We start from the raw sequence: 52,187 nt of genomic DNA on the forward strand, positions 1-52,187 counted from the left end.
ATGAAAGTTATTTTCTTAAAAGATGTAAAAGGGAAAGCAAAGAAAGGCGAAGTAAAAAATGTTCCCGACGGCTATGCTCGTAATTACCTGTTAAAAAATAATCTGGCAGAAGAAGCTACTTCCGGAAATCTGAAAGCACTTGATGCGAAAAAGAAAAAACAAAATAAATTAGAAATAGAAGAAAAAGAAAATGCAATTAAATTAAAAGATAAATTAGCTGATTTAACCGTTGAGCTGGAAGCAAAATCTGGGGAAAATGGCCGTTTGTTTGGGTCGATTACAAGTAAACAGATTTCAGAAGGATTAAATAAGCAGCATGGTTATAAAATTGATAAGCGAAAATTAGAATTAGATGAGCCGATCCGTGCTTTGGGATATACAAATGTTCCGGTTAAATTGCATCCGGAAGTGTCTGGATCTGTGAAGGTTCATGTGAAAGAAAAATAATGAATTTAAAGGTAAAGCAATGAAACAAAAGAGGGCAGAAAAAGAAATTGGCACAGGGAGAAAGTGCGCCGGTTTCTTTTTTTCCACTTTTGTATAAAAAATTTAAGAAATAAAGTACGGCGGACACGATTGTCCTGATATCGACATTGTGACCGTACTTAGTCGATGAAAGCATAAAGAAGGCAATCCTATGCTTTTCAGGCTCGGCCTGCCAAGTTTTCTTTATCATAAAAACAGAGATGGGGATAATAAGATGAGTGCATCTTTCAGTGATCGTACACCACCGCATAATTTAGAAGCAGAGCAATCCGTTTTAGGTGCTGTGTTCTTAGAGCCGACAGCATTTGTTCAGGCTTCGGAAATATTGATTCCAGAAGATTTCTACCGCGCGAGTCATCAGCTTATCTTTACAGCGATGATGACCTTGTCTGAACGTGGGGAACCAATTGATGTTGTGACGGTTACCACGTTTTTAAACGACCGGAAGCAGCTGGGAGAAGTAGGCGGTGTATCTTACTTAACAGAGCTGGCAGAAAGTGTGCCAACTGCAGCTAATGTGGAGTATTACAGCAGAATTGTAGAAGAAAAATCAACCCTGCGTAGCTTAATTCGGAAGGCAACAGATATTGTGACCGCATCTTTTGAAAAAGAAGATGAGGTGGAGGATGTTTTAAACGATGCAGAGAAAAGCATCCTGGAGGTTTCCGGGCGTAAAAATTCGGGAGCTTTCAAAAATATAAAAGACGTCTTAATTGATGTATATGATAATATTGAGCAGCTTCATCAGCAAAAAGGTGATGTAACAGGTGTGCCAACCGGTTTTATGGATTTGGACCGGATTACATCAGGCTTTCAGCGAAATGATTTAATCATTATTGCCGCCCGTCCTTCTGTGGGGAAAACAGCCTTTGCGTTAAACGTAGCTCAAAATGTAGCGGTGAAGACAGATGAAAATGTAGCGATTTTCAGTCTGGAGATGGGAGCGGATCAGCTGGTTCAGCGTATGCTGTGTGCAGAGGGGAATATTGATGCACAGCGCCTTAGAAACGGGCAGCTGCAAGCAGATGATTGGAGTAAACTCACGATGGCGATGGGATCGCTGTCGAATGCAGGGATTTATATTGATGATACGCCAGGGGTGCGTGTCAATGAAATTCGCTCCAAATGCCGTCGTTTGAAGCAGGAGCACGGGCTAGGCATGATTCTGATTGATTACTTGCAGCTTATCCAGGGCAGCGGCAGCTCGAAGGAAAACCGTCAGCAGGAGGTCTCGGAGATTTCCCGTGCTTTAAAGGGGTTAGCCCGTGAACTGGAAGTACCGCTGATTGCCTTATCCCAGCTGTCCCGTGGAGTAGAATCCAGACAGGATAAGCGGCCAATGATGTCAGATATCCGTGAATCAGGAAGTATTGAGCAGGATGCGGATATTGTAGGCTTCTTATATCGTGATGATTATTATGATAAGGAGACAGAGAAAGAAAATATTATTGAGATTATTATCGCTAAACAACGTAATGGTCCAACTGGTACTGTAGAGCTTGCCTTTGTAAAAGAATATAATAAATTCGTAGATCTCGATCATCGCTACGGGGAAGGAGATATCCCGCCGGCGATGTAGAGAACCTGAGTGCTTTTCTAAAAAGATATGATTTTCCATTTGATAATGAGAATCATATCTTTTTTATATTAGGAAATCATTTTGAATTTTTTTCTAATTCAACTAATTTTTATTAAAAATTTTCATAAAATGATGACAAAATAGGTTCTTTAGTTTACACTTAGGATTGTACTTATTACAAAATACATAGATAAGCCAGAGTTCACAGAAGATCTGTGAAAAAAGATTTAAAAGTTTGAATATTCAAACTTTTAAATAAATATTTTATAACATAGGGGGAATAGAATGAAGAATAGCTTATGGAAGTTAGGTTTGCTTTTCGTATTGATGATCATGCTTGTTGCTTGTGCAAGTGAGCCAGATGAAGGTGAAATGGATGCAGATGCAGAAGAAAGTACAAGCGGTGATACAGAAGCAGCTGGAAATGAGGGCGGTGACTTAATCATTGCTGCGGGATCAGATGCCGTATATCTCGACCCTCATATTGCAAATGATGTCCCATCAGGAAATGTAAATATTAATATCTATGAAACGTTAACTAAATTCGATGAAGATTTAGAGCTGGAAGGTCTTCTGGCTGAGAGCTGGGAAGATATTGCAGAGGATGTATGGGAGTTTAAATTAAGAGAGGGTATCACCTTTCAAGATGGTTCTGAATTCAATGCAGAAGTTGTCAAGATGAATGTGGAACGTATTTTGGATGATGAAGTTGCATCACCAAGAAAAGTGTTATTTGAAATTATTGATGAGGTAAAAGTAATCGATGATTATACAGTGCAATTTATTACATCTTCTCCATTTGCACCGCTCCCATCTCATTTTGCTCACTATGCATCGAGCATGGTCAGCCCTGAAGCAATTGAAGCGGATTATGAGAATGCAGAGGCTGGAAATGAGTATGGTGCGTACATTTCCGAAAACCCGGTGGGAACAGGGATGTTTGAATTTGAAAGCTGGGATCCCGGCTCAGAAATCGTTCTTACAAATAATACCGATTATTGGGGCGAGGGTGCAAAGGTAGATACTGTTACGTTTAAAGTAGTGCCTGAAACGTTAACAAGAGTTGCTGAAGTAGAATCTGGACAGGCACATATTGTTGATCCGCTTATCTCAAACAATATTGAGCAATTGGAAAATAGCAGTGAAGCAAATATTTATATCCGCGATGGAGCATCAATCACTTACCTGGGATTTAATGTCGAAAAAGAGCCGTTTACGGATGAAAGAGTGCGCAGAGCAATTTCCATGGCACTGAATAGAGAAGAAATGGTAGACGGAATTCTGGATGGCGCTGGAGTGATTGCCAAGGGGCCGGTCAATGACACAAACTTTGGTTATCGTGATGATATTGATGCCATTGAATTTGATCCGGAGGCTGCCAAAGAATTATTAGCTGAAGCAGGGTATGAAGATGGCTTTTCAACAACCATTTGGACAAATGATTCGCAAGAGCGTATTGATATAGCAACGTATGCACAATCTTTATTAGCCGATATTGGTGTTGATGTTGAGATTCAGGAACTAGAATGGGGAACTTATCTAGAACGTACCGGTAATGGAGAGCATGAGATGTTTATTCTTGGATTGTCTCTTGGAACACATGATGCGGATTACCCGATGCATATGCTGTTTCATTCTGATAACGCCGGCCCTCCGGGAAACCGTACTATGATGAGGGATGAAACATTTGATGAAATGCTGCATGAAGCCCGAATCGAGCAGGATGAAGATACTCGTCTGGATTTATATGTAGAAGCGGCAAATTATCTAAATGAACAATCACCAATGGCCTTCCTGTATCACCCGGATCGTATTATGGGCTATCATAATACTGTTGAAGGCTTCTGGTCAGATCCATCAGGGTTATATCAGTTGAAAGACGTAACGATTCAATAATAAGCAGATGTATAGGAAGAGGTGTCTTTTAACAGGCACTTCTTTTCTTGTGTTGAAGAGGATGTTCCAAAGTCCTCGAATGATAATCGGCGAGTAATGACCTGCAAAAACTTCCCTCGTCTGTGGAAAACATAGCAGCCAATGCCTTTATCTGCCTGCTAAGGAAAGGTTACTGCCAAGTGATAGTTGGCCAGTATTTTATTTTAAAATGATTTCTGGTCAAACCAATATTATTGAAAATTTTCATAAAACAGTGACAAAAAGCCTTTTTTCGTATAAACTAAGATGGTGATTATTCTAAAAAAAGAAAAAGCTCCGTATAATAAAGTATACGGTAAACCAATCGAAAAGTGCGAATATTCGCGCTTTTCGATTGGTGTTTTATTGCATAGGAGGAGTAGAATGAAGAGTTACATATGGAAATTAGGTTTGCTTTTCGTATTGATGATCATGCTTGTTGCTTGCGCCAGTGAGCCGGATGAAGGTGAGGCAGGTGCTGATACGGAAGCAGTTGGAAATGAAGGCGGTGACTTAATTATCGCTGTAGGGGCTGATGCAATATCTTTAGATCCGCATATTGCAAACGACGTATCATCTGGAAATGTGAATATAAATATTTATGAGACTTTAACTAAATTTAATGAAGATATCGAATTAGAACCGCTTTTAGCTGAAAGCTGGGAAGAAGTTGATGATAATATATGGGAGTTTAAGCTAAAAGAAGGAATCACTTTCCAGGATGGCTCCGAGTTCAATGCAGAGGTCGTAAAGATGAATGTAGAGCGTATTTTGGATGATGAAGTTGCATCACCAAGAAAAGTGTTATTCGAAGTTATTGATGAGATTAAAGTAATCGATGATTATACAGTGCAATTTATTACATCTTCTCCATTTGCACCGCTCCCATCTCATTTTGCTCACTATGCATCAAGCATGGTCAGCCCTGAAGCAATTGAAGCGGATTATGAGAATGCAGAGGCTGGAAATGAGTATGGTGCATACATTTCCGAAAACCCGGTAGGTACGGGAATGTTTAATTTTGAAAAATGGGATGCTGGAGCAGAGATTGTTCTTACAAATAATGCTGATTATTGGGGTGATGGTGCGAAGGTAGATACAGTTACATTTAAAGTAGTACCAGAAACCTTAACGAGAGTTGCTGAATTAGAAACAGGACAGGCACATATTGCTGATCCGCTAATCGCAAATAATATTGAACAATTAGAAAATAGCAGTGAAGCGAATATCTATATGCGTGAAGGCGCAGCTATTACCTATCTGGGATTCAATACAGAGAAGGAGCCATTTACGGATGAAAGAGTACGACGGGCGATTTCTATGGCACTGAATAGAGAGGAAATGGTAGAAGGGATTCTGAATGGTGCTGGAGAAGTCGCTAAAGGACCTGTTAACGACACGAACTTTGGGTATCGTGATGATATTGAAGCAATCGAATATGATCCTGAAGCTGCAAAAGAATTATTAGCGGAAGCAGGGTATGAAGATGGCTTTTCAACCACAATTTGGACCAACGACACGCAGGAACGGATTGATGTTGCAACCTACGTTCAATCTTTACTTGCTGATATCGGTATTGATGTGACGATTCAGGAGTTTGAATGGGGAACTTATATAGAGCGGACAAGTAACGGAGAGCATGATATGTTTATTTTTGGATTATCTCTTGGAACACATGATGCAGATTATCCAATGCATATGTTATTCCACTCTGATAATGCTGGACCTCCGGGAAACCGTACTATGATGAGGGATGAAACGTTTGATGAAATGCTCTATGAGGCCCGAATCGAACAAGATGAAGATAAGCGTTTGGATTTATATGTGGAGGCAGCAAATTATCTAAATGAACAATCACCAATGGCCTTCCTGTATCATCCGAACGAAATTATGGGTTATCGTAATGAGGTACAAGGTTTTTGGACAGACACATCTGGATTATATCAATTAAAGGATGTCACAATTCAATAAGGAACAAGTTTATGGAAAGAGGTGTTCAAATGGACATCTCTTTCCATATTATTAAGATGAAAATATTAGGTCTTTCAGAGGAAACGACAAAATAAGACAATAGAACTACATAAGGTTACAAAAAGTAAATAAAGGACGTATTTAAATTTAGAACGAAATAAGTCATTCTATATCATGAAAACCCATACAAACCTTGTTATAAAGCTGATTTGAAGTAGTTGTCTTTTATTTCTATTAAAAATAGAGCGGAATCAGCTGATTACAAATAGATTAAAAATATATTAAGACATTTCAAAATTTTAGTAATTCAATCCTATTATTGAATTTATAGATCAGATAGATTAGAATAAAGAAGTAAGACTATACAATATTCTAATTGAGGGGAGTACGAATATGAAATTGTCAAAAAAGTCTTTATTATTATTAGTTTTTGGACTTTTGCTCAGCGTTGTTTTGGTAGCGTGTGCAAGTGAACCCGATGAAGGCGGTAACAATGAAGATACAGAAGATGCTTCAGACGATGCAGCTGAGGGGGAAGCTACTGATGGAGGCGAGCTTATTATTGCCAACCAGTCAGATGCGGTTTCACTTGATCCAGCAGGATCGAACGACGTTCCATCAAGTAATGTTCAGGCAAATATCTTTGAAACACTTGTAAAGCTGGATGGAAATATGGAATTACAGCCCGGTCTTGCTACAGAGTGGGAAGCAGTTGAAGATAATGTATGGGAATTTACATTACGTGAAGGTGTAACTTTCCATGATGGTTCGGAATTTAATGCAGAAGTGGTAAAAGCAAACATTGAACGTATTTTAGATGAAGATGTTGCTTCTCCACGCTTTTTCCTTTATGAAATGGTAGAGGATATAGAAGTAGTGGATGATTACACAGTACGTTTTACAACAGAATATCCATTTGCACCATTCCCGGCACATATCGCACATAACGGCGGCGGAATGGTTTCTCAGGATGTAATTGAAGCAGATTATGAAGCAATGGAGAATGGTGAAGAGCCAGGAACTTATATTAGTGAAAATCCAGTTGGTACAGGCTTCTTTAAATTTGATTCATGGAATCCTGGTTCAGAAATTCGTTTAGTGAAAAATGAAGACTATTGGGGAGAGCCGGCTCACCTTGATTCTGTTGTGTTCAAGGTCGTAAGTGAAGGTCTTACTCGTGTAGCTGAACTTCAAACTGGCGATTCGCATATTGTTGATCCTTTAAATACAAATGATGCAGCACAAGTTGAAGGCACAGATGGTGTTCATGTAGCACCGCAAGAAAGCGTAAGTTTATCTTATATTGGATTTAACACACAAAAAGAACCATTTGATAATCCAGATGTACGTAAAGCAATCAATATGGCAATTGATAAGAGTCCGATTATTGACGGTATCTACAATGGCTATGGTATTCCAGCAGTAGGTCCATTAGCACCACCTGTATTTGGTTATGATGAAAACGCACCTGGTCTAGAGTATAATTTAGAGGAAGCGAAGCAATTATTAGCTGATGCGGGCTATGAAGATGGATTTTCTACAACAATTTGGACAAATGACACACAAGAACGTGTCGATGCTGCTACAAATGTTCAATCTCAATTACAGGAATTAAATATTGATGCGGAAGTAGAGGTTCTTGAATGGGGTACTTATTTAGAAAGAACAGCTCAAGGGGATCATGAAATGTTTGTACTTGGCTGGTCAACTGTAACCGGGGACGCAGACTATGGTTTATATCCATTATTCCATTCTGATAATGTAGGTGAACCTGGTAACCGTACTTTCCTTGAAAATGATGAATTAGACGCAATGCTTGAAGAAGCACGTCGTGCGGGAGATGAAGAGACTCGTCTGCAACTTTACAGTGATATTCAGGCAGAAATTGCAGAGCTTGCTCCAATGCTTTATTTACATCATCAAGAATTATTGCTTGGTGTAAGAGATGAAGTGCAAGGCTTAACACAATTACCAACGCAGATTCTTCAATTACATGATGTATATTTAGAGCAATAAGAAATAAAAAACAGGCTGCTTTCTGATAAAGCTGCCTGTTTTTTATATCCAAAAAAGACACATGAGCTTATATTTTCACTCATGTGTCTTTTTATAATACTTAAGCATTCACAGTCGGCTGATGTGCACCAGAACGGATTGCTTCCATATGGTGGCAAGCTGCACGGTGTCCGTCCTTCATGCCTTCTGTATTACGCAGTTCAGGTACTTTTGTACGGCACAAATCCGTTGCAAAAGGACAGCGTGTGTGGAAACGGCAGCCTTCAGGCGGATCAATTGGAGAAGGTACATCTCCTTTTAATGTGATGCGTTCCTTCTTGGCTTCCAGGTCGGTACTAGGAATAGCAGATAACAGAGCCTTTGTATAAGGATGCATATTATTTGTAAATAATGATTTTTTATCAGCTATCTCGACAACCTTGCCCAAATACATCACAATAATACGGTCAGAGATATGACGGACAACACCTAAATCATGCGAAATGAAAAGATATGTCAGTTTAAATTCACGCTGCAGCTTTTTCAATAAGTTAATCACCTGTGCCTGGATAGATACATCCAGTGCGGATACAGCTTCATCTGCAATAATCAATTTTGGATTAACAGACAATGCACGGGCAATCCCAATCCGTTGACGCTGCCCGCCGCTGAATTCATGCGGATGCCGGTCAGCCTGATGTGGTCCCAGACCTACTGTGTCCATTAATTCTTTCACGCGATCGTTTCTTTCGCTTTTTGGTACAGCATTTTGAATTTCCATTGCTTCAGTTAAAATTTGCCGTACGGTGTGGCGCGGGTTAATCGAAGCATAAGGATCCTGGAAGATAATCTGCATATCTTTACGGAATTTATTCATTTCTTTTTTATTAAGCTCAAGAATATTTGTATTATCAAACTCTACTTTTCCATCCGTAGGTTCATCTAATCTTAGAATAGCGCGTCCAGTTGTGGACTTTCCGCAGCCGGATTCTCCTACGATACTGAGGGTCTCTCCTTCGTAAACTTCAAAGGAGACATCATCTACTGCTTTTACGTGATTAATCGTACGTCCGAAAATCCCGCCTTTAATCGGGAAATATTGTTTTAAGTCATTTACTTTAAGAAGTACTTTCTGATTGCTCATGAATGTTCACCTCCGGATCTCCGTCCCATTCGTCAGAATAAATCCAGCAACGAATTTGATTACCGTCTTTATCCGTTTCCAGGTCAGGTAATTTATTGCGGCATAAATCGGTAGCGAATGGACATCTTGGTGCAAATCGGCAGCCTTGTGGCATATCAGCAGGACTGGGAACAGATCCTTTAATCACTGCCAGATCTCCCTCTACATCCTGATCGTGTTGTGGAACAGATTGCATCAAGCCGACCGTATAGGGATGTTTTGGATTCGTAAATAATGTCTTTTTATCGGTATATTCCACTACCTTACCGCAGTACATAACGGCAACATAATCGCATGTTTCGGCAACAACGCCGAGATCATGTGTAATTAATAAAATACCCATGTCCAATCTTTCTTGCAATTCTTTCATTAAATCTAAAATCTGTGCTTGAATGGTTACATCCAGCGCAGTGGTCGGTTCATCGGCAATCAGTAAATCTGGATTACAAGCGAGCGCAATCGCAATCATGACACGCTGACGCATCCCACCGGATAATTCAAAAGGATACTGATCGATCCGTTTTTCCGGAGAAGGAATTCCTACCAGCTTTAACATATCAATTGATTTTTTTCTTGCTTCCTTTTTGCCAAGGCCCTGGTGAATTTGGAATGATTCACTGATCTGCTGTCCAACGGTAAAGGTTGGATTCAGCGAGGTCATCGGTTCCTGGAAAATCATTGATATTTCATTTCCGCGGATTTTACGCATCTGTGCTTCGCTTTTCTCTAAGAGGTTTTCTCCTTTGAAGAGAATTTCTCCTCCTTTAACCTTACCTGGTTCCTCGATCAGACGGAGAACAGATAACGAAGTAATACTTTTTCCGGAACCAGACTCTCCAACAACGCCAAGTACCTTTCCTTTGGGAATATTAAATGAAACACCATCTACAGCTTTTACTTCTAAATCCTTTGTAAAGAAGGAAGTCTGTAAATTTTTTATTTCTAATATATTGTCATATGAAGTGTTAGGTGCACTTGTCATAGTAAGTAGCTCCTTTCAAAAATCTAGTAGTGCAAGAATACTAGTCTAAATCAATTCGTTTGTTCAAGAACCTGTACGCAACATCGACAATCAAGTTTACAAGAACGAAAAGAAGGGACGCAACTAAAATCGTTCCTTGAACAACCGGAAAATCACGGGCTGTGATCGAATCAATAATCAATTTCCCCATACCATTCACAGCAAATACAGACTCTGTTAATACAGATCCGCCTAGAAGTCCGCCAAACTGCAGGCCTACTACGGTAACAATCGGAATCAGTGCATTTTTTAACGCATGACGATAGATAACAATCCGTTCTTTTACCCCTTTGGCACGGGCTGTGCGGATATAATCCTGTCCGATCACATCCAGCATACTGGAACGGGTCATCCGTGCGATAATGGCAGCACTGCTTGTACCTAGTGTAATAACCGGCAGGACAATTTGGCTGAAGCTGCCCCAACCGGAAGGACTGAACCACCCTGTATTATTAAAGAAAGGTATCCAGGACGGCAGATCGACTCCAATCGCAAACCATTGGATTAACATTAAACCAAGCCAGAAATTTGGCATGGATAGACCGAATAAAGCGATAACCATCAGTGTTGTATCAAGTGCAGAATATTTACGTGTTGCAGAAATAATACCAATAATTAATCCGACAAACACAGCTAACACGGTACTGTAAAAGGCTAGTTCAACCGTTACCCAAAATCTGGCGCCGATTTCAGCAGAAACATCTCGTCCACTTCGCATCGAGGTTCCTAAGTCACCTTGAACCGCACCAGTCACATAGTTGAAATATTGTGTCGGCAGTGGGTCATTTAAACCAAGCCGTTCTCTTATATTATCAATTTGTTCCTGTGGAGCGCCTTCACCGGCAATGACCTGAGCCGGGTCTCCGGGAACCAAATGCATCATGCTAAATACGATAATAGATACACCGATTAGAACGGGTATCGTTTGTAAAATACGTCGAATGATAAATTGAATCAAAGTGGTTCACCTCTTTCTATTCTTTCGTTTTTGGATCAAATGCGTCACGTAATCCGTCTCCAAGTAAGTTAAATGCCAATACAGCTACAACAATAGCAAGCCCCGGGAATAATGCTACATGGGGTGCATTATATAAGTAGTTTCGTCCATCACTCAGCATCGCTCCCCATTCTGGTGTAGGAGGCTGTGCACCGAGTCCTAAAAAGGAAAGTCCGGCAGCTGATAGAATTGCTGTAGCAATACTTAACGTAGCTTGAACGATAATTGGAGAGGTGATATTTGGTAAAATATGTTTGAAAATAATTCTGGAATCGCTGGCTCCGAGTGCTCTCATTGCATCAATATACTCCAATTTTTTCACAGATAAGGTCGAGCCCCGGACAATTCTGGCAAAAATAGGTACAGATGAAACAGCAACAGCAATAACCACATTAACCATGCTTCCTCCTAGAACAGTAACAATCGTTAAAGCTAATAGAATACTAGGGAATGCCAATAACACATCCATAATACGCATGATAATGCTGTCAGTCCGTTTACCGTAATACCCGGCGATAATGCCGAGAAATACACCGACAGTTGCTCCGAGTAAAATAGAGAAAAAACCAATCATTAGCGTTAATCCGGTACCCTGGACTACCCTGCTGAATATATCTCTCCCAAAGTTATCTGTTCCAAACCAATGCTCAGATGAAGGAGTAGCTAATTTATTGGTTACATCCTGATCATATAGAGGATCATAGGGGGTTAAGTATGGTCCGACAAGAGCGATAATGATAAGTAAAATAATTAATATACCGCCGACAACAGCCGACTTATTTTTTTTAAGTTTATTAAAGACGCTTTTCCAGCTTTTAAGTCGAGGATTAGGCGGTCTAACCGCTGTTTCTGACTTTTCAATATGTTCGTTTGAACGACTCATCGGTTTTTTTCATCCTTTCTCTCGTGTTATAGGTCAGTCTTGATTATATCATGAAAAGGCTTAAAGAAATATAATTCATTTGAAAATCCTTAGAAAATGCACGTTTTTTGAAACTATCAAAAAACGACAACCCTTGATATAAAAGGGTTTATTAGAATGGATAAAAAAGGAAATCCCTTAAATTCGTAAAACTATACCAAATATGAAAATTTTCATTAATTAAAAAATGAAAGCGCTATCTCAGTTTGAAAAAATCAGTTGATCGACACTTTTCCTGATCGTTCAGACGGTTTAATATTTTTTGAAAAAGGTATAGTTAATTATCTCTGATGTTGCTGAAGGATAAAGGAAGATATACAACATGATAAAATCTTAATAGAAATTACTGCGGAAAATCCTGTATAATAGATAATGATTAAAGGTATACCATTATGAAGAGGTGGAAAATCGGTGAAGAAGAAATTTATTTGGAATCCTGCTAGATTTTTCTTTCATTATATAGGAACAGAGAAATTAGAGGCTCTTGCAAAGGAAGGCTGGATTGTAGAAAAGTTACGACTGGGTGGTCTTCTTTTCCAATTAAAAAAGGATAAGCCTAAGGAAGTACAGTATCATCTGGAATTTCAGTCTATTCAAAATGTAGAAGAAGACAGCGCACAGTTATCTGAAGGATGGGAGCGCATAGATAAGGCAGATTATATGCAAATTTTTCAGGGTTCCTCGGAAGCTGCACCAATGAAAGCACATTATGAACAGCTCCTGGAACAAATGAAGCAGGAAGCACGTTCACTAGGGAAGTATACGATTATCTCGAGCTTATTTCTGATTATTTTCTTTATATTACATATAAAAACCGGCTGGGCTTTCGTGCAAATGATTCTACTTGGCGGAATCATTATGCTTTCCATCACATTTATCCTGATAGCAGCTATATATATTTTAAATAAGTACAGGCAGTATAATCTAAAAAAAATGTAATATTACGGATATAATGGTAACGAATTCGAAACTTTTTGGAAATAAAAGGTTTCGAATTTTAATATAAGGATAGTATATAACAGTATACAGAAGGAAAAAGCAGAAAATGTTGTTTTATACGGAGCAGGCGCAATATATTGCTTAAAACTATCGAAATACTGCTCTATAGGCGGTTTGAGTTTTATTTGGAACTTACTTATAATATAAAAAGTTGCCTTGAAAGAGGTAAATACATCTATATAGATGCCATAAAATAAATGAGTCTATCGTTGGTTCATTTATTTTTGTTCTTTAGCATATATGGTTCGTGAGTACCAAAGTTTTTTCATCTAGATGTACGACAAAATAACATAGAGAGGTGATTACATGGCAGTAGTTGAAGCAAAAAACCTGTCTAAAATCTTTGGTAAAAACATCAGCCAATCTATCAAACTGTTAGATCAAGGGATGCCCAAAGAAGAGATATTGAAAAAGACAGGGAATACTGTCGGAGTAAATCGTGCCAGTTTCTCTGTTGAAGAAGGAGAAATATTTGTCATCATGGGGCTTTCAGGAAGTGGGAAGTCTACGTTAGTTCGACTAATTAATCGGTTAATAGAGCCAAGTGAAGGATCGATCCTGATCGATGGGAAAGAATTAGCAACATTAGATAAAAAAGCATTAAGACAAGTACGTCGTGAAAAATTAGGAATGGTATTCCAGCAATTCGCACTTTTCCCGCACCGCACCATTTTACAAAATGCTGCATTCGGTTTAGAAGTACAGGGTGTTGATAAATCTGAACGGGAAAAGCGGGCGGAAGAATCATTAAGACTTGTTGGTTTAGGTGACTACATGCATCAAAAACCTGGTCAATTATCCGGTGGAATGCAGCAGCGTGTCGGACTTGCCCGTGCACTGGCTAATGACCCGAAAGTGTTATTAATGGATGAAGCGTTTTCAGCGCTTGATCCGCTTATCCGGAAGGAAATGCAGGATGAGTTGATTGATTTACAATCTTCCATGAAGAAAACCATTATCTTTATTACGCATGATCTTGACGAAGCTCTTCGACTGGGTGACCGGATTGCATTAATGAAGGATGGGGCTATTGTACAAATCGGAACACCAGAGGAAATTCTGATGAACCCTGCCAATGACTATGTTGAGAAATTTGTAGAGGATGTAGATCGCTCGAAAATACTTACAGCAAGTCATATTATGAAGCGGCCGGAAACCATTGATATCGAGAAGCATGGTCCGCGTGCAGCGTTAGAGAGAATGCGCCGGGAAGGTATTTCCAGCATTCTGGTTGTCGATGAAAGCCGTCGTTTGCAAGGCTATGTGACAGCAGATGATGCTTCGGACGCACGAAAAAAAGAAGTATCCGATATTAAAGAAATTCTGCAAACAGATATTTTAAGGGTGTCACCGGATACACCGATGCAAGAGATTTTCTCTATGATTTACGATACGCCTGTTCCAATTGCAGTTGTGGAGGATAGCGGTCGTTTAAATGGAATTATTGTTCGCGGAGCAGTCTTAGCCGCACTTGCAAATGATGGTGAGGTGAACCTGGATGCTTGATTTTATGGATCAAATACCGTTAGCAGAATGGACAGAAAAGGCTACAGACTGGATTCAGGATAAATTTGCATTTCTTTTTGAACCAATCAAAGACCATTTTGGCAACTTTATGGACTTTATATCTGGAGATGTTTTAACAAGCATCCCTCCAATCCTCTTTATTTTGATTGTTGCCGTGATAGCATTTTTTGTTTCCGGCAAGAAATTTGGATTAGCGGTATTTTCAATTGTCGGTCTATGGTTTGTTTATAATCAAGGATTATGGGATGCGCTAATGGCTACCGTAACATTAGTTATTCTGGCTAGTTTATTATCCGTTATTATAGGTGTTCCAATAGGTATTTTAATGGCAAAAAGTAAGATTGCCAATTCCATTTTTACACCAATTTTGGACTTTATGCAGACAATGCCGGCATTCGTATACTTAATTCCGGCCGTAGCATTCTTTGGAATCGGGATGGTTCCGGGAGTATTCGCATCACTTATATTTGCGACACCACCGACTGTCCGCTTTACAAACTTAGGTATCCGCCAGGTTTCCAAGGATTTGATTGAAGCGTCGGATTCATTTGGTGCAACCGGGTCACAGAAATTATTTAAAGTAGAGTTACCGATGGCAAAAGGCACAATTATGGCTGGTATTAACCAGACGGTGATGCTTGCTCTGTCTATGGTTGTAATCGCGTCAATGATTGGTGCGCCGGGACTTGGAAGTCAAGTACTTTCTGCGTTGCAGCGTGCATCTGTCGGTACCGGATTTGTTGCCGGAGTCGGAATTGTTATTCTGGCGATTATTATTGACCGTATTACACAAAATATGAACAAAGCAAAAGAGTAAAACGGTGTGACAATCTTTTTATATCAAGGGAGGTATCTTTCTCTCTTATATGAAAAGTGTCAATATAGAAAGGTTAAAATTTAAGAAAAAGGGGAGTTTTATTTATGGCTAAATGGAGTCTGAAGCGTGCAGGACTTATTGGTTCATTAGCACTTGGACTGGTTGTTGCAGGCTGTGGCAGTGACGATAATGGCGATAACGGTGGTGGAGATGGCGATTCTGCTGAAGGCGGCGTAGATGGAGAGATTGAACTGGCTTATGTAGAGTGGGATTCTGAAGTGGCATCTACACATGTTATCGGAAAAGTACTGGAAGATGCAGGTTATGATGTAAAATTAACTGCATTGGATAATGCAGTGATGTGGGAAGCAGTTGCAAATGGCGAAGCAGATGGTATGGTAGCAGCCTGGTTGCCGGGAACACACGCTGAACAATTCGAAGCATATGGTGATCAAGTAGAACAGCTTGGCGTTAACTTAGAAGGTGCAAAAATTGGTCTGGTTGTACCAGAGTATATGGATGTCGATTCTATTGCCGATCTTTCCGATGAAGCTGGTCAAACCATTACAGGCATTGAGCCGGGTGCTGGTGTTGTAAGTGCAGCTGAAGAAGCTGTTGAAACGTATGATAACCTGGATGGCTGGACTGTTCAGACTTCTTCCAGCGGCGCGATGACAACAGAGCTGGGAAGTGCTTATAATAGTGAAAATGAAATTATTATAACTGGCTGGACCCCGCACTGGAAGTTTCAGGTATATGATTTGAAGTATCTTGATGATCCAGAGGGTGTATTTGGTGAAGCAGAAACAATTGAAACAATGGTTCGTGAAGGACTGGAAGAGGATGCACCAGAGGCATATCAAATACTGGATAACTTCCACTGGACTACAGACGATATGGAAGAAGTTATGTTAAATATTAGTGAAGGTGCTGATCCAGCTGATGCAGCTGCTGAATGGGTAGAAGCGAATCAAGAAACGGTAGCTGAATGGACAGAAGGTATTGAATAGGGTTAGATATCCTTTAAAGAGGCGATTCCAATAATTATGTTGGGATCGTCTTTTCTATGTTTATAGTTAAAATCCGAACATTTTATAATTTTTTTAAATTTTAGTTCGCCTTTTCTAAGCTGAAATAAACAAAATTGAATAATTGAAGCATATGATTAAGTCAAAATGAAAAATAATGTTCGTATTTTACATTGACGTTTGTTTTTTTAACTGATAAAATAACAAATGGTGAGTAAAAACCAAATGATGATAAGTGATTGTTCTGTCATGAATAAGCATGATCGCAAAGATAAAGAAAATCATGCAGGACAAGAATCTTCATATATAAAATCAATCTTGGAGGTGCACCATGTCCTCAGTAGTAGTTGTAGGTACGCAATGGGGAGATGAAGGGAAAGGTAAAATTACTGATTTCCTATCTCAAAATGCAGAAGTAGTTGCTCGTTATCAAGGCGGAAATAATGCTGGTCATACGATTAAATTTGATGATGTAACATACAAGTTACATTTAATCCCATCTGGAATTTTCTTTAGCGAAAAAACATGTGTTCTTGGAAACGGAATGGTTATCGATCCAAAAGCATTTGTAGAAGAAATTGCTTATTTACATGAGCGCAATGTTTCTACAGACAATCTTCGTATCAGTAATCGTGCGCATGTAATTCTTCCATATCACTTGAAGCTGGATATTCTTCAGGAGGAAGAGAAAGGCGTAAATAAAATCGGTACGACGAAAAAAGGAATCGGTCCTGCTTATATGGATAAAGCCGCACGTGTCGGTATCCGCATTGCTGATTTAATGGATAAAGAAGTTTTCCGTGATAAGCTGGAGCAGAATTTAAAAGAAAAGAACCGTTTATTTGAAAAAGTATATGAGGCTGACCCAATTCAGGTAGAGGATATTCTGGAGGAATACTATGAATATGGACAGCAGATGGCTCCTTATGTAGTAGATACATCTGTGGTTTTAAACGATGCAATCGACGAAGGTAAACGTGTATTATTTGAAGGTGCACAAGGGGTTATGCTTGATATTGACCAGGGTACGTATCCGTTTGTAACGTCTTCCAACCCAATTGCTGGTGGTGTGACGATTGGTTCTGGTGTAGGTCCTTCCAAAATTAATCATGTTGTAGGTGTATCGAAAGCATATACAACACGTGTTGGTGATGGTCCTTTCCCAACGGAATTACATGATGAAATCGGCAATCAAATCCGTGAAGTCGGCCGTGAATACGGTACAACGACTGGGCGTGCACGCCGTGTGGGCTGGTTTGACAGTGTTGTTGTCCGTCATGCACGCCGTGTGAGTGGAATTACCGATTTATCTCTAAATTCTATTGATGTATTAACAGGTATTGAAACATTAAAAATCTGTGTTGCCTACCGTTACAAAGGGGAAATTATTAAAGAATTCCCTGCAAGCTTAAAGGCATTAGCGGAATGTGAACCAGTTTATGAAGAGATGCCGGGCTGGACAGAGGATATTACAGGAGTGAAAACATTGGATGAACTTCCAGCCAATGCACGTCACTACTTAGAGCGAATTTCGCAATTGACAGAAATTCCATTATCCATCTTCTCTGTAGGTCCAGATCGTTCGCAGACAAACGTAGTAAGAAGCGTATATCGTCCGTAATAACATAATGAAACATAATAAAAGGAGCTGAATCTCATCATCAGCTCCTTTTTGCATGGAATGAAAAATATATCCAAATTTTTCCGTTTCCTATCTTTCTGTTCTGCCTACAAGACATAAAGGCAAATTTACGTTAAAATAGAGGGAAGGCATCTATGTATAAATTTGATTTTATAAAGATTTGCTATGATTAAACAGGCTATAAATGAAACTTTTTATCCATTATAGAAAAAATCAATAATAAAACATCGCTGCTCACGATAGGAAATGTGAATATTTAAAATGAGAACAATAAAGAAATTTATCACGAAAAAAGGATGTGCAATCAATGAGTCAGAAAATATTAGTTGTTGATGATGAACAGCCAATTGCAGATATATTACAGTTTAATTTAGAAAAAGAAGGTTACCAGGTGGTGGTGGCAAATGATGGAGATACAGCGATTCAACTCGCAGAATCAGAGCGTCCTAATCTGATTCTATTAGATATTATGCTCCCTGGAAAAGACGGAAATGAAGTATTGCGTGAGGTGCGTAAAACACAAAGCATTCCTGTTATTATGCTGACTGCAAAGGATGCAGAAATTGATAAAGTACTTGGATTAGAATTAGGTGCAGATGATTATGTGACCAAACCATTCAGTAATCGTGAATTAATCGCGCGTGTAAAAGCAAACCTGCGTCGTGAAAATGTTCCGGCAGACGAGCCGTCAAAAACAACGAAGGATATTGTGATTGGTGATTTAATCGTTCATCCAGATGCTTACGTGGTTTCCCGCAAAGGGGAAGAGATTGAATTAACGCATCGTGAATTTGAATTATTACACTATCTGGCACGTCATATTGGACAAGTTATGACACGTGAACATTTATTAGAAACCGTATGGGGCTACGATTATTTTGGAGATGTGCGTACAGTCGATGTTACCGTTCGGCGTCTGCGTGAGAAAATTGAAGAAAACCCAAGTAACCCACTGTGGATTGTGACAAGAAGAGGTGTTGGGTATTATCTGCGTAATCCTGAACAGGAGTAGGGCATAATGAATAAAGTTGGTTTTTTCAGGTCGATCCAGTTAAAGTTTATTATTATTTACATCCTGCTGTTAATTTTAGCTGTACAAGTAATTGGATCTTTTTTTACAGACCGTTTAGAAGAGAATCTGATGGATACGTTTAAAAACTCTGTTACAGAGCGTGTGGAGATGCTGAGCTACAACCTGGAACAGGCTTTTATCAGAGATCGTTCAGAGGAAGATAATAGCTTAGAACAGGAAATTCGAGCAATTATTGATGATGTGAATACAGAAAATGTAGCGACAACCATTTATGTTTATGATCGTCACGCCCGGATTTTAGGGACAAACCAGATTGACGAGCAGGAAGAGGTTGGAAAGAAGTCTACAGATATTAATGTACAGAATACCATATTATTTGAACAATCCCAGAAAGATACGTATTTTGACCGGCAAACAGACAGCAGGGTACATGTACATGTGGAGCCGTTAATTGGAAATGAAGGTACAGCAGTTGGAGCCATTCAGTTTACTGCTTCTCTGGAGCAGGTCTATGATCAAATTGAAGGAATTAATAATATCTTTCTTCAGGGCTCTGTTTTAGCAATCAGCATTTCTGCTATACTGGGAATTCTGGTGGCACGTACGATTACCAAGCCCATTAAGGAAATGCGTGAACAAGCACTGATCATGTCCAATGGAGACTTTACACAGAAATTAGATGTCTATGGACGGGATGAGATTGGGCAGCTGGCAGAAACCTTTAATGATTTGAACAGCAGGCTGAAGCACTCCTACGCGACGATTGAAGAAGAACGGAGGAAGCTGAGCTCGGTTCTGTCCTATATGAGTGATGGTGTTATCGCAACAGATCAGACGGGAGCAGTAACTTTAATGAATGACGCTGCGGCCCGAATGATTGGATCAAATCCGGATGATATGATTGGAGATGACATCATCGATGTACTGAATCTGGAAGAAAAAATTGTCGATATTAGCAAGCTGCCGGATAGCGGTTCAATGATTATTGATTTTAGTGATGAAGAAACACCATTTATTATCCGTGCGAACTTTTCAACCGTTGTAGATGAGGAAGAAGAAGTGACTGGTTTTATCACGGTAATTAGTGATGTTACCGAACAGGAAAAAATGGAGCAGGAACGCAGAGATTTTGTATCGAATGTATCCCATGAACTTCGTACACCGCTGACGACGATGAAAAGCTACTTAGAAGCCCTGTCAGATGGTGCCTGGGAAAATAAAGAAATTGCACCGCGCTTTTTAGAGGTTACGCAGAAGGAAACAGACCGGATGATCCGTATGGTAAATGACCTGCTGCAGCTATCTAAAATGGATTCCGATGAATTGCCGATGCATAAAGAAAGAACAGAATTTATGAATTATGTGCACCAAGTTCTGGATCGCTATGAAATGAATCTGCCGGAAACGATTACGTTAGAGCGTCATATACCAAAAGGGAAATCATTTGTATGGATGGATAAAGATAAACTGACGCAAGTCTTTGATAATATTATTACCAATGCTTTTAAATACTCGCCAGAAGGTGGGAAAGTACGTGTAAATCTCGATGTAAGACGTCACATGGTTATCGTCAGCATTCAGGATGAAGGAATGGGGATTCCATATGATAAGCTCGATAAGATCTTTGAACGTTTCTACCGTGCTGATCGTGCCAGAAACAGAAAGCTCGGTGGAACAGGACTCGGTTTAGCGATTACGAAAGAGCTTGTTGAAGCCCATCACGGAAAGATTTGGGCGCAAAGTAAAGAAGGTCGCGGAACAACTATTCTATTTACCTTGCCACTCATGGGATCGAAGCGGGGGAGAGGCAAATGAAATTAGAGACGGCAAAATCTTTATTGCTGATTATTTTAATTGGGACAAGTTTAATTCTCACATTTGGAATGTGGAATTACCGTGCGGAGTATGAACCATTGAATGATGTGGAATCGATTGATGAAGCCGATTTAGGCGGTGAAACAAAGGATGTAGACGATGTTATCAAGCCTAATAATATTGTTTTTAAAATGAATGGACAATTTTTTAGCTATGCAAATCCAGCGGACAGCATGCAGCTGTTTGAAGATATCCAGCGTTGGAAATTGACGGATATACAAAACAGAGCAGCAGAAGACGATAGGGAATCCGGGGCAGAAGCAGAGATTATTTTCCCGACAGAGGTTCCGTTATCGTTATTTGATTCTATTTTAAATGTCGATAATACGCTGAGAAGCAATACGAATTTCTATGTAGATCGATTTTATATTGCATTAAATGAAGAGACTGGGGTATTACAAGTTCAATTTGTTTCAACAGATGGAGAAGAAGTTGTGGAAGGAACCATTCATTCCACGGAGCACTACGAGCGATTACTATCGATATTCAATGAGCTGGATGACGAAGCATATGAGGAAAGAGAATTAATTTCAGGCACAGCGAAAGATATTTATATTCCAATAGAAGCAAAATCAATGAAATCTTTTACGTATACTTTTGATACAACGGATGCTGTTACAATTAGAAATATTATGTTCACCAATCCTAACGTAGTAAATATATCTGAATCAGCTCCCGGATCAATTATGTACCGGACGGATAATAGACAGTTAAATATTTCGAATCATGGAATGAGATTTATTGATGTGGCGGAAAGAAATAATGAACCGACCGATACCAATGTGTTGCGGCAAAGCATGGAAAAGATCAACGAGCATAAAGGCTTTACAGATGATTATCGCTTAGAAAGCTTTACGGAGGATAGCATCGCTTATCGTCTGTATCGATTTCAATATCCCGTTGTGAATAATTCGTATATGGATTTATCGATGATTTACCAGGAATGGCAAAATGATCAGTTAAGTGAATATAACCGCTCTTTAATATCGCTCGATACAGTTATTAATACCTCCTCAAAAGAGTTGAGGAGCGGCAATGAAATTATATTGAGCATCCAGCAAGGTGAAAATGCAGCGGATATTGACGATGTTCAGATTGCATATCGTTTAACAATTGGTTCAAACGAAAATGGTGAGGACTATGTGTTATTAGAGCCCAATTGGTATCAGCGCATTGATAACAGCTGGTCCACGGTACCGGAGATAAATGCAGATACACAACAAAACTTAGAAGGAGGAAGTTGAGAATGCAATGGTCACATATTAAAACGCTGTTTATTCTCAGTTTCCTGGTCTTAAATATTTATTTATTATTTCAATTTATTAGTAAACAGCAGGATATGAATATTCCGGAGCTGGAGGTTGCTGATATGAATCTGGATGAGGAGCTGGAACAGGAACGGATTACAGTTTCTGCAGATGTTCATTTTGAAATTCCGGATTTGAGCTATATTTCTTCCTCACAGAAGGAATTTTCCCGTACAGAAATCAGCGAGTTAAATGATATAGATGATATAAATGCTGTAAGGAGTAAGGACAATCAATTATTAGCAGTGGAATTCTCTTCTCCATTGGAAATTCCGGAAGATATAGAGCCGGGCGCTTTGTCTGAACTGGTCAGACCTTATGTTTTAAATGCATCAGAATTCAGCTTCGGTACATGGAATCGTGATTTAAATATTATTGTCTTTTATCAAAATAAAGAAGGTTATCCGATTTATTTAAATCAGCATGCGATGCTAACGTTTTATGTGAATGATGATAGAGAAATTACACATTATACGCAAACCATGGTCGGTGATGCCGATGTACAGGAAAGTACCAGCTTAAATGCACCAATGATTGCCATTGGTTCTCTGCTTCACAATCGCTATTTAAATTCGGAAGAAGACGTGTCCAATGTTGAATTTGGCTATTATTCCAGGATTGAGGATGAAGGGGAAGGGACGCAGGTATTTGCGCCAACCTATAAAATAACGGTAGATGATGAAAATGATTACTTTGTCAATGCCGCCGAATCCTTTACCTATCCGGGGAATTATACCGGATACCTTGTAAAGATGCTGGAGGAGAATTATTTACGAAAGCTTTATGTAATGTTAGCTGAGGATAGCAGGATAGCAGATGATCTTAGTTCGATGATAGAGGATAAGATTGAGCCTTATAGGAGTGAGCCGGAATGACTTTACGTTTTAGTGTGCTTGCATCAGGCAGCACAGGCAATGCATTTTATATAGAATCAGAACAGCAGCGCCTGTTAGTAGACGCTGGATTGAGCGGAAAAAAGATGGACGGGCTTTTTCAGAAGATTGATGTAGACCCGGCGCGTCTGGATGGGATTCTTGTCACGCATGAGCATAGTGATCATATTAAAGGTCTGGGTATCTTCGCCCGTAAATATAATCTTCCTATCTATGCAAATGAGAAAACATGGCAGGCAATGACCGGTTCTATCGGTAAACTGACAATCGATCAAAAATTTCAATTTGATATGGAATCTGTCCGCAGCTTTGGAGATATAGATGTCGAATCTTTCGGTGTATCTCATGATGCAGCAGAGCCGATGTTTTACACCTTTCGCAATAATGGACAAAAGGTAGCACTTGTTACTGACTTAGGCTACGTATCTGAACGGATCAAAAAGACAGTTGAAGACGCGGATGCCTATATATTTGAAGCAAATCATGATGTAGAGATGCTCAGGATGGGGCGCTATCCCTGGAATGTAAAACGGCGTATCTTAGGGGACTCCGGACACGTTTCCAATGAAGATTGCGCTCTTGCCCTGACAGATGTGATTACAGATCGCACCAAGCGAATTTACTTAGCTCACCTTAGTCTGGATAATAATATGAAGGACCTGGCACGGATGTCTGTCAATCAGATTTTAACTGAACGCGGAATAGACATAGAGCTGCATGACACAGATCCCGAAGCACCGACACCATTATATGATGTTGGCGGCGTAAAAGAGCGTGTATAAGCGAAACAGAAAAATAGAACAAAGAGCTCTTCATTTGGGATAATAATTTCATTTATGCATAAACTGAAATTAGCTCCCAAATGAGAGCTTTGTTTGATTTTGCTGTTAGAAGATGCATTTTTCATACAGCCGAACCATTATTGTAAATTACAATTTAGCGTTTAATCATAAATAAGTTTCGGGAATACTTAGATAAATTCTTCCACCACTTCATTTTCTAACAAAAACCTGATGAATGCATAAGGAGAAAGGTATATGGAATATAATGACCAATCGAATCAGCCACACAAAGAAAACAAAGGAAAATGGCTTGTCCCATTATTGTTAGGTATTATTATTGGCGGAATACTTGTGTTACTTATTAATCCCGATTTTCTGCAAGGTGAAAGTGAAAATACGGAGCAAATAAGTCCTGCTGAGGAAAAGAATAACGGGGAGACTCCTTCTGGCAGTAATGGCAATGCCACCACAGATCAGCCCATGCAGATAGATGTTTCCACACAGCTGACGGAGATTATTGAACATGTCACGCCGGCTGTTGTCGGTATTACCAATATTCAACAGAATGTTTCGTGGGGAGCTGGTGCGGACGGTGTAGAAGCCGGGACAGGGTCAGGTGTTATTTATAAGGTAGAAGATGGTGAAACGTATATTGTCACGAATCATCATGTTATTGAAGATGCCGATGCTGTAGAAGTAATTATGCATGATGAGACGCATTTGGAAGCAGAAATTATTGGAAGTGATTTATTTACAGATTTAGCAGTACTCAAAATGGATAGTGGAAATGAAGATACGGTGATGGAATTAGGTAATTCTGAGAATTTGAAGGTAGGAGAGCCGGCGATTGCGATTGGGAACCCATTAGGAGCATATTTATCAAGTACCGTGACCCAGGGCGTGATTAGCGGAACAGAGCGTACCATTCCAATGGATTTTAATTTTGATGGTCAGCCTGATTGGCAAGCGGAGGTTATTCAGACAGATGCAGCGATTAATCCAGGAAATAGCGGTGGTGCATTAATTAATTTATATGGACAGTTAATTGGGATTAATTCCATGAAAATTAATGAAGAAGCAGTGGAGGGGATTGGCTTTGCAATCCCGATAAATAGTGCCCTCCCTGTGATTCAGGAGCTGGAGGAAAGTGGGGAAGTCATTCGGCCTTTCTTAGGTGTGGAAATCTATTCGATTGAGGAGCTGCCCCAATATGAGTGGAGAAATACATTACAGCTGCCGGTGGAAGTAGATGGCGGTGTGTATGTATGGAGTGTGGAAAATTTATCCCCAGCGGACAAAGCCGGTATGGAGCAATATGATGTGATTGTAGCATTGGATGGTCAGTCTGTGTATAATACGATTGATTTGCGAAAGATTCTTTATGAAGATAAAGATGTTGGTGATATGGTAACCATAGACTTTTATCGGGACGGCGAGCTACATCAAGCAGAAATGAAGCTGGAGGCTCAATAAAAGAGGACGTTCAAAAAAGAATGGATAGATAAGCGAATCCATTCTTTTTTGTGTATTGTTATCCACAGAATCTAAAAATTATACACAAACGGTGGATAAAAAATAAGTGAATTTCTATATTTGGTGTGGAAAATATGTTCTTATACTATATAACTGCGAACGTTTGTGCATATGTGGATATAATTGTGGATAATGTGAGTTTATCCATATGCTATAAACAGGATTTTTGAATTACACAGATGTTGTCCACAATTGGATGTGAGAAAGTTAAGTGAAGGATTCTGTTTCCTTGCGCTGCGTCCAAAGGAAGATAAGGAGTATCAGTAATGTAATGTCTAATCGGGATGCAAACAGAAATGCAAATATGCCATCACCCGTCAGGACAGGAAGTTTTGTAAAAAAGAGTGCACCAAACATAATAAAAATAAGCGGAATGATTGATATGTGGATAAAAATTCTCCCGATTAATAATAATCCCGCCATTACTTCAAAAAGCGCTACGAAGAAATAAACATAATTAGATAAAGGCACGCCCATTTGCTCAAAACTGCTGACCATGGAAAGGTCCACAAATTTCATCAGCCCGGAAACAAGAAATACAAACCCCACGACGTAACAAATAAGCTTCGTTGGTTTCATGTGAAACATTCCCCCCTTCTTTTTTATCGTATGCAGGAAGCAGGACAAACTTTCCCAGAATATGAGGATTAACATATTGTTTTCATACGAATTTAAATATATAATTCATTCATATGTGCTTTATCATTTTCATCATAGAAAAGAAAGGAAGGGTAGAAATGCTGCGTCAATTTTTTTCATACTATAAGCCTCATAAGCGATTATTTATTATAGATTTCTCAGCTGCCGTAATTGTGGCGCTGCTTGAATTGGCATTTCCTGTAGCGGTGCAATGGTTTATCGATCAATTACTGCCAGGGCAAGACTGGAATACAATTGTAGTTGTTTCGATTTTATTGTTGCTTGTGTATATCATCAGCACTTATTTACATTATATTGTGGCCTATTTAGGACATACGTTGGGTATTAATATAGAAACAGATATGCGCCGTGATTTATTTTATCAGGTGCAGAGACAATCATTTCGTTTTTTTGATAATACGAAAACAGGCCATATTATGAGCCGTATTACGAATGATTTATTTGATATAGGAGAGCTTGCCCATCATGGCCCGGAGGATTTCTTTATCTCGATTATGACATTCTTAGGTGCTTTCTTTATTATGTTTACTATTAATCCCGTTTTAGCACTGATTGTACTGATTACCGTACCAATTTTGATTTTCCTGATTACATTTGGAAATATTCGTATGAATAAAGCATGGGGACAAATGTATGCGAATATTGCCGGAGTAAATGCAAGAATAGAGGATGCAGTTTCCGGTGTACGTGTTGTACAATCCTTTACAAATGAAGCATTTGAGAAGGAGCGTTTTCAAGAGAATAATGAGAAGTTCCGCCGCGTGAAGGTCGGTGCCTATAAAGTAATGGGGATTGTCCATTCGAATATTTTCCTGCTGATGCGGTTAATGACATTGCTTGTCCTGGTGATAGGTGCCTGGTTTACTTACACGGACCGCCTCAGCTATGGGGAATTGGTCAGCTTTATCTTATTTGTAAATGTACTAACCACACCGATTAATAAAATTACAGCACTTTTAGAGCTGTATCCAAAAGGAATGGCCGGCTTCAAACGTTTTTCAGATATGATGGCAGTAAATCCGGATGTGGAGGACAAGCCGGATGCTGTTGAGGTCAGTGAATTAAAAGGTGATATTCGTTTTAATCAGGTGAGCTTCAGCTATGATAAAACGAAAAAACCGGTACTAAATGACATTAGCTTTCGGATTAAGCCTGGAGAAACCGTAGCTTTTGTCGGTCCTTCCGGAGCAGGAAAAACAACGATTTCTGCATTAATCCCGCGATTTTATGATGTGAACGAGGGAGCGATTACGATTGACGGGATGGACATCCGTGATATGACAAAGGAATCCCTCCGCCGTAAAATAGGTGTTGTGCAGCAGGATGTATTTCTATTTACAGGAACCCTGCGCGAGAATATTGCTTATGGAAATTTAGAAGCTACCGACGAAGAAATTGAGCTTGCGGCCAAGCGTGCCCATATGGAAGGTTTTATTAACGAACTTCCAGACGGCTATGAAACACAGGTTGGCGAAAGAGGTCTGAAGCTGTCGGGAGGTCAAAAGCAGCGTATTGCGATTGCTCGTATGTTCTTGAAAAATCCGCCGATTCTTATTTTGGATGAAGCAACCTCTGCACTTGATACAGAGACAGAAATGATTATTCAAAAAGCATTGAACGATCTGGCAGTTAACCGTACGACCATTGTGATTGCCCACCGTCTTGCTACTATTAAAGAAGCAGACCGTATTATGGTCGTGACGAAAAAAGGAATTGAAGAAGAAGGAACACATGAGGAGCTTTTGCAGAAGGATGGTATCTTTGCCCATCTGCATGGTGTACAGATGAAATAATGAGACAGGCTGTGCTGAGCGCAGCCTGTTTTTTAGACGCTGCCATCATTTCCCGGGCAATAAATACACTTGACTATTTAGCATAAAAACATAAAAACAGCAAAAACTAAGGCTAAATAGGAGGTGGAACCATGAATCGAAGTTATCGAGTGTTTATCATGATCGGCATCATTATCATTCCTTTACTGATTGGAACCTGGGTAAATGCAGAAGAGCCAGAATATGCAGAATGGGGACAGGTTGCGATGAAAGAAGTGAAAGCAAAATATCCGCAAGAGAAAATTGTCGATTATCTGCATGTAGGCAGACAAACAAAAGGGGAAGAAACGGCCGAAACATTTAAGCTATGGTTAGTTGGAAAAGGAAGAGAATTTGGTGTTATTATTGATATTTATTTCAAAACCGATACAAAAGAAATTGTTGAAATAAAAATGAGGGAAACGAAGAACTAAAGCAATTTTATACGCTCATTCATGAATGAGCCCATTCTCTTGCTAAAAGGCCATATACGACTAAATCTTCATAATGATCATATAGCCATTCTCCCTGCCTGATAATACCTTCCTTTTGGAATTTGAGTCTTTCAGGAATAGCTCTGCTTTTCTTATTATGAGTTGCAGCACGGATTTCAACCCGGTTTAACCGCAAAGTATAGAACGCATAATCAATCATGACCTGGACAGCTGAAGTCATAACACCCTTTCCCTGATATATTGGATCTAACCAATAGCCAATAGACGTGGAGCCATTTTGCCAATCAATGAAATTATAATTCACACAGCCAATCAGTTTTTTATCCGCAAAAATACCGATATTCAAGGATTGTCTGCGCTCGGCACTTTGCAGACATAAATCAATAAAAGCCAAACAATCGGCGGGCTGTCTGGTTGCCTCTATCCAGGGAAGCCATTCGGCAAGCTTTTCTCTGGAAGCTTCTACAGCCATAAACAGTGCATTTGCATCATTCAATTGCAGCTGACGTAAAGTAATACGGTCATCTATTTTATAGTGAAACATCGTTCCATCCCCCATATTCATATTTCCATCCTTATTCTCTCCCTACATCATACGTTATTTACGACCAGATGTTTAATTATTCGGTGAAAATGTATTACAATAGAGGGTAATATATATGAGAGGAAACATTTGTATTTATGGTAAAATAGCTTTAATCACAAAAAATACAATTCATGGGGAGTGTATAGTATCAGTGAGGAGCAGGCTTTTGGATGCTATCGATGCCTATGCGGTGGGGATAGAAAGAACCTCTCCACGGAATGAAGGTTCACTTTATTTATGGAAGGAAGAAGGATGGTACATGAGTGAGGAAAACGTCACAAGGATCCATTTGAATGGAAAAGAATATATATTAATTGGAACAGCCCATGTTTCCAAAAATAGTGCCGAGCAGGTCAAGGAAGTGATTGAAAGAGAACAGCCTGATGCGGTATGTATTGAATTGGATGAGCAGCGTTTCCAATCGGTGAAGGATAATAATAAATGGAAGAACACAGATATTTTTCAAGTTATCCGCGATAAAAAAGCAGTCATGTTATTAATGAACTTGGCAGTTTCCTCCTTTCAGAAGCGGATGGCTAAGCAATTTGGCATCCGGCCGGGAGAAGAGATGATACAAGGCATCACATCTGCGGAAGACACAGGTGCTGAGCTTGTTTTAGCTGACCGCGATATCCAGATTACATTTTCCCGTATTTGGGGGAATATCAGTTTTAAAGGAAAAGCAATGCTGTTAATGCAAGTGTTTGGCAGTATTTTCAGCAGAGAGGAAATTTCGGAAGAAGAATTAGAAAAAATGAAGCAGCAGGATACCATTAATGCGATGCTGCAGGAGTTTACAGAGTATTTTCCAGACCTGAAGAAACCGTTAATTGACGAACGGGATCAGTATTTATCACAAAAAATTAAAGATGCTCCCGGGAAGAAGATTGTAGCCATACTTGGTGCAGCGCATGTTCCCGGTATTACCAAAGAAATTGAAAAAGAACAGGATTTAGAGCAATTACGGGTACGTCCGCCCAAGCCAAAGTGGCCAAAAGTAGTCGGCTGGACGATTCCTATTTTAATTATTGGAATCATTGCTTATACATTTATGATGAACCCGGCGGCCGGCTGGCAGCAAACGATAAGCTGGGTGCTCTGGAACGGGTCTCTCTCAGCAATCGGTGCCTTTGTCGCCTTCGCACATCCATTAGCTGCACTGACCGCATTTGTCGCAGCCCCGTTCACATCGCTGAATCCATTGCTTGCAGCAGGCTGGTTTGCGGGCTTCGTACAGGCATATATTAAGCGGCCCAATGTAGGAGATTTTGATTCTTTAGCCGATGACGTGCATTCTGTAAAAGGTTTTTGGAATAATAAAGTAACACGCATATTGCTTGTTGTTGTATTTGCCAATATCGGAAGCTCCTTAGGAACATTTATAGGTGGAGCGGATGTTATCCGGGTGTTTATTCAGAATTTATTATAAGTATATAGGTTATTTGGAAAAGATAGTTTTCAAAAGGTGGAGAGCTATTTTTTCCGCTCTACATAAAATAGAGTATGATAAAACCAATATTTATTTAGGAGGAATTTACTTGTGATCATTGCGATCATTTTTTTACTATTTGTTTCTTTTTTCTTTTCAGGGAGTGAAACAGCTCTCACGGCGACTAATAAGGTAAGACTGCAGGCAAAAGCAAATGATGGAGATAGAAAGGCAGAAAAATTGCTGCAGCTTGTTTCCAAGCCAAGTGAATTTATTACTGCGATTCTGATCGGAAATAATGTGGCAAATATCCTGCTTCCAACATTGGTTACGATGCTGGCAATTGAATATGGCTGGCATGTCGGTCTTGCCTCAGCGATTCTGACGGTTACGATTATTGTATGCTCCGAGGTGCTTCCTAAATCTGTCGCAGCCAGCTTCCCGGACCGGATTGCTGCTCTCGTATTTCCAGTAATTCGTGCTGTGGTATTTATTTTAAAACCGATTACATTTTTATTAAATGGCTTGACAGGATTGGTTACCAGAGCCCTTTCAAAGGGAGAGGTGCAGGCGGAATCTGTGTCCAAAGAAGAACTGCGGGCCATTGTGGATATTGCTGATGCAGAAGGAGCTTTTCAAAAAGAGGAATCCTCACGAATCCGCGGCGTATTTGATTTTTATCATTTAAATGTAAAGGATGTTCTAAAAACCCCGCGTGTCGAAATTGTCGGCTTAGCGTGTGAAGCGAGCCATCAGGAGGTTAAAGAATTGGTTCTCTCCAGCCCTTTTACGAGATATCCTGTTTTTGGCGAGGATGTCGATGATATTATCGGCATTTTTCACTCTAAATACTTAATTGCCTGGAGCGATAATAAAGAAAAAGCACTCGAAGATTATAGTGATATGGATCCGCTTCGTGTATATGAATTTAATAATATTGAACAGGTATTCCGTAAAATGCTGGAAGAAAAGAAGCATATGGCTATCGTTTTAGATGAATATGGCGGGACAGAAGGAATCGTTACACAAGAGGATATTATTGAAGTGATGATAGGACAGGAAATAGAGGATGAGATGGATATAGAGGCAGATGCTCTGATAGAAAAGCAGACAGACACGGAAATGATTTGTGATGGAAAGATCACGCTGCACCAGCTGAATAATACCTTTGATACAGATATTCCTGAGGAAGATGACGTGCTTGCTGCCTATATTCTTAGAAACTTTTCTACGTTCCCGGCAGAAGGAGATGTTCTGGAAAAGGAGAACCTGACCTTTCGCATCCTGAAAATAGATGGGCGGTATATTAAGCGGGTGCAAATTATTAAATAAATAGCTGATAAGGCGCTCTGTTCTGTCTCACTTCTCTGTTTGTGGAATTAGCTTAGTCTTCGTAAAATGCCACCAGCTCGTTTCTCCAGTGTCTTATGGCAATATGACAAAATTCGTAACAAAGTGATTTCCTATAGATGAACCTGTCTCTTTCGTACAGAATTCGTTATAATGTAAGGAAAGAAGCAGGACAGAGAGGAGTGCGATGCTTTGAAGTCGATCAGTGTAAAGAGCTTAGTAAAAGAATTTCAATTGGAAGTGCTTGCTGGCGGAGATGAGCTGGACCGCACGATCAAAATGGCCAGGACACATCGCCCTGGCTTAGAGTTTATTGGCTACTTTGACTTTTTTCCAATGGAACGTGTACAAATTTTAGGGAAAAAAGAAATTAACTTTTTAAAGCAGTTGAATATTGAAGAACGCAAGGAGCGGATTGATCATGTGGTGAGCTATCATCCGCCATGCTTTATTGTGACATCAAATCAGGATGGACTGACCTATTTAACGAAATTCTGCCAGGAACAAAACATCCCGCTTCTCCGTACAGCAGATACGGCGGTTGATTTTATCGCCAAGGTAGACAACTATCTGACACGCAAGCTGGCAACGGAAATTGCTGTGCATGGCGTCTGCTTGAATGTCTCTGGTATCGGTGTTTTAATTCGTGGAGAGTCGGGTGTCGGTAAAAGTGAGCTGGCACATACCTTAATTGGACGCGGGCATCGTCTGGTTTCGGATGACATCGTGATTTTGAAAAAGCTGAGTCATCAGACGATTCTCGGCACACATAATGACATCAATCGTGAATTCCTTGCCCTTCGCAGTGTCGGTCTCTTAAATGTGGTCCGTATGTACGGGAGAAAAGCGTTCCAGGATGAATCACGGATCTCCCTGGACATCGAACTGACAAAATGGGAGAAGAACGATCTCAATAATGATTTGGAGCTGAAAACAGATTATGAGGATTATCTGGGTGTCCAGATTCCACGGATTGAAATTCAGCTCCAGCCAGGACGGGATGTAGCTGGATTAGTAGAAGCAGCTGCGAATAATTGGTATCTGCAGCAGCAAGGGTATAAAGCTTCTGCAGAATTTATGCAGCGTGTGCAATGGGAGGAAGGAGACGATTGATTCGTTTTCTTTATATAAAAAGGAGGGGAGAACGCCAGTGTGTTTCTCTCCTCCTTTTTAATGGTGAAGAGTATTTCGTTTTTCTTTTTCAAAGATTGACATAATGGTAAGGGTGTCTGTGCATCATTGTGCACCTCTTTTTATAAATAATACGTTCATCCCTCTTTCTTTTTTTCTAAAAGTATGTCATATTATAAATAACAACGTTGTTATTTTAGGAGGAATGAAAATGTTTGATGTAATTGCTCATGAACAAAATCAGATTACGTTGCATAATCCAGAGCAGTCAATCTATGCGCATATTCGTGTGCTGGAGCCGTCAATTATCAATGTTAAAATAAGCAAGGAAGAAGAAATCAGCTTTCCAACCTGGACGATTACACCGGGAGATACGGAATTACCATTCGAAGGACTTTCGCGTCAAAATATGAAACCGTTCTCTTTCCCGGAATACAGCTTCTCAGAGTCGGAAAAATCGATTACGATCACAACAGCAGATTTAAAATTGGCTATTCAAAAAGAAGGCTTCTATTTAACCTGGTTCCAGAAAACGGCTGATGGTTCCTTTGAACAGGTGATGACAGACCGCCGAACCCAAAGCTATCAGCATCACATCAGCGCCAATCAGCCCGTATGTCACTATCTTGAACGTGATTTGGAAGAGATGTATTTTGGATTAGGGGAGAAATCTGGTGCTGCGGATAGACATGGCAGACGATTCCGGATGAACAACATTGATGCAATGGGATATAATGCCGAAACAACAGACCCATTATACAAGCATATTCCATTTTATATCACGTATAAGCCGGAAATTCGTCAATCTATCGGGATTTTCTATGATGATTATCAGAACTCTGTCTTTGATTTTGGACAGGAATTAGACAACTATCATGGTTATTACCGCTACTATGAGACAAACAGCAGCTTTTTAGATTATTACGTGATTGCCGGCCCGCAAATCAAGGATGTTACTAAAAGATTCAGCTGGCTGACTGGAAGACCGGCTAAAATGCCGACATGGGCGATTTCCTATTCCGGCTCTACGATGCAGTATACAGATTTGCCAAAGTCGCAGGAATTATTAAATGGCTTTCTCGAGCAATGTAACCATCATGATATCAAAGTGCGCTCTTTCCACTTATCTTCCGGTTATACATCTATTGATGGAAAACGCTATGTGTTTAACTGGAACTATGATAAGTTCCCGGATCCAAAAGCATTTGGCAAGCATTTTGTCGATGAAGGAGTCGAAATTGTTGCCAATATTAAACCATCCCTGATGCTGAATCATCCATTACTTGATGATGTGTTAGCATTTGACGGATTTATTAAAGATGAGCATGGCAAGCCTTTGCTGGTTCAGTTCTGGGATGATGAAGGATATTATTTAGACTTTACCAATCCAGATACGATTAACTGGTGGAAGCATCAGATTAAGACGAAGCTGCTCGATAATCATATAAATTGTACCTGGAATGATAATAATGAATTTGAAATCTGGGATCAAAAAGCACAGGTGCACGGCTTTGGTAAAGGCGGGAACTTCCAGGATTACCGTGCCATTATGCCGCTTTTGATGATGAAAGCATCCCGGGAAGTACAGCTTGCTTACAATACCGAAGAGCATCCTTATATTATCAGCCGTTCAGGCTGTGCCGGAATGGGTAAGTATGTGCAGACTTGGACAGGGGATAACCGGACAAGCTGGCATACACTGAAATTTAATAATAAAATAGCGCTTGGATTGAGCTTATCCGGTGTTTATAACTTTGGACATGATATCGGCGGCTTTTCCGGACCGAAGCCGGGACCGGAGCTATTTTTGAGATGGGTTCAATGCGGTGTCTTCTATCCCCGCTTCTCGATCCATTCCTGGAATGATGATGGATCTGTTAACGAAGCATGGATGCATGAAGAGGTGCTGGCAGAAGTGAAGGAAGCAATGCACCTTCATGAACGCCTGAATCCTTATATTCAAAGTCTTGTAGAAAATGCGCATGATAACTATGAACCAATTATTCGTCCGGTATTCTATGAATTTGAAGAGGATGAGAAAGCGTATCAAGACAGTGATGACTTTATGCTTGGTGATAAACTGCTCGTCTGCCCAATTGTAGAAGAAGGTCAGACAAGCCGGCAAATCTACCTGCCGAAAAATCGGGAAGGCTGGGTCGATTACTATACTGGCGAGGTTTACGAAGGGGGAAGCACGATTACAAAGGATGTTTCGCTTGCTAATATTCCTTTCTTTGTCAAAAAGGGCGCTTCCCTGCCGATGTATAATGATGGACTGACAGAGGTAGAAACAAAGACATTTTAATAAAGAAGAAAAGGAACCATCTGGTTGCTCTTTGGAGGAGCAGGCAGATGGTTTTTTTCTTAAAATGGAAAAAAGGAGAGCGCTGATTCAGCACTCTCCTCAATAAACTATTTATACACCTGAATACGAAGAAAATCCTCCGTCAACAGGTACGACAATACCTGTCACAAAGCGGCTGGCATTCGGATCAAGCAGCCATAATAGGGTACCGACTAAATCCTCCGGGTCACCAAAGCGATTCATGGGTGTCTGTCCCAATATTTTCTCGGCACGGTCAGAATAAGAGCCATCCTCATTACGAAGCAGTCCTTTATTCTGCGCCGTTTCAAAGAACCCGGGAGCAATTGCGTTGACGCGGACCTTTCCTTCAAAATACGTACTGAGCCATTGTGTGAAATTACTAATCGCAGCTTTAGCTCCACTGTACGCTGGTATTTTGGTTAAAGGCTGAAAAGCATTCATCGAAGAAATGTTAATAACAGTATTTCCCTCACCCTCTGTTAAATCCGTTCCAAATACCTGGATAGGGAGGAAGGTTCCCGTGTAATTTAAACGGAATACACTTTCTACACCTTCTTCGCTTAATCCAAACAGGTTTTTCTCGATATCCTTCTCATAGTGCTCATCATCGGTTGTCGCATCTGGATGATTTCCGCCGGCACAGTTAATCAAAGCGTTCACTGCACCAAACCTGGCATTAAAATCCTGCTTTGCCTTTTCAAGAGACACTTTATTTAAGACATCCGCTTCTAAAGCAATTGTGTTCGTACCTTCCGCATCCACTTCTTTGATAAGCTGCTCCAGCTTAGCTCTGCTGCGACCAATCAAGCCGACATGTGCACCTTCCTGAACAAGGGCTTTTACAAATGTACTGCCAATCACACCGCTTGCTCCGGTAATCACAATATTTCGTCCTGCAAATGATAGCTCCATAGCTTACTCGACTCCTTCGATCAGACCATTAATATACGTCGCACCGAGTGCACGGTCAAAAAGACCATAGCCTGCTTTTCCGGTCTCTCCCCAAATCATTCTGCCATGATCAGGGCGGATTGTTCCTGTATACCCGATATCCTTCAGTGCACGGACAACCTCTTTCATATCAACAGAGCCTAATTTAGACAGATGTGCTGTTTCCACAAAAGAGCTGTTTTCCAGCCGCTTAATATTGCGCATATGGACAAAATGAATATGATCTCCAAATTCACGGATAAGCGCAGGAAGATCATTTTCCTCTAAGCAGCCGAGCGAGCCGGTGCAGAAGCAGATGCCATTATTTTTTGCATTATTAATGGAAATCAAACGCTGATAGCTTTCTTTTCCTTTTATAATACGCGGAATCCCAAAGATAGACCATGGCGGATCATCCGGGTGAATCGTCAGGTCGACGTCATGTTCGATCGCAACTGGCAATACTTCATTTAAGAAATAGGTTAAGTTATTCCATAAATCTTCATCCGTTATTTGGCGGTATTTCTCAATTAAAGCTGCCATTTCTTCCTTTGTATAGCTCTCATCCCAGCCGGGCAAATTCAAGTTTGTCGTCACCGGATCAATTTCTTTGATAAAATCATGATCATATAATAAAGCAGTGGAGCCGTCCTCTAATTCATGCTCTAAATCCGTTCTTGTCCAATCAAACACCGGCATAAAGTTATAGCAGACAGTTTTAATTCCTGCCTCAGCAAGATTCTTTAAGGATGTTTTGTAATTGGCAATATAGGCATCACGATCGGCTTCACCAAGCTTAATCGATTCGTGAACAGGAAGACTCTCAATGACAGCCAGGGAGAGCCCTTCTTTTTCGATCGAAGCTTTTAAACTGTCAATCCGTTCCTTTGGCCAAACCTCCCCGACAGGAACATCATAGATTGCAGAAACGATGTTTTTCATATCGGGAATCTGTTTTATTTTATCTAACGTTACAGGATCAGTATCTCCATACCATCTAAAAGATAATTGCATTAGTGAACCTCCTTGATATTTTCAATTTTGAATAAGCGGGCTGCATTGTTAAAGCAGATATCCTTTAAAATACCTTCCAGCAATGCCGGATCATCTTCAATTTCTCCCTTTTCTACCAGAGAGCCGAGCAGCTGGCAGAGAATCCGCCGGAAATATTCATGCCGGGAATAGGAGACCAGACTTCGTGAATCGGTAAGCATCCCCGCAAACTCGGACAGCAGGCCGATGTTCGCATAGTCTATTAAATGCTGGATCATCCCGTCTTTCGTGTCATTGTACCACCAGGCAGCACCGAGCTGTACCTTCACATCCTTAGAAGTGAAATTACCGGCAGCAGCCTGAACCATCGAGTGATCATTGGCATTATGCGGATAAATGATGGTATTGGTTAAGCTGCCGTTTTGATGCAGATGATCTAATAATTGATTCAATTCCTCCGCATTCAACAAATTGCCAAGACTGTCAAAACCGGCATCAGTACCAATTTTTTCATATTGCAACGAGTTATTGTTTCGAAGCGGCCCGAGATGCAGCTGCATCACCCAGCCGTATTTTTTATACGATTGTGCCAGACGAGCCAATAGCCAACCTGCCAATTCCCGGGTTTTCCTATTATCAAGGGCTTTTCCATTTTTTAAATCTGTAAAGTACGCCGCAGCTGCTTCTTCAGAAAGCCCTGTTAAGACCACTTCTGAAAAGCTTTGATCAGCACTTTTTGCTCCATGTTCGTTAAAATAATCTACTCTGTTTTCCAGCGCTTTGACATAATCAGATAAACTGTTAATGTCAAAGCCTGACGCAGCCTGTAATTTCTGGATCGCTGTCCCGATGGTTTTCTGCTTCAGGCTGATATAGAAATCAGGCCGGAATGTCGGCCGGACCTCGATATCAAAGGATGGATCTGCAGCCAGCTGCTGGTGATAGTATAAGTCGTCACAAGGATCATCGGTGGTGCAGACTACTTGTACATTGCTTTTTCGTAACAGATTTCTAGGCGACATATCCGGCTGCTGGAGCTGTTTATTTAATTTCTGATAAAGCTCTCTGACATTGCTGTGCTGAACCCCTTCATAATGATCAAAATAACGGGCCAGCTCCAAATAGCACCAATGATACATCGGATTCATGATGGTTTTTGGGAGCATGTCTATAAAAGCTGCAAATTTATCAAAGCTGTCTCCATCACCGGTAATCAGAGCTTCATCAATGCCATAAGCTCTCATAAGGCGCCATTTATAATGGTCATGCCCGAGCCATAAATCGGTAATCGTTGCATAATTTTTATCCTCATAGATTTCCTGCGGGCTTAAATGGCAGTGGAAATCGTAAATGGGCGTATCTTTAATAGATTGATAAAGTTCCTTTGCTTTTGTTGTTGTTAATAAAAAATTGTCATGAATAAGTGTCATAAACTACTCTCCTTGCTTAGGTTAATGCTTTATAGTCCAAATAGATTCGGCAGGAACAGTGATAACTGCGGGATAAAGGTAATTGCGAGCAGCATCACTATCAGCGCTATGAAATAAGGAACAAGTGTCCGGATAACACTTTCAATCTTCACATTAGCGACACTCGCTCCGACAAATAACGCACTTCCTACCGGTGGTGTAATATTACCGATACACAGATTGAATGCAATAACGATACCAAAGTGAACCGGATCTAAACCGATGGACGTTGCAATCGGCAGGAAAATTGGTGTGAAAATAAGTACTGCCGGCGTAATATCCATAAATGTCCCGATAAGCAGTAAAATAAGATTCATTAAAAGTAATAAAAGAATCGGATTCTCTGTCAGAGATAGAATGCCGTTTGAAATGGCTTCCGGAAGCCCTGTAAAGCTCATTACCAATGAGAATAAAGCTGAAGCGGTAATCAATAAGAGAATCATTCCGGTAATTTCAACTGTTTCTTTGATAATATTTGGGATATCAGCGATTTTAAAGCTCTTATAGATAAGAGAAAGAACAAAAGCGTATAAAACAGCAACCGCAGCTCCTTCTGTTGCAGTGAAAATCCCACCAACGATACCGCCGATAACAATAATAATCAGTAATAAGCTCGGAATAGCATCGAGAATAAGAAAGAAACGATCCTTCCAGCTGATTCTCTCGGAAACGGGATAGTTATTCTTTTTCGCTAAAATATAAGCCACAGCCATTCCGGTAAGTCCCCATAAAATACCTGGGATATAACCAGCCATAAATAAAGCTGCAATCGATGTTCCGCCGCTGACTAATGAATATACAATTAATAGAGAACTGGGCGGAATTAATAAACCTGCTGGTGCAGAAGCTATATTTGCTGCTGCCGAATAGTCTTTACGGTAGCCTTGTTTTGCTTGAAGCGGTCCCATAATACGGCCCATGGCAGCTGCTGCAGCTACACTTGATCCGGAAATAGAACCAAAAAGCATATTTCCGACAATATTGGTATGTGCAAGAGAGCCGGGCATCCGTCCAACTAACACTTTAGCAAAATTGACCAGGCGAAACGCAATTCCGCCATTATTCATCAAAATTCCGGCAAGTACAAACAGCGGGATGGCAAGCATAGTAAAGTTATCAATTCCTGTAACCATCCGCTGTGCCGCTGTAATAATCGTGACATCAAACGGCAGAATCAAGAGCATGGTTAACAGCGAGCTCAAAATAATCGATATCGCAATAGGAATACTTAAAGCAAGCATAACGAGAAACGAAATAAATAAGACGAGTCCAGCAACTAATGTCATAGCTGTTCACTTCCTTCCTCCGCTGATGTCATCTCACCAACGGCTAAGTTATAAATGGCATAAAATATAATAAATAATCCTGAAATCGGCAGAGCTCCATACATCCATGCCATCGATATGCCCGTGGAAGGAGCAGCTTGGGTTAAGGTGAGGTTGATAACCTGAATCCCTCCCCAAATCATTAGAACAACGGCAACAAGCAGTAAAATAACATTTGATAGACGGTGAAGAGCCAGCTGTGCTTTTGGAGACAGCTTCTCTTTGATAAATACAATCGCAATATGCTTTTGCTGGCCAAATACATACGCAGCACTGGTTAAGGCAAACCAGATTAACAGCATACGGATGACTTCTTCACTGACGGTGCTGGGTGTGTTGAGAATATACCGTGCGATCACCTGCCAAATAGATAGAACGGACATGACAGCAATTAGAATACCAGTTAAGACGAGAAGACCTTTATCAATGTATTTTTTAATATTACTCATTGTTTTCCTCCCCCATAATTAATTCATACTGCTCCCGAGTAGCATCATTTTCCTGAAATGATTCCTGTAGTGGCTTTACAGCTTCCATAAAGCTGCTTTTATCAATCTCGTGGAAGGTAACGCCCATTTCTTCTTCGGCAATTTCACGTGCTTCCAGCATACGCTCATCCCAGCGGGGCTCATGCAGAGCAGATGATTCTGCCGCCGCTTCCCGGATCCATTGCTGTTCCTCGTCCGACAGCTGGTTATAAGCTTCTACGTTCATGATTAAAATATCAGGAACCATCGCATGCTCTGTGAAGAAATAATGCTTGGCAACCTCGCCATGTTTATTATCCGTCAGTGCAGACTCATTATTTTCCGCTGCATCTAATAACCCCGACTGCAAAGCGGTATAAACTTCACCAAATCCCATCGGCGTCGGCGTGCCGCCAAGTGCTTCAATCATTTGCACACTTGTTTTACTCGGCTGGACACGTGTTTTTAAGCCATGCATATCCTCATTGGTTTCCAAAATGCGATCCTTCGTGTACATGTTCCGTACACCGGCATCATAGTAAGTAATTCCGATAAAACCGTTATCCTCTGTTCTGTTATAGAAAGCATCCTGAATTTCCGGCATTTTCATGACTTCACGGTATTGCTCCTGTGAATCAAATAGATATGGCATACTAAACAGGGAATAGGATTCTGAAAAACTTTCCAATGCACTTGCAGATACTTTCGTAAACTGAACCGCATTGGTCTGCGTCATTTCAATAACCTCACGTTCACTGCCAAGCTGTCCATTTGCGTAAATGCGAAGTTTCAGCTTTCCGCCTGATTTTTCATCTAAAATCGTCTGAAAATCAACCAGCGATTCATGAATCGGGTGATTGGTAGGCATATTGTGAGCGAGCACAAATTCCGTTGTATCCGCTGAACTATTCGATTGCGCACAACCTGTCAATAAAGTTAAAACGCTTACAATGCATAATAAAAAAATACGCATATTTATCCTCCTTATTCAAAATAACAACGTTGTTATTTTGGGTTAAAAAAATTCGAACTACCTATTCCTTATGATATAATTATATCAAGAAGAAATCAATAGAAAATTTTAAGGAGTACACAAATGGCTGTAACTTTAAAGGATATTGCGAGAGAATGCGGGGTGAGCTACTCCACGGTGAGTAAGGCTTTAAAGGACTCTCCGCTTGTAACTCAAGCGACCAAAAGAAAAATAAAAGAAAAAGCAGAAGAGATGAATTATATCCCAAATAACTCTGCCCGATCGCTCGTATCAAACAAGAGTCATACCATTGGTTTGATTTGGCCGGCAGTCGATCGGGTAGCAGTAACAACGTTGGCAACGCAGGTAAATGAAGCGTTAAAGCAGGCCGGATACTTTATGGCGGTCTCTATCGATAACCCAATTACTGCAGCGAGCAAGTTTTTAGAGTTGCGTTTTGATGGCGTGATTGTTTTTGATGAAGGAGAGAGCACCACGCTGCCGGAAAAAATTACGAAGAATATTCCAGTCATTGCCTATGGAGTTGCCCGGAAATTACCTTACCCAATTATTAATGTGCATCATAATTGGGCGATGAAGCAGGCAGTCGATTTGCTAATTGAAAAAGGATACCAAAGCATTGATTATATCGGCGAGCTCCATACAAAGGATATCAGGCAGATTGTGAAAAAGAAGACCATTGAAGATTACTGCAGGGAGAAGCAGGTAACCTATCGGCTTATTGATTCCGGGGGACTGACCGAAATGGCGGCCAAGCAGGCTGTCAAAGAATTTTTAAAAACAGAGACGCTGCATGACGGCATCATTTGCGGAAGCTATGATATTACAATGGGCGTTTTACATCATATGGATGACCTGGAACTGGAGAAGACCATTGTCGCCTATGATAATATCAAGCAATTTAAGTCGATTGAAACACCGGTATACTCCGTTGGTGTGTCGGCCGAGCAAATTGCAGAAAGCCTGGTGAAGCATCTGACGAAAAATATTGAAGCAGGCCGTAAGAATGCGTCAGAGGTTATCGATCTTTTTCCGACGTTGCAGTATCATGATAAGAAGTAGGAAAATGCTTTCCCGGGGATAGGTGGGGGAGCGTTTTTTGTTAGGAGAAAGATTTAGAAATAAAAAAATTCATTTTATAATCATTTCCGGTAAGTAACGGAAAAACAATCGATTTTAATGTGAACGTTAATTTAATACAATAAATATATTGAAAGAAACCAAGGAGAAACAACAATAAAACATATTTTATTAGCATGTTCTGCAGGAATGTCAACAAGTCTGCTCGTATCAAAAATGGAAGTGGTGGAGTTCAAAAAGGAATGGATGTGAAGACAGGATAAAAAGCTTTTACGGCAAGCTGATTGAGCATCCGGAAAGAGTGCAGAAGCTTATCCAGACGGCAGATAAATCCGTATTTATGCAATTGATAAATTCCATAGAAAAAACGCAATAAAAAAATGAGAAGGAGGGTCAACAATGGCCATGAAGACCCTCCTAAATATATCTTCATTACATTCGTTTCAATCCCTTACGAATTGGTGGCAGTTCCAGCTTTCCTTTTTCAAACAGCTTCTTAATCGTCTGCTTCGAATAGCTGGTTACCTGATCATAAGAAAGCTTTCCCGGAATTGGCGGCTCGTCCTCGATACAGACATCGATAAGCGCAGGCTGATTAAAGGATGCAGAAGCCTCCAGAGATGGCTTCAGGTCCTCAAACTTTTCCACACGATAACCTTTACCGCCGCAGTTTTCCGCAAATCGGGCAAAGTTAAAGCTTTCTAAATCTGTTTTATAATCCAGGTTTCCGCCCGCCTCCTGCTCGTATTTAATCATGCCAATCCGCTCATTATTAAAGATAACAATAATCATGGGCAGGTTATACTTCACAGCGGTGAGAAAATCCTGCATATTCATCGAAAAGCCGCCATCCCCAGAGAGGCTGATCACCTGACGCTCCGGGAAAGCCAGTTTCGCCGCAATTGCTCCAGGAAGCCCGCAGCCCATTGTACCAAGCCAGCTGGAGGTCAGGAAATCCTGTGTTGTTTTCATTCGGAAGTGCCGCGTTGCCCATACGGTCACATTACCGACATCGACAGACAGGATCGCATCATCCGCCGCAATTTTCTGTACCTCATGGATAACCTGCTGTGGTTTAATTGGTGTGGAGGTATGCTCCTCATCAGCCTTCATCTCCTCCCACCAATCTGCCATTTTCTCCTGATATTTCTCTAAGAAATCCCGCTTTTCCATGTGAGGCAGCTGTTCGTTTAACCAGATCAGCGTCTTTTTTGCATCACCAGCTATACCGACATCAACAGGATACCTTTTTCCAATTTGCAGCGGGTCGCTGTCAATTTGAATACATGTGACATCCTCTGGTAAAAATTCCGTATATGGATAAGAGGTGCCAAGCAGAATCAGCAAATCAGCCTCTTCCATCGCTTCATAGGCAGGTTTGGTGCCAATCATGCCCAGGTTGCCGAGGAAGTTTGGATGTTCATCCTCCATAACTCCCTTAGCAGGAAGAGAAATAACGACAGGAGCAGCAATCCTGTCAGAAAATGCCGCCAGCTCTTCTTTTGCCTTTTTTGCTCCTGTTCCCGCTAAAATAATCGGCTTCTTTGCCTTATTAATCACTGCAGCAGCCTCCTGCATCGCCGCTGTATCCGGTGTTAACATAGGTGTCTCATACATTACCGCATTTTGTTGGACCTTATTTTTAATTTTCTCCGCAGGGATATCATCCGGCAAGGTCAATACAGCGACACCTCTCTCCGTATAAGCTGTACGGATAGCCTGATTGACCATCGAAGGAAGCTGTTTTTCCGAGACAACCTGTTTATTATAGACAGCAACATCATCAAATATGCGTTCCATATTCACTTCCTGAAAGCCATCGACTCCAATGTGGTCGGTCGGAACCTGCCCCGCAAGCACAAGCACGGGAGCGCTATCTTCTTTCGCATCGTATAAACCATTTAATAAATGAATTGCTCCCGGACCTGCAATCGATAGGCAAACGCCGAGCTTTCCAGTTAATTTCGCATAGGAAGCGGCAGCCAATGCTCCAGCCTCTTCATGACGCACTTGAATAAATTGTATCTTCTCCTCTGCTTTCCGCAGCTCTTCCATCAGGTTATTAATGGAGTCACCAGGCATACCGTAAATATGGTCCACATCCCAGTCTGCTAGTAAATTAACCAGTACTTTTCCTGCACGATCATCAAACATGTATGATGTCCCCTTTTCACGAGTATTTTTTTAAATTATATTGACAGAGCTGCTGAAAAAGTAAATTCATCCAGCCCTTTTTTGCTTACTTTGTCTATTCCACAATGATGCATTTATCAAACTAGAAGGGACAGGAAAAAAAGAATAAAAAAACAATTCGACAAAACACACAAAACCTAGCTTTTCCTCTGATTATCTTTTAGAATAGGGGTGAATTACCATTACTCCACAAGGCATGTGAGGAGGACCATAAATGACGAAACGACCCGTTGTATTTTTTGATTTAGACGGAACATTACTGACAAGCGAACAAAAAGTAGCAAAAAGCAGCATAGAAGCAATTGAAAAGCTCATTGAAAATGGCGGATTACCTGTCCTTGCAACAGGGCGGCCAGTATTTGAAACGAAGGAACTGCGAGAACAAACAGGAATTGAATCAGCAATATTATTGAACGGACAATTCATCGTTCACGAGGGAAAAGTCATCTATCGCAATCGAATCAACCCTGTCATATTAAAAAAGCTGGAGGAGTATACAGAGCAAAGAGGTGTAACGATCTGCTACCACACATCTGAGCGGATTTATACAACGAACGATCAATCAGAGCTGTTAAAAAAGGACTGTAAACATTGCGGCAGGGAGATGCCAGTCGTAGATGACGATATTTATATGAATAAGCCGGTCTATCAGGTTGAAATATTCCTGGAAGAAGGCGAAGAAGAGTATCAGGAGAAATTCCCGGAGCTCCATTTTGTCCGCAATTCTCCATACAACTGTGATGTCTTCCCGAAAGATATCTCTAAAGCAACAGGCATTAAGGAATTCTTAGAAATCACGGAATTTTCCAAGGAGCATACATATGCCTTTGGCGATGGATTGAATGACTTAGAAATGTTTCAATTTGTGAAAACATCGATAGCCATGGAGAACTCGGTGGAGGAGATTAAGGAAGTGGCGACGTATATTACCAAGTCGAATGATGATGACGGGATTGCGGATGGATTGAGGCTGTGTGGGTTGATTGAATAAGGAAGGCTTTTAGTTTTTTAGGGAATTGAATAAGCATAAGCTAAGAAACCGGGATTTCTGCGGGTATATGCAGAAAATCTCGGTTTTTATATATATGAATTAGGATAATTTTAAGAAATGAGATACCCTCAGGCGGGGAAACATGGTAAAATAAAGGAAGTTAATAAAAATCAAAAAAATGAAAATATAAAGGAAGTTTGTAATGAATATAACCCTTGTTACTGTAGGAAAATTGAAGGAAAAATACTTAAAGCAGGGTATTGAGGAATATAAAAAGCGATTAGGCGCTTATGCGAAAGTGAATATTGTCGAAGTAGCAGATGAAAAAGCACCGGAGACAATGAGTGAAGCGGAAATGGAAGAGGTGAAGCGCAAGGAAGGCGAGCGTATTCTTGCGCAGGTTCATCCGGATGCTTTTGTGATTACGCTGGAGATTGAAGGGAAGATGCTCAGTTCGGAGCAGCTGGCAAAAAAGATGGACGAGCTGGCGACGTATGGGAAGAGCAAGGTTGTGTTTGTGATTGGCGGGTCGCTTGGGATTAGTGAGGATGTGCGGAAGCGGAGTGATCTGGCTTTGTCGTTTTCTAAGATGACGTTTCCTCATCAGTTGATGCGGCTGGTTTTGTTGGAGCAGGTTTATCGGGGGTTTCGGATTAATAGGGGGGAGCCTTATCATAAATGATGGTAAACAAGCAAATGGAGTTAACGGTACATATGGATAAGCTAAAAAATTAAAGGTTAAAAACAAGAGGTATAACTCTTTTGCTTTTAACCTTTAATTCTTAACATCCTGACTTTGAATGTACATAATATCGCTGCCTTTTATCATAGAACTGTTTTGATAGTATATGCGAGATACTGTTTTCTTATGTCCTACCTTGATTTTTCATACAAAAAAGACTATCAATAAGGTAGCCATTGCGAAAATTTATGAGTTTTGACACTTGTTTTAACTAAGCTCGATAGATTCGCCAGATCTACATTAGACGGCATCAATAAAATAAAAGATTTATTTGAACATGAAATAAAGGTCCATATTTTAAATATGGGGTTAGTTGAAAATACACCGACAGGACTTCCGCGAAGGTCGTCCTCGTAAATTCAAAGCAAAACAAATTGAACATGCTCTTTTGCTGCTTGAACAGCTTTCGTATAAAGAGGTAGAAGAAAAGACAGGGATTTCTAAAAGTACGTTAATTCGTGCTAACCGAGAAAAATTGAACTGAAGTATAACTGATTAATTCTTTCTTTATTTTATAATAATAAGTATCAATCGACTGGATTAATTGCATATGAGGGGCAACGCACCTTTTTACTTCCTGTGTTTATTTTTTAACCTCCTGGAAGGGAGGTGCTGCTGTATGGATATAGGTACTGCCTTATTATTGATGGTCTCGTTTGGATCGTTAGTGGTGTTTATCATGTCCGAAAAAAACGAAAAAAATAACCCTCATATGCTTTGACAGGCGAAGGGTTATTTTTATAACTGAATTTGCGCTGTTCCTCGTACGCGAGAAACAGTCTATTGTAACCGCTGATGTAACAGCACCAAACGTTTTTTATTATTGATTTGTTACTTATATTATACTCTATATTACAGAGAAAACAACATTCAAGGATCGATGTATTAGAAAAATTAGGTGTTGATTCAGATGAGGTATTATTTGAAATTCAAGTGCAAGTTACGAATAAAATTATCCTTCATTTTGAGAATTAAAACATATGTTTCTCTTTATTTAATTATAGAACGTTATTATGGTGGTATAGCCAAGATGGAAAGGCGAAGGTCTGCAAAACCTTTACACATCGGTTCGAATCCGATTACCACCTTATAAAAAAAACTCTTATTCAAAAAAAGAATAAGAGTTTTTTTATGTTAATAAAAATTAAAAAATGATAAAATAAGAACAGGTGTTCTTTTTTATAAATGTAACAGTTAATTCTCTTTATATTGTAGGGGGTATTTTTATGGAAAAATTAAATCTTTTAAGTAAATGTAAATCTCAAATGAATCAACCTGTTATTAAAAATTTTTTAAACGATGAAAACAACTATGCACTCTTTAACAAAGCACTACAAGAGCCGTCAAATACCGAAAGTATAAAAAAACTAGATGAGGCATTCCAAAGATACTATAAATCTATAAAAATCTTAGGTTATATCTCCAAATTAATTTATTTTTACTCTATTGACTTTGACAAGAAAAGGAATAATCACAAAAATAAGGAGGTTTACATCAAAGACAAAGATTCCAAAATTGATGACGAAACGCTGCAGGAAGTGTATTTTTCCTCAAAGAAGGATCTAACATTTGAGGGGTTTCAAAATCATCAAAGCTTCCTGGATCGAATAGAGGATGAAAAATTATATAAAAATATTAAATCATTAAAGCCCCTGCAGCTGAGAATTTTAGAACTAATTTATGTACAAGGACTAAGCAATAAAGAAGCTGCTTCTGTTTTAGGAGAATCTGAACAGACCATTTCTTATAATCACAGAGCTGCATTGAAAAAGCTAAAAAATAACTTAGAGGAGATGGTTAACTATGGATAATTTGAGCTTATTGTCAGCTGTTGAGGAAGGTAATATATTACAAGTAATTTCGTTTTTTGAGCCATCCATCAAAAAAAATTTACGAAATACACCTTACCAGGAGAGAAATGATTTAGAGCAAGAAATATCAATGAAAATTTTGGAGAAAATCAATAAGCTTCAATCGCTGGAAGTTCCTACTTTTTTTGAATTTATTGATTGCGAAAGTGGATAACTCATTGTTTGGGGGGGGGCTTTATGGAAAATGATTATACAGCATTAATTAACATTTTAGGTAATTTCGGTTTTCCAGTCATGATAACAATTTATTTATTCGTAAGATTCGAGAAGAAGATAGATAACCTGGAAAAAGTTATTACAGAACTTAGGAATGCAGCAAGAGAATTAAAAAAGTGAGGGATGAATAATGGACAACTCTAACCTATTGGAATGTTATTGTAAGTCAAGAGAGATACAAGCTTCTTTTTCGAAATGTTTAGCTAAAAAAAATCTAACACCAGAAGATGAAAAAGTATTATTTGATGCTATTACTGAGCAATTAACCATTTCAAATAAATTGAAAAACCATATTTGTAACTTTAGTACAAGTAATAATAAAAAAACCGATAAATTTTGATTATTACTTATTCAAATCTCTTTTATAAGTATAGGTTTTAACAACCTAAATAAAATAATGGAGATGATTTGATGAGGGAAGAATCTGGATTAAAACAAATGAAAGTTGATGTTCCAGAGTTAAAGAATTTAGACTGGCTTTCAGATGAAGAATACACCATCGTGAAAGACACGCTTGATTTTGCAAATGTTCTGGACGTGTTAGAAGGTCCAATACTAACAGAAAATGCATTGAATATGCATGGATATTATGAAGATGGGGAAACTTCTGGAGTTACTGTCCAAAATATTCTGTTTAACAATGATACTCGTATTGAGATTTCTTCTGTCCCGAATGACATTAGTCTATTTGGTGTTAAAGTATTTCACATTGAACAAGCTAATGAGAAAACCTACCTTAGAATTGTTTCAAATTTTGGAGGAGAAATTATTGCAGACACCAAGGAAGATTTTACAGGAGATGAATTAAAGAACCCAGACTTGCTGGAAGAGTATAATGATGTAGTTACTGTAGGTGCAGCAGATAATCAAATTTCACCACAAGCATGGTATGACAAGCTTCCTTGTGTTGGGAATGGGTGTTGTACTATTAAAGAGCCTTTAACACCAGGAAATATACCAACAATCCCCGTCACGTATAACTGGTGTGGAGCAAAATGTGGCAGTGGCCCATATGTAAATTCTGTAGATTTATGCTGCCGAGCGCATGATAAATGCTATGGCAGAACTAAAAAGTATCCTGGACGTTGTACTTGTGATAGAAATCTAATAAGTTGTTTATCCGGTAAAGGTTCGCGTGCAGCTAGTCTTATTTCTTCTGCATTTAAATTAAAAATGAAAAGTAAAAAATGTTAAATTTTCCTCCTACCAGGATGACAGCAACACACAAAAATAAAGCCTGACACTGTTAATATCGGTGTCAGGCTTTATTTTTGTAGAAATTATCCTGGAGAGAACACAATTTATAATACTTAGAGAATGTTATTTAGGATAATGCAAATATTAAGAATGCTCCCTTCTAAGAAAAAAATTCACTCATTCTTACTTAAAGGGAGCATTTCAACATGATTAGATCTTTTTTTAAGGATTTTGAAATCCAAAAATAGCTATAAAAGTAAAAATCGCAAAGAAGAATAGCATCAATAAATTTAAGATAATTAAAATGTTCCTATTTGTTCCTCTTACGCTAAACCAAGCGCATATAGATCCTAAAAGCGCAAAAAAGATTGGTGTAAAAATACTTACATCATAAAGATATTCAAATAAAGAAACATTCCAATTTTGAAAAAGATGCATTGCCATCAAAAAGGTAAATAAAAAACATACAGTTGATATACCAATATTAATTCTTCTCAAATTAACATCACCACCACATCCAGTTAGATTTAGCTCCCTAATTATATAATAGGAAAATTATTTTTACAAAAAGCTAAATAAAAAATTAGTACTATCTAAATCCTTGACGTCTAAATATCATTAATAAACAAATTTATTCTATTATGAGTTTGTTTTGTGTTGTCAGGAACTTTAATCTTTTGGCCGACATGAATCTTATTTGGATTACCAATTTTATTTAGATTCTGCAGCTGTTTAACAGTAGTGCCATGCTTTAATGCAATGCCGCTTAACGTATCACTTGATTTAACAGTATATGAATTAGTATTACTTTTTTTTGAATCACCTTTTAAAATTAGTGTCTGTCCAGTCGTAATTATATTTGGATTCGTAATTCCATTCAGCTGCTGTAAAGCTTTTATGGTTGTACCATTACGGCTTGCGATAGCTGATAATGTATCACCAAGTTTAACTTTATAAGTGTTTTCGATAATCTTGTTATTAGACGTTTTCTTGCTCTTAGAAGCCTTTTTGCTATCATTCAGCTTAACACTCCATTGACCTATATCGCTCTTGTACGCCTCGTTTTTATCGATTTTGATACCTTCTACAGTTACATTGTTATGATATTGCCTTAAATGAGCTTGATTAGAAATTTTTCCGCTTGACCAGGCATAAGTTTGCCAGCAGTAATCAACTAAATCTTTTAATGCCTCAATAACTGTATAAGAACCGTAAACACCTACTTTAAAATCTCCACTAAGAGTAGATTTAACCCCCGTGAAATAATCTTTAATATCATTCAATTGTGATGCACTCTTAGCTCCATAATCTACTGCAAAGTAGATAGCACTACCTTTGGGTTGTCCAACATTGTTTGCTCATATAGTGGCTTACTTACCATCTTTTAGCCCTTGTGCTTTATTAAAATAAGACGAACCATTCGCGGTGGTTTGATAAATGGAACATAAATCAAGACCTACATTTTGAATTGCCTTTGCTTCTGCTTTATCAAACGATTTCCAACTATTTCCTAAATATCTTAAAGCGTAATTATAACCTGCATTTTTTAGCCTTCTTGCACTATCCTCATTTAGTTTTGTCGCACAATCAAAACCTAGTGTCATACGTAACCCTCCTTGTATATTATGTTTAAGCCTAATAATTAATAGATTTTAGGCATTCATTTGTACCTTGAAAATTAAATAATAGTTAGCTTATTTATTCATTGTTAAAGGGCGCAGCTTCGTAATGAGCGTATGATTGTCTTGCAAGCATGCCGCGAATTAGAAAGAAGCAAACACAGCGCGGTAGTCCTCAAACAAAAGTGTTTACGATGCCGAGCTGTCTTTGGGAGAATAGTCATAGGTAGTGCCCTGCCAAGGGATTGTTCCGATTCCTCCTGTTGCCCTGTCCCTATGCTATAGACCTACACGTTGACTGTTTCCCCGCCAGCCCTCCTGCAATGCAGAAGGAGGCTCGTGCACTCTGACTTCTCCCTTGTTCGTCGGAATTACCTGGGATCAGGCTCAATCCGGTGATTTCGGCTAATTCAATCGGGGAACCGCTATCTCAAGTACTACTTCTTTGAGGCAGCAAACAGTGTTCGGGTGCATGAACCTGTGTCTGCCCAGTACTATGATAAAAAGCGGGCAGAACCGAAAGAATTTGCCAACAAACGTGCCCTTACGCTTACAGCTCGAAAACCTGTGCGGTTGATCTTTTATCTGCTGAAGAACAACCAAATTTATCAACCAGAAGGAGGGATGCCACAAAATCATAAATAGATTTTTATCGTTCTTTTTATTCTCCTATTAATTAGTTTATATGGAATAAAATGCAAAAAATTAGGGTGGGTTTACTTTCCTATTGCCTTTTTTAGCTGTATTGGCGTTAATAAAGCAAGTTTTTAAAAATCAGTGCTTGACATTATGCCGCTGCTCTCTATAATTTTAAAAAGAGGCTGGGACATAACTAGCCAATAATAAAG

Annotated in this window: 44 protein-coding genes, 1 tRNA gene and 2 pseudogenes (1 of these 47 only partly in view); 32 read left to right on the forward strand and 15 right to left on the reverse strand. The window is 39.6% G+C overall.

Annotated features, from left to right (window positions below; all coding sequences use genetic code 11):
- Positions 1 to 4, forward strand: partial view of a DHH family phosphoesterase gene (locus tag FLK20_RS15395; RefSeq protein WP_152657481.1) — the end only. 1,982 nt of this gene lie to the left of the window's left edge; 4 of the gene's 1,986 nt are visible here — the last part of the coding sequence; its start codon lies off the left edge, out of view; its stop codon occupies positions 2 to 4.
- Positions 1 to 447: a 50S ribosomal protein L9 gene (gene rplI, locus FLK20_RS15400; protein WP_152657482.1), complete on the forward strand. Its 447-nt coding sequence runs from the start codon at positions 1 to 3 to the stop codon at positions 445 to 447. Before FLK20_RS15395 ends, rplI begins: the two co-directional genes overlap by 4 nt.
- A gap of 253 nt (positions 448 to 700) precedes the next feature.
- Positions 701 to 2,065 carry a replicative DNA helicase gene (gene dnaB, locus FLK20_RS15405; protein ID WP_152657483.1) on the forward strand — a complete coding sequence of 455 codons (1,365 nt, stop codon included), beginning with the start codon at positions 701 to 703 and terminating at the stop codon, positions 2,063 to 2,065.
- Between the two features lie 285 nt (positions 2,066 to 2,350).
- Complete coding sequence (locus tag FLK20_RS15410; protein WP_152657484.1) at positions 2,351 to 3,961, forward strand: glutathione ABC transporter substrate-binding protein; 1,611 nt, start codon at positions 2,351 to 2,353, stop codon at positions 3,959 to 3,961.
- Positions 3,962 to 4,363: 402 nt separating this feature from the next.
- Entirely contained in the window at positions 4,364 to 5,950 is a 1,587-nt protein-coding gene (locus tag FLK20_RS15415) for a glutathione ABC transporter substrate-binding protein (protein WP_152657485.1), read from the forward strand.
- Between the two features lie 393 nt (positions 5,951 to 6,343).
- The gene (locus FLK20_RS15420) at positions 6,344 to 7,966 is read left to right on the forward strand and encodes a glutathione ABC transporter substrate-binding protein (RefSeq protein WP_152657486.1); all 1,623 of its coding nucleotides are present in this window, start codon (positions 6,344 to 6,346) and stop codon (positions 7,964 to 7,966) included.
- A 100-nt stretch (positions 7,967 to 8,066) separates the two neighbouring features.
- On the opposite strand, the gene FLK20_RS15425 is transcribed toward FLK20_RS15420, so the two are convergent.
- From FLK20_RS15425 to nikC, 4 genes are read right to left on the reverse strand one after another with little or no spacing between them, the layout of a single operon-like run.
- A complete protein-coding gene (locus tag FLK20_RS15425) occupies positions 8,067 to 9,089 on the reverse strand; it encodes an ABC transporter ATP-binding protein (RefSeq protein WP_152657487.1) in 1,023 nt (340 codons plus the stop codon).
- On the reverse strand, positions 9,064 to 10,110 hold the full coding sequence (locus FLK20_RS15430; RefSeq protein WP_152657488.1) for an ABC transporter ATP-binding protein: 1,047 nt from the start codon (positions 10,108 to 10,110) through the stop codon (positions 9,064 to 9,066). Before FLK20_RS15430 ends, FLK20_RS15425 begins: the two co-directional genes overlap by 26 nt.
- Before the next feature lie 40 nt (positions 10,111 to 10,150).
- The gene (locus tag FLK20_RS15435) at positions 10,151 to 11,107 is read right to left on the reverse strand and encodes an ABC transporter permease (RefSeq protein ID WP_152657489.1); all 957 of its coding nucleotides are present in this window, start codon (positions 11,105 to 11,107) and stop codon (positions 10,151 to 10,153) included.
- A gap of 16 nt (positions 11,108 to 11,123) precedes the next feature.
- The gene (gene nikC / locus FLK20_RS15440) at positions 11,124 to 12,029 is read right to left on the reverse strand and encodes a nickel transporter permease (RefSeq protein ID WP_152657490.1); all 906 of its coding nucleotides are present in this window, start codon (positions 12,027 to 12,029) and stop codon (positions 11,124 to 11,126) included.
- Between the two features lie 450 nt (positions 12,030 to 12,479).
- Between nikC and FLK20_RS15445 the strand changes: the two genes are divergently transcribed.
- The 11 genes from FLK20_RS15445 to FLK20_RS15495 all read left to right on the forward strand — a co-directional run bounded on the left by FLK20_RS15445 (position 12,480) and on the right by FLK20_RS15495 (position 25,444).
- Positions 12,480 to 13,007 carry a DUF2812 domain-containing protein gene (locus FLK20_RS15445; protein ID WP_152657491.1) on the forward strand — a complete coding sequence of 176 codons (528 nt, stop codon included), beginning with the start codon at positions 12,480 to 12,482 and terminating at the stop codon, positions 13,005 to 13,007.
- Between the two features lie 366 nt (positions 13,008 to 13,373).
- Complete coding sequence (locus FLK20_RS15450) at positions 13,374 to 14,573, forward strand: quaternary amine ABC transporter ATP-binding protein (protein WP_152657492.1); 1,200 nt, start codon at positions 13,374 to 13,376, stop codon at positions 14,571 to 14,573.
- Positions 14,566 to 15,411, forward strand: a complete 846-nt coding sequence (locus FLK20_RS15455; protein ID WP_152657493.1) for an ABC transporter permease — start codon at positions 14,566 to 14,568, stop codon at positions 15,409 to 15,411. Before FLK20_RS15450 ends, FLK20_RS15455 begins: the two co-directional genes overlap by 8 nt.
- Before the next feature lie 104 nt (positions 15,412 to 15,515).
- On the forward strand, positions 15,516 to 16,421 hold the full coding sequence (locus FLK20_RS15460) for a glycine betaine ABC transporter substrate-binding protein (protein WP_152657494.1): 906 nt from the start codon (positions 15,516 to 15,518) through the stop codon (positions 16,419 to 16,421).
- 349 nt (positions 16,422 to 16,770) lie between these two features.
- On the forward strand, positions 16,771 to 18,060 hold the full coding sequence (locus FLK20_RS15465; protein ID WP_152657495.1) for an adenylosuccinate synthase: 1,290 nt from the start codon (positions 16,771 to 16,773) through the stop codon (positions 18,058 to 18,060).
- A 328-nt stretch (positions 18,061 to 18,388) separates the two neighbouring features.
- Positions 18,389 to 19,093, forward strand: coding sequence for a response regulator YycF (yycF, locus tag FLK20_RS15470; RefSeq protein ID WP_152657496.1), 705 nt, complete (start codon positions 18,389 to 18,391; stop codon positions 19,091 to 19,093).
- A gap of 6 nt (positions 19,094 to 19,099) precedes the next feature.
- The gene (walK, locus tag FLK20_RS15475; RefSeq protein WP_152657497.1) at positions 19,100 to 20,929 is read left to right on the forward strand and encodes a cell wall metabolism sensor histidine kinase WalK; all 1,830 of its coding nucleotides are present in this window, start codon (positions 19,100 to 19,102) and stop codon (positions 20,927 to 20,929) included.
- Positions 20,926 to 22,233, forward strand: coding sequence for a YycH family regulatory protein (locus FLK20_RS15480; RefSeq protein ID WP_152657498.1), 1,308 nt, complete (start codon positions 20,926 to 20,928; stop codon positions 22,231 to 22,233). Before walK ends, FLK20_RS15480 begins: the two co-directional genes overlap by 4 nt.
- A 2-nt stretch (positions 22,234 to 22,235) precedes the next feature.
- A complete protein-coding gene (locus tag FLK20_RS15485) occupies positions 22,236 to 23,171 on the forward strand; it encodes a two-component system regulatory protein YycI (RefSeq protein ID WP_152657499.1) in 936 nt (311 codons plus the stop codon).
- Positions 23,168 to 23,971: an MBL fold metallo-hydrolase gene (locus tag FLK20_RS15490; protein WP_152657500.1), complete on the forward strand. Its 804-nt coding sequence runs from the start codon at positions 23,168 to 23,170 to the stop codon at positions 23,969 to 23,971. Before FLK20_RS15485 ends, FLK20_RS15490 begins: the two co-directional genes overlap by 4 nt.
- Before the next feature lie 255 nt (positions 23,972 to 24,226).
- Positions 24,227 to 25,444, forward strand: coding sequence for a S1C family serine protease (locus FLK20_RS15495; protein WP_152657501.1), 1,218 nt, complete (start codon positions 24,227 to 24,229; stop codon positions 25,442 to 25,444).
- A gap of 267 nt (positions 25,445 to 25,711) precedes the next feature.
- Here FLK20_RS15495 and FLK20_RS15500 read toward each other — a convergent pair whose 3' ends face one another.
- On the reverse strand, positions 25,712 to 26,083 hold the full coding sequence (locus FLK20_RS15500) for a DoxX family protein (protein WP_152657502.1): 372 nt from the start codon (positions 26,081 to 26,083) through the stop codon (positions 25,712 to 25,714).
- A gap of 158 nt (positions 26,084 to 26,241) precedes the next feature.
- On the opposite strand from FLK20_RS15500, the gene FLK20_RS15505 reads away from it, so the two are divergent.
- On the forward strand, positions 26,242 to 27,957 hold the full coding sequence (locus tag FLK20_RS15505; protein ID WP_152657503.1) for an ABC transporter ATP-binding protein: 1,716 nt from the start codon (positions 26,242 to 26,244) through the stop codon (positions 27,955 to 27,957).
- A 131-nt stretch (positions 27,958 to 28,088) separates the two neighbouring features.
- A complete protein-coding gene (locus FLK20_RS15510) occupies positions 28,089 to 28,409 on the forward strand; it encodes a DUF3889 domain-containing protein (RefSeq protein ID WP_152657504.1) in 321 nt (106 codons plus the stop codon).
- Positions 28,410 to 28,428: 19 nt separating this feature from the next.
- Here the strand turns inward: FLK20_RS15510 and FLK20_RS15515 are convergent, their stop codons facing one another.
- Entirely contained in the window at positions 28,429 to 28,974 is a 546-nt protein-coding gene (locus tag FLK20_RS15515) for a GNAT family N-acetyltransferase (protein WP_152657505.1), read from the reverse strand.
- Positions 28,975 to 29,275: 301 nt separating this feature from the next.
- Between FLK20_RS15515 and FLK20_RS15520 the strand changes: the two genes are divergently transcribed.
- The 4 genes from FLK20_RS15520 (at position 29,276) to FLK20_RS15535 (ending at position 35,231) form a co-directional block, all read left to right on the forward strand.
- Positions 29,276 to 30,445 (forward strand): TraB/GumN family protein, encoded by a 1,170-nt coding sequence (locus FLK20_RS15520; RefSeq protein ID WP_152657530.1) that lies wholly within the window; start codon positions 29,276 to 29,278, stop codon positions 30,443 to 30,445.
- Between the two features lie 111 nt (positions 30,446 to 30,556).
- Positions 30,557 to 31,777: a hemolysin family protein gene (locus tag FLK20_RS15525; RefSeq protein WP_152657506.1), complete on the forward strand. Its 1,221-nt coding sequence runs from the start codon at positions 30,557 to 30,559 to the stop codon at positions 31,775 to 31,777.
- Positions 31,778 to 31,987: 210 nt separating this feature from the next.
- A complete protein-coding gene (hprK, locus tag FLK20_RS15530) occupies positions 31,988 to 32,908 on the forward strand; it encodes an HPr(Ser) kinase/phosphatase (protein ID WP_152657507.1) in 921 nt (306 codons plus the stop codon).
- Between the two features lie 229 nt (positions 32,909 to 33,137).
- Positions 33,138 to 35,231, forward strand: coding sequence for a glycoside hydrolase family 31 protein (locus tag FLK20_RS15535; RefSeq protein ID WP_227995069.1), 2,094 nt, complete (start codon positions 33,138 to 33,140; stop codon positions 35,229 to 35,231).
- Between the two features lie 111 nt (positions 35,232 to 35,342).
- On the opposite strand, the gene FLK20_RS15540 is transcribed toward FLK20_RS15535, so the two are convergent.
- From FLK20_RS15540 to FLK20_RS15565, 6 genes are read right to left on the reverse strand one after another with little or no spacing between them, the layout of a single operon-like run.
- Positions 35,343 to 36,164, reverse strand: a complete 822-nt coding sequence (locus FLK20_RS15540) for an SDR family oxidoreductase (protein ID WP_152657509.1) — start codon at positions 36,162 to 36,164, stop codon at positions 35,343 to 35,345.
- A 3-nt stretch (positions 36,165 to 36,167) separates the two neighbouring features.
- Positions 36,168 to 37,196 carry a mannonate dehydratase gene (uxuA, locus tag FLK20_RS15545; protein WP_152657510.1) on the reverse strand — a complete coding sequence of 343 codons (1,029 nt, stop codon included), beginning with the start codon at positions 37,194 to 37,196 and terminating at the stop codon, positions 36,168 to 36,170.
- Positions 37,196 to 38,605 carry a glucuronate isomerase gene (gene uxaC, locus FLK20_RS15550; RefSeq protein ID WP_152657511.1) on the reverse strand — a complete coding sequence of 470 codons (1,410 nt, stop codon included), beginning with the start codon at positions 38,603 to 38,605 and terminating at the stop codon, positions 37,196 to 37,198. Before uxaC ends, uxuA begins: the two co-directional genes overlap by 1 nt.
- A gap of 29 nt (positions 38,606 to 38,634) precedes the next feature.
- Positions 38,635 to 39,930: a TRAP transporter large permease gene (locus tag FLK20_RS15555; RefSeq protein WP_152657512.1), complete on the reverse strand. Its 1,296-nt coding sequence runs from the start codon at positions 39,928 to 39,930 to the stop codon at positions 38,635 to 38,637.
- Positions 39,927 to 40,418 (reverse strand): TRAP transporter small permease, encoded by a 492-nt coding sequence (locus FLK20_RS15560; protein ID WP_152657513.1) that lies wholly within the window; start codon positions 40,416 to 40,418, stop codon positions 39,927 to 39,929. Before FLK20_RS15560 ends, FLK20_RS15555 begins: the two co-directional genes overlap by 4 nt.
- Complete coding sequence (locus FLK20_RS15565) at positions 40,411 to 41,409, reverse strand: TRAP transporter substrate-binding protein (protein WP_152657514.1); 999 nt, start codon at positions 41,407 to 41,409, stop codon at positions 40,411 to 40,413. Before FLK20_RS15565 ends, FLK20_RS15560 begins: the two co-directional genes overlap by 8 nt.
- 123 nt (positions 41,410 to 41,532) lie before the next feature.
- Here FLK20_RS15565 and FLK20_RS15570 point away from each other — a divergent pair, with 123 nt between their 5' ends.
- The gene (locus FLK20_RS15570; protein WP_152657515.1) at positions 41,533 to 42,492 is read left to right on the forward strand and encodes a LacI family DNA-binding transcriptional regulator; all 960 of its coding nucleotides are present in this window, start codon (positions 41,533 to 41,535) and stop codon (positions 42,490 to 42,492) included.
- Between the two features lie 450 nt (positions 42,493 to 42,942).
- Here the strand turns inward: FLK20_RS15570 and FLK20_RS15580 are convergent, their stop codons facing one another.
- Complete coding sequence (locus tag FLK20_RS15580; protein ID WP_152657516.1) at positions 42,943 to 44,664, reverse strand: pyruvate oxidase; 1,722 nt, start codon at positions 44,662 to 44,664, stop codon at positions 42,943 to 42,945.
- Between the two features lie 253 nt (positions 44,665 to 44,917).
- Here FLK20_RS15580 and FLK20_RS15585 point away from each other — a divergent pair, with 253 nt between their 5' ends.
- The 8 genes and pseudogenes from FLK20_RS15585 (at position 44,918) to FLK20_RS15620 (ending at position 49,717) form a co-directional block, all read left to right on the forward strand.
- Positions 44,918 to 45,694 (forward strand): Cof-type HAD-IIB family hydrolase, encoded by a 777-nt coding sequence (locus tag FLK20_RS15585; RefSeq protein ID WP_152657517.1) that lies wholly within the window; start codon positions 44,918 to 44,920, stop codon positions 45,692 to 45,694.
- A gap of 202 nt (positions 45,695 to 45,896) precedes the next feature.
- Positions 45,897 to 46,376, forward strand: coding sequence for a 23S rRNA (pseudouridine(1915)-N(3))-methyltransferase RlmH (gene rlmH / locus FLK20_RS15590; RefSeq protein WP_152657518.1), 480 nt, complete (start codon positions 45,897 to 45,899; stop codon positions 46,374 to 46,376).
- Positions 46,377 to 46,634: 258 nt separating this feature from the next.
- Positions 46,635 to 46,920 (forward strand): annotated as a pseudogene (locus FLK20_RS15595) (recombinase family protein); the annotation flags it as partial.
- Positions 46,921 to 47,451: 531 nt separating this feature from the next.
- Positions 47,452 to 47,524: transfer RNA gene (locus FLK20_RS15600), tRNA-Cys, on the forward strand.
- Between the two features lie 138 nt (positions 47,525 to 47,662).
- Entirely contained in the window at positions 47,663 to 48,247 is a 585-nt protein-coding gene (locus tag FLK20_RS15605) for a sigma-70 family RNA polymerase sigma factor (protein WP_152657519.1), read from the forward strand.
- On the forward strand, positions 48,240 to 48,461 hold the full coding sequence (locus FLK20_RS15610; RefSeq protein WP_152657520.1) for a helix-turn-helix domain-containing protein: 222 nt from the start codon (positions 48,240 to 48,242) through the stop codon (positions 48,459 to 48,461). Before FLK20_RS15605 ends, FLK20_RS15610 begins: the two co-directional genes overlap by 8 nt.
- Before the next feature lie 23 nt (positions 48,462 to 48,484).
- Positions 48,485 to 48,643, forward strand: a complete 159-nt coding sequence (locus FLK20_RS15615) for a YvrJ family protein (RefSeq protein WP_152657521.1) — start codon at positions 48,485 to 48,487, stop codon at positions 48,641 to 48,643.
- Between the two features lie 291 nt (positions 48,644 to 48,934).
- Positions 48,935 to 49,717: a phospholipase A2 family protein gene (locus FLK20_RS15620; protein WP_152657522.1), complete on the forward strand. Its 783-nt coding sequence runs from the start codon at positions 48,935 to 48,937 to the stop codon at positions 49,715 to 49,717.
- 225 nt (positions 49,718 to 49,942) lie between these two features.
- Here FLK20_RS15620 and FLK20_RS15625 read toward each other — a convergent pair whose 3' ends face one another.
- Entirely contained in the window at positions 49,943 to 50,218 is a 276-nt protein-coding gene (locus FLK20_RS15625; RefSeq protein ID WP_152657523.1) for a hypothetical protein, read from the reverse strand.
- Between the two features lie 110 nt (positions 50,219 to 50,328).
- Positions 50,329 to 51,324: pseudogene (locus tag FLK20_RS22395) on the reverse strand (DUF1906 domain-containing protein).
- Positions 51,325 to 52,187 lie beyond the last annotated feature (863 nt).

Source organism: Oceanobacillus sp. CFH 90083 (assembly GCF_009389585.1).
Lineage (GTDB): Bacteria > Bacillota > Bacilli > Bacillales > Amphibacillaceae > Oceanobacillus.

What these genes read in the sequence shown, in the direction of transcription:
- rplI (WP_152657482.1), top strand. Translation starts at nt 1, where the DNA reads ATGAAAGTTATTTTCTTAAAAGATGTAAAAGGGAAAGCAAAGAAAGGC.
- dnaB (WP_152657483.1), top strand. Translation starts at nt 701, where the DNA reads ATGAGTGCATCTTTCAGTGATCGTACACCACCGCATAATTTAGAAGCA.
- FLK20_RS15410 (WP_152657484.1), top strand. Translation starts at nt 2,351, where the DNA reads ATGAAGAATAGCTTATGGAAGTTAGGTTTGCTTTTCGTATTGATGATC.
- FLK20_RS15415 (WP_152657485.1), top strand. Translation starts at nt 4,364, where the DNA reads ATGAAGAGTTACATATGGAAATTAGGTTTGCTTTTCGTATTGATGATC.
- FLK20_RS15420 (WP_152657486.1), top strand. Translation starts at nt 6,344, where the DNA reads ATGAAATTGTCAAAAAAGTCTTTATTATTATTAGTTTTTGGACTTTTG.
- FLK20_RS15425 (WP_152657487.1), bottom strand. Translation starts at nt 9,089, where the DNA reads ATGAGCAATCAGAAAGTACTTCTTAAAGTAAATGACTTAAAACAATAT.
- FLK20_RS15430 (WP_152657488.1), bottom strand. Translation starts at nt 10,110, where the DNA reads ATGACAAGTGCACCTAACACTTCATATGACAATATATTAGAAATAAAA.
- nikC (WP_152657490.1), bottom strand. Translation starts at nt 12,029, where the DNA reads ATGAGTCGTTCAAACGAACATATTGAAAAGTCAGAAACAGCGGTTAGA.
- FLK20_RS15450 (WP_152657492.1), top strand. Translation starts at nt 13,374, where the DNA reads ATGGCAGTAGTTGAAGCAAAAAACCTGTCTAAAATCTTTGGTAAAAAC.
- FLK20_RS15455 (WP_152657493.1), top strand. Translation starts at nt 14,566, where the DNA reads ATGCTTGATTTTATGGATCAAATACCGTTAGCAGAATGGACAGAAAAG.
- FLK20_RS15460 (WP_152657494.1), top strand. Translation starts at nt 15,516, where the DNA reads ATGGCTAAATGGAGTCTGAAGCGTGCAGGACTTATTGGTTCATTAGCA.
- FLK20_RS15465 (WP_152657495.1), top strand. Translation starts at nt 16,771, where the DNA reads ATGTCCTCAGTAGTAGTTGTAGGTACGCAATGGGGAGATGAAGGGAAA.
- yycF (WP_152657496.1), top strand. Translation starts at nt 18,389, where the DNA reads ATGAGTCAGAAAATATTAGTTGTTGATGATGAACAGCCAATTGCAGAT.
- walK (WP_152657497.1), top strand. Translation starts at nt 19,100, where the DNA reads ATGAATAAAGTTGGTTTTTTCAGGTCGATCCAGTTAAAGTTTATTATT.
- FLK20_RS15480 (WP_152657498.1), top strand. Translation starts at nt 20,926, where the DNA reads ATGAAATTAGAGACGGCAAAATCTTTATTGCTGATTATTTTAATTGGG.
- FLK20_RS15485 (WP_152657499.1), top strand. Translation starts at nt 22,236, where the DNA reads ATGCAATGGTCACATATTAAAACGCTGTTTATTCTCAGTTTCCTGGTC.
- FLK20_RS15490 (WP_152657500.1), top strand. Translation starts at nt 23,168, where the DNA reads ATGACTTTACGTTTTAGTGTGCTTGCATCAGGCAGCACAGGCAATGCA.
- FLK20_RS15495 (WP_152657501.1), top strand. Translation starts at nt 24,227, where the DNA reads ATGGAATATAATGACCAATCGAATCAGCCACACAAAGAAAACAAAGGA.
- FLK20_RS15500 (WP_152657502.1), bottom strand. Translation starts at nt 26,083, where the DNA reads ATGAAACCAACGAAGCTTATTTGTTACGTCGTGGGGTTTGTATTTCTT.
- FLK20_RS15505 (WP_152657503.1), top strand. Translation starts at nt 26,242, where the DNA reads ATGCTGCGTCAATTTTTTTCATACTATAAGCCTCATAAGCGATTATTT.
- FLK20_RS15510 (WP_152657504.1), top strand. Translation starts at nt 28,089, where the DNA reads ATGAATCGAAGTTATCGAGTGTTTATCATGATCGGCATCATTATCATT.
- FLK20_RS15515 (WP_152657505.1), bottom strand. Translation starts at nt 28,974, where the DNA reads ATGTTTCACTATAAAATAGATGACCGTATTACTTTACGTCAGCTGCAA.
- FLK20_RS15520 (WP_152657530.1), top strand. Translation starts at nt 29,276, where the DNA reads ATGAGTGAGGAAAACGTCACAAGGATCCATTTGAATGGAAAAGAATAT.
- FLK20_RS15535 (WP_227995069.1), top strand. Translation starts at nt 33,138, where the DNA reads ATGTTTGATGTAATTGCTCATGAACAAAATCAGATTACGTTGCATAAT.
- FLK20_RS15540 (WP_152657509.1), bottom strand. Translation starts at nt 36,164, where the DNA reads ATGGAGCTATCATTTGCAGGACGAAATATTGTGATTACCGGAGCAAGC.
- uxuA (WP_152657510.1), bottom strand. Translation starts at nt 37,196, where the DNA reads ATGCAATTATCTTTTAGATGGTATGGAGATACTGATCCTGTAACGTTA.
- uxaC (WP_152657511.1), bottom strand. Translation starts at nt 38,605, where the DNA reads ATGACACTTATTCATGACAATTTTTTATTAACAACAACAAAAGCAAAG.
- FLK20_RS15555 (WP_152657512.1), bottom strand. Translation starts at nt 39,930, where the DNA reads ATGACATTAGTTGCTGGACTCGTCTTATTTATTTCGTTTCTCGTTATG.
- FLK20_RS15560 (WP_152657513.1), bottom strand. Translation starts at nt 40,418, where the DNA reads ATGAGTAATATTAAAAAATACATTGATAAAGGTCTTCTCGTCTTAACT.
- FLK20_RS15565 (WP_152657514.1), bottom strand. Translation starts at nt 41,409, where the DNA reads ATGCGTATTTTTTTATTATGCATTGTAAGCGTTTTAACTTTATTGACA.
- FLK20_RS15570 (WP_152657515.1), top strand. Translation starts at nt 41,533, where the DNA reads ATGGCTGTAACTTTAAAGGATATTGCGAGAGAATGCGGGGTGAGCTAC.
- FLK20_RS15580 (WP_152657516.1), bottom strand. Translation starts at nt 44,664, where the DNA reads ATGTTTGATGATCGTGCAGGAAAAGTACTGGTTAATTTACTAGCAGAC.
- FLK20_RS15585 (WP_152657517.1), top strand. Translation starts at nt 44,918, where the DNA reads ATGACGAAACGACCCGTTGTATTTTTTGATTTAGACGGAACATTACTG.
- rlmH (WP_152657518.1), top strand. Translation starts at nt 45,897, where the DNA reads ATGAATATAACCCTTGTTACTGTAGGAAAATTGAAGGAAAAATACTTA.
- FLK20_RS15605 (WP_152657519.1), top strand. Translation starts at nt 47,663, where the DNA reads ATGGAAAAATTAAATCTTTTAAGTAAATGTAAATCTCAAATGAATCAA.
- FLK20_RS15610 (WP_152657520.1), top strand. Translation starts at nt 48,240, where the DNA reads ATGGATAATTTGAGCTTATTGTCAGCTGTTGAGGAAGGTAATATATTA.
- FLK20_RS15615 (WP_152657521.1), top strand. Translation starts at nt 48,485, where the DNA reads ATGGAAAATGATTATACAGCATTAATTAACATTTTAGGTAATTTCGGT.
- FLK20_RS15620 (WP_152657522.1), top strand. Translation starts at nt 48,935, where the DNA reads ATGAGGGAAGAATCTGGATTAAAACAAATGAAAGTTGATGTTCCAGAG.